At 74.0% G+C, this 57,671-nt stretch carries 38 protein-coding genes, 1 pseudogene and 1 riboswitch (1 of these 40 running past the window's edge); of the genes and pseudogenes, 24 read left to right on the top strand and 15 right to left on the bottom strand.

Features of this window, described 5'->3' with window-relative positions; all coding sequences use genetic code 11:
- The first annotated feature begins 773 nt into the window (after positions 1-773).
- The 3 genes from AB0L29_RS19525 (at position 774) to AB0L29_RS19535 (ending at position 4,281) form a co-directional block, all read left to right on the top strand.
- Complete coding sequence (locus AB0L29_RS19525; RefSeq protein WP_365828721.1) at positions 774-1,361, top strand: sigma-70 family RNA polymerase sigma factor; 588 nt, start codon at positions 774-776, stop codon at positions 1,359-1,361.
- 138 nt (positions 1,362-1,499) lie between these two features.
- Complete coding sequence (gene guaB, locus AB0L29_RS19530) at positions 1,500-3,008, top strand: IMP dehydrogenase (protein ID WP_365828723.1); 1,509 nt, start codon at positions 1,500-1,502, stop codon at positions 3,006-3,008.
- A gap of 148 nt (positions 3,009-3,156) precedes the next feature.
- A complete protein-coding gene (locus tag AB0L29_RS19535) occupies positions 3,157-4,281 on the top strand; it encodes a GuaB3 family IMP dehydrogenase-related protein (RefSeq protein WP_365828724.1) in 1,125 nt (374 codons plus the stop codon).
- Positions 4,282-4,464: 183 nt separating this feature from the next.
- On the opposite strand, the gene AB0L29_RS19540 is transcribed toward AB0L29_RS19535, so the two are convergent.
- A complete protein-coding gene (locus AB0L29_RS19540; protein WP_365828726.1) occupies positions 4,465-5,673 on the bottom strand; it encodes a nucleotide sugar dehydrogenase in 1,209 nt (402 codons plus the stop codon).
- A gap of 278 nt (positions 5,674-5,951) precedes the next feature.
- On the opposite strand from AB0L29_RS19540, the gene AB0L29_RS19545 reads away from it, so the two are divergent.
- The gene (locus tag AB0L29_RS19545) at positions 5,952-7,658 is read left to right on the top strand and encodes a glycerol-3-phosphate dehydrogenase/oxidase (protein ID WP_365828728.1); all 1,707 of its coding nucleotides are present in this window, start codon (positions 5,952-5,954) and stop codon (positions 7,656-7,658) included.
- A 357-nt stretch (positions 7,659-8,015) separates the two neighbouring features.
- Here AB0L29_RS19545 and AB0L29_RS19550 read toward each other — a convergent pair whose 3' ends face one another.
- Positions 8,016-9,062 (bottom strand): serine hydrolase domain-containing protein, encoded by a 1,047-nt coding sequence (locus AB0L29_RS19550; RefSeq protein ID WP_365828730.1) that lies wholly within the window; start codon positions 9,060-9,062, stop codon positions 8,016-8,018.
- Positions 9,063-9,233: 171 nt separating this feature from the next.
- On the opposite strand from AB0L29_RS19550, the gene AB0L29_RS19555 reads away from it, so the two are divergent.
- The 8 genes from AB0L29_RS19555 to AB0L29_RS19590 all read left to right on the top strand — a co-directional run bounded on the left by AB0L29_RS19555 (position 9,234) and on the right by AB0L29_RS19590 (position 25,305).
- On the top strand, positions 9,234-11,225 hold the full coding sequence (locus AB0L29_RS19555) for a serine/threonine-protein kinase (protein WP_365828732.1): 1,992 nt from the start codon (positions 9,234-9,236) through the stop codon (positions 11,223-11,225).
- 153 nt (positions 11,226-11,378) lie between these two features.
- Positions 11,379-14,156 (top strand): protein kinase, encoded by a 2,778-nt coding sequence (locus AB0L29_RS19560; RefSeq protein ID WP_365828734.1) that lies wholly within the window; start codon positions 11,379-11,381, stop codon positions 14,154-14,156.
- A gap of 282 nt (positions 14,157-14,438) precedes the next feature.
- Positions 14,439-16,238, top strand: a complete 1,800-nt coding sequence (locus AB0L29_RS19565; protein WP_365828736.1) for a protein kinase — start codon at positions 14,439-14,441, stop codon at positions 16,236-16,238.
- Between the two features lie 104 nt (positions 16,239-16,342).
- The gene (locus AB0L29_RS19570; RefSeq protein ID WP_365828738.1) at positions 16,343-17,791 is read left to right on the top strand and encodes a protein kinase; all 1,449 of its coding nucleotides are present in this window, start codon (positions 16,343-16,345) and stop codon (positions 17,789-17,791) included.
- A 420-nt stretch (positions 17,792-18,211) separates the two neighbouring features.
- The gene (locus tag AB0L29_RS19575) at positions 18,212-19,867 is read left to right on the top strand and encodes a serine/threonine-protein kinase (protein ID WP_365828740.1); all 1,656 of its coding nucleotides are present in this window, start codon (positions 18,212-18,214) and stop codon (positions 19,865-19,867) included.
- 99 nt (positions 19,868-19,966) lie between these two features.
- The gene (locus AB0L29_RS19580) at positions 19,967-21,688 is read left to right on the top strand and encodes a serine/threonine-protein kinase (protein ID WP_365828742.1); all 1,722 of its coding nucleotides are present in this window, start codon (positions 19,967-19,969) and stop codon (positions 21,686-21,688) included.
- Between the two features lie 137 nt (positions 21,689-21,825).
- A complete protein-coding gene (locus AB0L29_RS19585; RefSeq protein WP_365828744.1) occupies positions 21,826-23,439 on the top strand; it encodes a succinic semialdehyde dehydrogenase in 1,614 nt (537 codons plus the stop codon).
- Between the two features lie 78 nt (positions 23,440-23,517).
- Positions 23,518-25,305, top strand: coding sequence for a GMC family oxidoreductase (locus tag AB0L29_RS19590; RefSeq protein ID WP_365828746.1), 1,788 nt, complete (start codon positions 23,518-23,520; stop codon positions 25,303-25,305).
- Positions 25,306-25,398: 93 nt separating this feature from the next.
- Here AB0L29_RS19590 and AB0L29_RS19595 read toward each other — a convergent pair whose 3' ends face one another.
- Both AB0L29_RS19595 and AB0L29_RS19600 read right to left on the bottom strand, forming a co-directional pair.
- Positions 25,399-26,436: an LAETG motif-containing sortase-dependent surface protein gene (locus AB0L29_RS19595; RefSeq protein ID WP_365828748.1), complete on the bottom strand. Its 1,038-nt coding sequence runs from the start codon at positions 26,434-26,436 to the stop codon at positions 25,399-25,401.
- Between the two features lie 764 nt (positions 26,437-27,200).
- The gene (locus AB0L29_RS19600) at positions 27,201-27,482 is read right to left on the bottom strand and encodes a chorismate mutase (RefSeq protein ID WP_365828750.1); all 282 of its coding nucleotides are present in this window, start codon (positions 27,480-27,482) and stop codon (positions 27,201-27,203) included.
- A gap of 437 nt (positions 27,483-27,919) precedes the next feature.
- Here AB0L29_RS19600 and guaA point away from each other — a divergent pair, with 437 nt between their 5' ends.
- A complete protein-coding gene (gene guaA, locus AB0L29_RS19605; RefSeq protein WP_365828752.1) occupies positions 27,920-29,500 on the top strand; it encodes a glutamine-hydrolyzing GMP synthase in 1,581 nt (526 codons plus the stop codon).
- 9 nt (positions 29,501-29,509) lie between these two features.
- On the opposite strand, the gene AB0L29_RS19610 is transcribed toward guaA, so the two are convergent.
- Positions 29,510-30,025, bottom strand: a complete 516-nt coding sequence (locus tag AB0L29_RS19610) for a pyridoxamine 5'-phosphate oxidase family protein (protein WP_365828754.1) — start codon at positions 30,023-30,025, stop codon at positions 29,510-29,512.
- A 245-nt stretch (positions 30,026-30,270) separates the two neighbouring features.
- Between AB0L29_RS19610 and AB0L29_RS19615 the strand changes: the two genes are divergently transcribed.
- Entirely contained in the window at positions 30,271-31,065 is a 795-nt protein-coding gene (locus AB0L29_RS19615; protein WP_365828756.1) for a class II aldolase/adducin family protein, read from the top strand.
- A 177-nt stretch (positions 31,066-31,242) separates the two neighbouring features.
- Here the strand turns inward: AB0L29_RS19615 and AB0L29_RS19620 are convergent.
- Positions 31,243-31,447 (bottom strand): annotated as a pseudogene (locus tag AB0L29_RS19620) (Tat pathway signal sequence domain protein); the annotation flags it as partial.
- A gap of 350 nt (positions 31,448-31,797) precedes the next feature.
- On the opposite strand from AB0L29_RS19620, the gene AB0L29_RS19625 reads away from it, so the two are divergent.
- Positions 31,798-33,141: a hypothetical protein gene (locus tag AB0L29_RS19625; RefSeq protein WP_365828757.1), complete on the top strand. Its 1,344-nt coding sequence runs from the start codon at positions 31,798-31,800 to the stop codon at positions 33,139-33,141.
- 232 nt (positions 33,142-33,373) lie between these two features.
- Here AB0L29_RS19625 and AB0L29_RS19630 read toward each other — a convergent pair whose 3' ends face one another.
- Positions 33,374-33,847, bottom strand: coding sequence for a carboxymuconolactone decarboxylase family protein (locus AB0L29_RS19630; protein ID WP_365828759.1), 474 nt, complete (start codon positions 33,845-33,847; stop codon positions 33,374-33,376).
- Positions 33,848-34,084: 237 nt separating this feature from the next.
- Here AB0L29_RS19630 and AB0L29_RS19635 point away from each other — a divergent pair, with 237 nt between their 5' ends.
- A complete protein-coding gene (locus tag AB0L29_RS19635) occupies positions 34,085-34,600 on the top strand; it encodes a DoxX family protein (protein WP_365828761.1) in 516 nt (171 codons plus the stop codon).
- A 43-nt stretch (positions 34,601-34,643) separates the two neighbouring features.
- Here AB0L29_RS19635 and AB0L29_RS19640 read toward each other — a convergent pair whose 3' ends face one another.
- Both AB0L29_RS19640 and AB0L29_RS19645 read right to left on the bottom strand, forming a co-directional pair.
- Positions 34,644-34,886: a hypothetical protein gene (locus AB0L29_RS19640; RefSeq protein WP_365828763.1), complete on the bottom strand. Its 243-nt coding sequence runs from the start codon at positions 34,884-34,886 to the stop codon at positions 34,644-34,646.
- Entirely contained in the window at positions 34,873-36,438 is a 1,566-nt protein-coding gene (locus tag AB0L29_RS19645; protein ID WP_365828765.1) for a PspC domain-containing protein, read from the bottom strand. Before AB0L29_RS19645 ends, AB0L29_RS19640 begins: the two co-directional genes overlap by 14 nt.
- A 179-nt stretch (positions 36,439-36,617) precedes the next feature.
- Here AB0L29_RS19645 and AB0L29_RS19650 point away from each other — a divergent pair, with 179 nt between their 5' ends.
- Both AB0L29_RS19650 and AB0L29_RS19655 read left to right on the top strand, forming a co-directional pair.
- Complete coding sequence (locus AB0L29_RS19650) at positions 36,618-37,910, top strand: PspC domain-containing protein (protein ID WP_365828767.1); 1,293 nt, start codon at positions 36,618-36,620, stop codon at positions 37,908-37,910.
- A complete protein-coding gene (locus AB0L29_RS19655; RefSeq protein ID WP_365828769.1) occupies positions 37,907-38,650 on the top strand; it encodes a response regulator transcription factor in 744 nt (247 codons plus the stop codon). The genes AB0L29_RS19650 and AB0L29_RS19655 overlap by 4 nt, the downstream gene beginning before the upstream one ends.
- Before the next feature lie 39 nt (positions 38,651-38,689).
- Here the strand turns inward: AB0L29_RS19655 and AB0L29_RS19660 are convergent, their stop codons facing one another.
- On the bottom strand, positions 38,690-39,751 hold the full coding sequence (locus AB0L29_RS19660) for an NlpC/P60 family protein (protein WP_365828771.1): 1,062 nt from the start codon (positions 39,749-39,751) through the stop codon (positions 38,690-38,692).
- A gap of 437 nt (positions 39,752-40,188) precedes the next feature.
- Here AB0L29_RS19660 and AB0L29_RS19665 point away from each other — a divergent pair, with 437 nt between their 5' ends.
- Positions 40,189-40,542 carry a hypothetical protein gene (locus tag AB0L29_RS19665; RefSeq protein ID WP_365828773.1) on the top strand — a complete coding sequence of 118 codons (354 nt, stop codon included), beginning with the start codon at positions 40,189-40,191 and terminating at the stop codon, positions 40,540-40,542.
- A gap of 80 nt (positions 40,543-40,622) precedes the next feature.
- Here AB0L29_RS19665 and AB0L29_RS19670 read toward each other — a convergent pair whose 3' ends face one another.
- Positions 40,623-41,753: an NlpC/P60 family protein gene (locus AB0L29_RS19670; RefSeq protein WP_365828981.1), complete on the bottom strand. Its 1,131-nt coding sequence runs from the start codon at positions 41,751-41,753 to the stop codon at positions 40,623-40,625.
- 58 nt (positions 41,754-41,811) lie between these two features.
- Positions 41,812-41,987: riboswitch (cyclic di-AMP (ydaO/yuaA leader) on the bottom strand.
- Between the two features lie 277 nt (positions 41,988-42,264).
- Between AB0L29_RS19670 and pcrA the strand changes: the two genes are divergently transcribed.
- Positions 42,265-44,712 carry a DNA helicase PcrA gene (gene pcrA / locus AB0L29_RS19675; protein ID WP_365828775.1) on the top strand — a complete coding sequence of 816 codons (2,448 nt, stop codon included), beginning with the start codon at positions 42,265-42,267 and terminating at the stop codon, positions 44,710-44,712.
- Positions 44,713-44,779: 67 nt separating this feature from the next.
- Here pcrA and AB0L29_RS19680 read toward each other — a convergent pair whose 3' ends face one another.
- Together AB0L29_RS19680 and AB0L29_RS19685 are read right to left on the bottom strand one after the other, a co-directional pair.
- Positions 44,780-46,285: a peptidoglycan DD-metalloendopeptidase family protein gene (locus AB0L29_RS19680; protein WP_365828777.1), complete on the bottom strand. Its 1,506-nt coding sequence runs from the start codon at positions 46,283-46,285 to the stop codon at positions 44,780-44,782.
- Positions 46,286-46,718: 433 nt separating this feature from the next.
- On the bottom strand, positions 46,719-47,585 hold the full coding sequence (locus AB0L29_RS19685; protein WP_365828779.1) for an alpha/beta fold hydrolase: 867 nt from the start codon (positions 47,583-47,585) through the stop codon (positions 46,719-46,721).
- 623 nt (positions 47,586-48,208) lie between these two features.
- Between AB0L29_RS19685 and AB0L29_RS19690 the strand changes: the two genes are divergently transcribed.
- Complete coding sequence (locus AB0L29_RS19690) at positions 48,209-48,631, top strand: cobalamin B12-binding domain-containing protein (protein WP_365828781.1); 423 nt, start codon at positions 48,209-48,211, stop codon at positions 48,629-48,631.
- A 344-nt stretch (positions 48,632-48,975) separates the two neighbouring features.
- On the opposite strand, the gene AB0L29_RS19695 is transcribed toward AB0L29_RS19690, so the two are convergent.
- Together AB0L29_RS19695 and AB0L29_RS19700 are read right to left on the bottom strand one after the other, a co-directional pair.
- Positions 48,976-50,613, bottom strand: a complete 1,638-nt coding sequence (locus tag AB0L29_RS19695; RefSeq protein WP_365828783.1) for a DUF5691 domain-containing protein — start codon at positions 50,611-50,613, stop codon at positions 48,976-48,978.
- A 264-nt stretch (positions 50,614-50,877) separates the two neighbouring features.
- Positions 50,878-52,233 carry an SWIM zinc finger family protein gene (locus AB0L29_RS19700; protein WP_365828785.1) on the bottom strand — a complete coding sequence of 452 codons (1,356 nt, stop codon included), beginning with the start codon at positions 52,231-52,233 and terminating at the stop codon, positions 50,878-50,880.
- Between the two features lie 133 nt (positions 52,234-52,366).
- Here AB0L29_RS19700 and AB0L29_RS19705 point away from each other — a divergent pair, with 133 nt between their 5' ends.
- The 3 genes from AB0L29_RS19705 to AB0L29_RS19715 all read left to right on the top strand — a co-directional run.
- Positions 52,367-53,584, top strand: a complete 1,218-nt coding sequence (locus AB0L29_RS19705) for an AAA family ATPase (RefSeq protein ID WP_365828787.1) — start codon at positions 52,367-52,369, stop codon at positions 53,582-53,584.
- A gap of 139 nt (positions 53,585-53,723) precedes the next feature.
- Positions 53,724-56,414 carry a DUF5682 family protein gene (locus AB0L29_RS19710; protein ID WP_365828789.1) on the top strand — a complete coding sequence of 897 codons (2,691 nt, stop codon included), beginning with the start codon at positions 53,724-53,726 and terminating at the stop codon, positions 56,412-56,414.
- Positions 56,415-56,559: 145 nt separating this feature from the next.
- Positions 56,560-57,671 carry the 5' portion of a VWA domain-containing protein gene (locus tag AB0L29_RS19715; protein WP_365828791.1) on the top strand. It continues 52 nt past the right edge of the window, so only the first 1,112 of its 1,164 coding nucleotides appear in the window; its start codon is at positions 56,560-56,562; its stop codon lies off the right edge, out of view.

Consider the following 57,671-nt stretch of genomic DNA (forward strand, 5'->3'; position numbering starts at 1 on the left):
TCGTAGATCTCGCAATCCACACCGAACCCAGAAGGCCCTCACCTCTTCAAGCACCCAGCACGCGTGTCACCAACGTCCCGGGACAGCACACCTAGGGCCTGTCGTCGAACTCCCGCCTGCCCCGCGACGCCCTGCACGCCCTCTCGCCGCACCGGGCGCGGACCTGAGTACATCCAGTACGAGGGTCCGCGCCCGGCACGCAGAGAGCACGCACCCGACGCCGCGGGGCCCGCCCTCCGGGCGGACGACGGGAGTTTGACGACAGGCCCCTAGGCCCCGCCTTCGGGCGGGCCGGCTTCCACGCGCGGACATCCGGCGGACGCCGGCGAGCGGGGGCACCGTGATGCCCCCGCACGGGCCGCGCACGCGCGCGGGAGGGCCGGCGGCCGACGACGACCGCGCCGGTGAGGGCTCCTTCCCCGCCCGAGCCGGACCGAGAGCCCGGGAGGGCGCCCGCCGGACGCCACGCTCCCGGGACGATCCGGGAGAGGGGTCCCGCAGGCGACCGCGTACGGCGTGACGGGACCCGGGCGCCGGCGGGGACCCTGGCCCGGCGGCGGCCGGCGGGGACGCGGACGGGGTCCGCCGGACACCCGCTGCTCGTTTCGCCGCGGATGCCGCATCCTTGAGATGTGGAGTCTCTCGGGGACGAGTCGGTCGAGCGGAAGAGGAGGGCGCAGGGGATGAGTTCCGGCGCACCTGCTCATAACGCTTCGGTGCACAACGACGGACGCGGTGCCGCGGACCGGAGGGCCAGAAGGCACCATGGACCGATGCGTGACGACGAGGCGGCCACTGCCCAGGGGGCGATCGGTGAGCTCGTCCACCGCGCCGTCGAGGGGGACGCGCAGGCCACGCACGACCTGCTCGCTCATGTGCACCCCCTGGCGCTGCGCTACTGCCGCACCCGTCTGTCCCGGCTGCCGGGCGACGCCCGGCACTTCGTCGAGGACCTCGCCCAGGAGGTCTGCGTGGCGGTGCTGCTCGCGCTGCCCCGCTACAGGGACACCGGGCGCCCCTTCGAGGCCTTCGTCTTCGCCATCGCCGCCCACAAGGTCGCCGACCTGCAGCGCGCGGCGATGCGCCACCCCGGCTCGACGGCCGTCCCCTCCGACGAGATGCCCGAGCGCCCCGACGACTCCCTCGGCCCGGAGGAACGCGCCCTGCTGAGCAGCGACGCCGAATGGGCCAAGAAGCTCCTGGCCAACCTCCCCGAGAACCAGCGTGAGCTGCTGCTGCTGCGCATCGCGGTGGGCCTCACGGCCGAGGAGACCGGCCAGATGTTGGGAATGTCACCCGGAGCGGTCCGGGTGGCGCAGCACAGGGCGCTGAGCCGGCTGCGGGCGTTGGCCGAGCAATAGCCCCTCGCTGAACAGGCGGTGCGCCGCTTTCGTACGAACATATGAAGCCCGGGGCGGTCCGGAACCGTGGAATGAGACAGCCGCGCTTCCCGTTAGCATGGACATCCGCACCGATCAAGGCCATTTGGGGAAGGTGTCATGACTGCCAACGTCGACGGAGTGCCCGAGAAATTCGCGACACTCGGGCTGACCTACGACGACGTGCTGCTGCTGCCGGGCCCGTCGGACATGGCACCCGACGAGATCGACACCGCCTCGTACGTCTCCAAGAACGTGCGGGTCAACATCCCGCTGCTGTCCGCTGCCATGGACAAGGTCACCGAGTCGCGGATGGCGATCGCGATGGCCCGCCAGGGCGGCGTCGGCGTCCTGCACCGCAACCTGTCCATCGAGGACCAGGCCAACCAGGTCGACCTGGTCAAGCGCTCCGAGTCCGGCATGGTGGCCAACCCCATCACCATCCACCCGGACGCCACGCTCGCCGAGGCCGACGCACTGTGCGCCAAGTTCCGCATCAGCGGCGTCCCCGTCACCGACGGCGCCGGCAAGCTGCTCGGCATCGTCACCAACCGCGACATGGCCTTCGAGACCGACCGCACCCGGCAGGTGCGCGAGGTCATGACGCCGATGCCGCTGGTCACGGGCAAGGTCGGCATCTCCGGCCACGAGGCCGTGGAGCTGCTGCGCCGCCACAAGATCGAGAAGCTGCCGCTGGTCGACGACGCGGGCGTCCTCAAGGGCCTGATCACGGTCAAGGACTTCGTCAAGGCCGAGAAGTACCCCCATGCCGCCAAGGACGCCGAGGGCCGGCTGCTGGTCGGTGCCGCGGTCGGTGTCGCCGGTGACGCCTTCGAGCGCGCCCAGGCCCTGATCGAGGCCGGTGTCGACTTCATCGTCGTCGACACCGCGCACGGCCACTCCCGCCTGGTCGGCGACATGGTCGCCAAGATCAAGTCGAACTCCACCGGCGTCGACGTCATCGGCGGCAACGTCGCCACGCGCGACGGCGCGCAGGCGCTGGTCGACGCGGGCGCCGACGGCATCAAGGTCGGTGTCGGCCCCGGCTCCATCTGCACCACCCGGGTGGTCGCCGGCGTCGGCGTCCCGCAGGTCACCGCCATCTACGAGGCCGCGCAGGCCGCCCGCGCGGCCGGTGTCCCGGTGATCGGCGACGGCGGTCTGCAGTACTCCGGCGACATCGCCAAGGCCCTGGTGGCGGGCGCCGACACGGTGATGCTGGGCTCGCTGCTCGCGGGCTGCGAGGAGTCGCCGGGCGAGCTGCTGTTCATCAACGGCAAGCAGTTCAAGTCGTACCGCGGCATGGGCTCCCTGGGCGCCATGCAGTCCCGCGGCGACCGCAGGTCGTTCTCCAAGGACCGCTACTTCCAGGAGGGCGTCGCCTCCGACGAGCAGCTGGTGCCCGAGGGCATCGAGGGCCAGGTGCCCTACCGCGGCCCGCTCTCCTCGGTCGTCCACCAGCTCGTCGGCGGCCTGCGCCAGTCGATGTTCTACGTCGGCGGCAGGACCGTCCCCGAGCTGCAGGACAGGGGCCGGTTCGTCCGGATCACGTCCGCGGGCCTGAAGGAGAGCCACCCGCACGACATCCAGATGACCGTCGAGGCGCCGAACTACAGCGCCAAGAGGTGACGCACGCGCGCGTGGCGCGCGTGCCCGGCGTTCGAGGGCGGTCCCGGAGTTCTCCGGGGCCGCCCTCGCCGTCACCGCGGAGGCCCGCCGTCGCAGCCGTCGGGGATACTGGAAGGCGCTGAAACGCATCAGGGAAAGGCCACACATCGTGACTGAGATCGAGATCGGGCGCGGCAAGCGCGGCCGCCGGGCGTACGCCTTCGACGACATCGCCGTCGTCCCCAGCCGCCGTACGCGGGACCCGAAGGAGGTCTCGATCGCCTGGCAGATCGACGCCTACCGCTTCGAGCTGCCGTTCCTGGCCGCCCCCATGGACTCGGTGGTCTCCCCGGCCACCGCGATCCGCATCGGCGAGCTCGGCGGTCTGGGCGTGCTGAACCTCGAGGGCCTGTGGACGCGGTACGAGGACCCGCAGCCGCTGCTCGACGAGATCGTCGGACTGCCGGCCGAGACGGCCACCCGGCGCCTGCAGGAGATCTACGCCGCTCCCATCAAGGAGGAGCTGATCGGCGCGCGCATCAAGGAGGTGCGCGACTCGGGTGTGGTGACCGCCGCCGCGCTCTCCCCGCAGCGCACGGCCCAGTTCTCCAAGGCCGTCGTCGACGCGGGCGTGGACATCTTCGTCATCCGCGGCACGACGGTCTCGGCCGAGCACGTCTCCCACTCGCACGAGCCGCTGAACCTGAAGCAGTTCATCTACGAGCTCGACGTCCCGGTGATCGTCGGCGGCTGCGCCACGTACACCGCCGCCCTGCACCTGATGCGCACCGGCGCGGCGGGCGTCCTGGTCGGCTTCGGCGGCGGCGCGGCCCACACCACGCGCAACGTGCTCGGTATCCAGGTGCCCATGGCGACGGCGGTCGCCGACGTGGCCGCCGCCCGCCGCGACTACATGGACGAGTCCGGCGGGCGGTACGTGCACGTGATCGCGGACGGCGGCGTCGGCTGGTCCGGCGACCTGCCCAAGGCGATCGCCTGCGGCGCCGACGCGGTCATGATGGGCTCCCCGCTCGCCCGTGCGACCGACGGCCCGGGCAAGGGCAACCACTGGGGCATGGAGGCCGTCAACGAGGAGCTGCCGCGCGGCCAGAAGGTCGACCTCGGCACGGTCGGCACCATCGAGGAGATCCTCACCGGCCCGTCCCACACCCCGGACGGCTCGATGAACTTCTTCGGCGCCCTGCGCCGCGCCATGGCCACCACCGGCTACAGCGAGCTGAAGGAGTTCCAGCGGGTCGAGGTCACGGTCGCGGACTCGCAGCACCGCCGGTAGCCCGGACCCGGCAGGCCGGTCCGGCCGTCCGCACGACGCCGAAGGGCCCGTCCACCACGGGGTGGACGGGCCCTTCGCGCGTGGGCGCGGCGCGCCGGCCAGGACACCTTCCCGGCGCCGGAGAACGCGGAGAACACGCCGATCGCGCGGAACGGCCAGGTCATCCCGCCGGGAACTTCGAGGTCAGAGCCGGTGTGCCGCTCCCGTCGGCGTCGCCCCCCGGGTGTCCAGCAGGAGCTGCGCCTTCACCGACAGGCCCTGGAGGTCGTACGTGCGGTGCTGCTGGAGCAGGACGGTCAGGTCCGCGTCGGCCACCGCCTCGTAGAGGGAGTCCGCGCGCGGGACGGGACGGCCGAGCACGCTCCAGGCGGGCACGTGCGGGTCGTGGTAGCAGACCGACGCGCCCAGCTCCGTCAGGCGCAGCGCGATCTCCTGCGCGGGTGTGCCCTGCTGGTCGGCGAGGTCGGGCTTGTAGGTGACGCCCAGGAGCAGCACGCGCGCGCCGCGCGCCGACTTGCCGTGCTCGTTGAGGAGCGCGGCGGCGCGCTGGACGACGTACCGGGGCATGCGGCTGTTGACCTCCTGGGCCAGCTCCACCATGCGCAGGGTGCGGCCGGCCCGGGTGGTCAGGTTCTGGGGGACGGCGTGGCCGCCGACGCCCGGGCCGGGGCGGAAGGCCTGGAAACCGAACGGTTTGGTCTCCGCGCAGCGGATGACGTCCCACAGGTCGACGCCCAGGTCGTGGCAGAGCACGGCCATCTCGTTGACGAGGGCGATGTTGACGTGCCGGTAGTTGGTCTCCAGCAGCTGCACGGTCTCGGCCTCGCGCGGCCCCCGCGCGCGTACCACCTTGTCGGTGAGCCGTCCGTAGAAGGCGGCGGCCGACTCGGTGCAGGCGGGGGTCAGGCCGCCGATGACCTTCGGGGTGCCGGCGGGGGTGAAGCCGCGGTTGCCGGGGTCGATGCGGCTGGGGGAGTAGGCGAGGTGGAAGTCGCGGCCGGCGCGCAGCCCCGAGCCCTGTTCGAGGAGCGGGCGGAGGAACTCCTCCGTCGTCCCCGGGGGCACGGGCGACTCCAGGATCACCGTGGTGTGCGGGCGCAGGTGGGCGGCCAGGGTGCGGGCGGCCGTCTCCACCTGGCCGAGGTCGGGCCCGCCGTCGGCGCCCCGCGGGGTCGGCGCGCAGATCACGGCCGTGCGCACCCGGCCCAGCCCCGCCGGGTCGGTGGCCTGCCGGAAGCCCTCCGAGAGCATCCGGCGCAGTTCGGCGGGGCTGAGCGAGCCGGTCTCCGGCCCGGTCCGGTAGCCGAGCGTGGGAACGCCGGCGGCGACGGCGGCCTGGGCCAGGGGCAGGCCGTAGGGGCCGAGTCCGATGACGGCGAGATCTGCGGGCATGGGCCGTCCTTCCCTGTAGCCGAAGTGGGACAGGCACGCAAGCCCTGTGGACAGGACGAGCGAGCGCAATGTCAGACTAGGAGTAAATATGACCGTTATGCGTGATTGGCTGCCTGAGTCGTGAGCCTTTTGGCGAGCGTTTCCGTGCGCGTCGTCCACAGGGCGAGGGCGCGTGGTGGCTGAAGTCGGGCAACCCGGTCAGAATTTGGGCATGGGGGATACGGATCGGGCTTCGCCCGGCGGGTGCGGCCGACGCGAGCGATGAGCGGGAGGCAGCGATGAGGACAGGAATACTGGGACCGGCGCAGCGCGCCGAGTCACTCGCGGCGATGGCCGAGCACGAGCTGGACGTGCTGGTCGTGGGAGCAGGGGTGGTCGGCGCGGGCACCGCCCTCGACGCCGTCACCCGGGGCCTGTCCACAGGGCTGGTCGAGGCGCGTGACTGGGCCTCGGGCACCTCCAGCCGATCGAGCAAGCTGATCCACGGCGGCCTGCGCTATCTGGAGATGCTGGACTTCGCGCTCGTACGGGAGGCGCTGAAGGAGCGCGGCCTGCTGCTGGAGCGGCTGGCGCCCCACCTGGTGAAGCCGGTGCCGTTCCTGTACCCGCTGCAGCACAAGGGCTGGGAGCGCCTGTACGCCGGCTCGGGCGTGGCGCTGTACGACGCCATGTCGATGGCCCGCGGGCACGGCCGCGGTCTGCCCGTCCACCGCCACCTGACCCGGCGTCACGCCCTGCGGGTGGCTCCCTGCCTGAAGAAGGACGCGCTGGTCGGAGCGCTGCAGTACTACGACGCGCAGATGGACGACGCCCGGTTCGTGGCGACGCTGGTGCGCACGGCGGTGGCGTACGGCGCGAAGGCCGCCAACCGCGCGCGGGTGACCGGCTTCCTGCGCGAGGGGGAGCGGGTGGTCGGCGCCCGGGTGCAGGACGTGGAGGGCGGCGGGGAGTACGAGGTCCACGCCCGGCAGGTCGTCAACGCCACCGGTGTGTGGACGGACGACACCCAGGCGATGGTGGGGGAGCGGGGGCGGTTCCACGTCCGCGCCTCCAAGGGCATCCACCTGGTCGTGCCCAAGGACCGCATCCACTCCACGACCGGGCTGATCCTGCGCACCGAGAAGTCCGTGCTGTTCGTCATCCCCTGGGGCAGGCACTGGATCATCGGCACCACGGACACCGACTGGGACCTCGACAAGGCGCACCCGGCCGCCTCCAGCGCGGACATCGACTACCTGCTCGACCATGTGAACTCGGTGCTCGCGGTGCCGCTGACCAGGGACGACGTCGAGGGCGTGTACGCGGGGCTGCGGCCCCTGCTGGCCGGCGAGTCGGACGCCACCAGCAAGCTGTCGCGCGAGCACACCGTGGCGCATCCCGTGCCCGGGCTCGTCGTCGTGGCGGGCGGCAAGTACACGACGTACCGGGTCATGGCCAAGGACGCGGTGGACGAGGCGGTGCACGCGCTCGACATGCGCGTCGCCGACTGCGTCACCGAGGACGTTCCGCTGCTGGGCGCCGAGGGGTACCGGGCGCTGTGGAACGCGCGAGCGCGGATCGCCGCGCGGACCGGCCTGCACGTCGTACGGGTGGAGCACCTGCTGAACCGGTACGGGACGCTGGCGGAGGAAGTCCTGGACCTCGTCGCCGCGGACTCCTCGCTGGGAGAGCCCCTGCAGGCCGCCGACGACTACCTGCGCGCCGAGATCGTGTACGCCGCCTCGCACGAGGGGGCCCGGCACCTGGACGACGTGCTGACCCGGCGCACCCGCATCTCGATCGAGACCTTCGACCGGGGCACGCGCAGCGCGCGCGAGGCCGCCGAGCTGATGGCGCCGGTGCTCGGCTGGGACGAGGACCAGATCGAGCGCGAGGTCCAGCACTACGAGAAGCGGGTCGAGGCCGAGCGGGAGTCGCAGCGGCAGCCGGACGACCTGACCGCGGACGCGGCGCGGCTGGGGGCGCCGGACATCGTGCCGTTGTAGTCGGGTGCCGGGTGCCGGGTGCCGGGTGCCGGGTGCCGGGTGCTGAGTGCCGGGTGCTGAGCGCCGGATGTCGGATGTCGGGTGGCGCGTGCCGGGTGTTCGTGTGAGAGGGCTCGGCCGCCCCGGGCAGCGGTGCGCGGAGCACGGTGTGTTGCGGCGAAGGGCGAAGTGAACGGCGGGCGGCGGGCGGCGGGCGGCGGGCAGTGGGTCCGGGCGGGGCCTGGTGGTGCGCCTGGCCTGGTGCGGACGACGAGCGGGTGGGGGACCGCGGCGCCGCCCGGGGACAGACCGAAGGGCATCCGAACGTCACTCGAACGAGTGTCGCGAACCGGGATCTCTGTTCGGGGCCCGGGCGTTCTACGAGGTGCGAGGGCAGAACTCGGCGGCGAGCAGAGCGGGTTCGAGACCGGGATCTGCGATCGCGTCCGTGTTCACCCGGAAGGTGAGGGCACGCCGGCCGTCGACCGTGGCCGCGGTGCGCACGTAGCTGCCGGATATCCGTCCGTTGTGTCCCCACACCGTGATCCCGCACGGCAGCTTCCGGGGGAACAGGCCCATGCCGTACGCGCCGTGTGCGGCACGGGTGTCGAGCATCTCGCGCAGCCGGCGCGGGGGCAGCAACTCACCGCCGAACAAGGCCATGTGAAAGCGGTCCAGGTCGGCGAGGGTGGTCACCATCTCGCCCGCGGCGCCGGCCACCCGCGGGTCGAGATCGGTGACGTCGGACCCGTCGGCTGCGTGGGCGCGGCCGTGCGGGAAGGGCAGGGAGGTGCGGGACCCGGGAAATGAGGTACCCGTCAGGCGCAGAGGGGCGATGATGCGCCGCTCGGCCTCGGCGGCGTACGAGCGGCCGGTGACCCGTTCGACGATCAGACCGAGCAGCACGTAATTGGTGTTCGAGTAGGAGAAGCGGCCGCGGTCGGCCGGGGGGTGGGTGAGTGCGATGCGTACGGCCTGAAGAGGTGTCACGGGGACGGTGCCCCCGGTGTCCGCGGTGAAGTCGTACAGGCCGCTGGTGTGGGTGAGCAGGGAACGCAGGGTCAGCGCGCGGCCGTCGTTGCCCGCTCCCCGCACCAGGCCCGGCAGATGCTCCGCCACGGTGTCGGACAGCGACAGCCTGTGCTCGGCGGCCAGTTGCAGCACGAGCGTCGCGATGAACGTCTTCGTGACGCTGCCGGCGCGGAAGTGGTCGGACCGGGCGATTCCCGTTCCGGCGTGGGCATAGCGGATGGTGTCCCCCTCCCGGGCCAGCAGGGCCGCGGCGGGTGCGCCGCCCCGGGTGACCAGCAGCCCGAGGACCGTGTCCGCGGGCGGCGACGGCGCGGAGGAGGCGGCCGGGACCAGACCGAGGAGGGCCAGGGCCAGGGCCAGCGGCAGGGCCAGTAGTGTCCGAAGTGGCGGCATCCGGGCTCCTCCCCTTGTCGCGGCCCATCATGCAGGCCGGTGGAACGCGCGCCTCACCCGGTCCCCGGCCGCGCGGGGCCGTGCAAGCCGCCAGGGGCACCCTGGGCGTCGGGCACTTGTCGGGTGAGGGACAATGGAGGCTCTGTCAGGGCGGGTTGTATGAGGGGACGCATGTCGGAGGCGGAGCGGGCGGGCACATCTCGTCAGGACACTCGTCAGGACAACCGCGAGCGTCTCCTCGCGGGTCGGTACCGGCTGGGGGACGTACTCGGCCGGGGCGGCATGGGCACGGTGTGGCGTGCCGAGGACGAGACCCTGGGCCGGACGGTCGCCGTCAAGGAGTTGCGGTTCCCGTCGAACATCGACGAGGAGGAGAAGCGGCGGCTGATCACGCGGACGCTGCGCGAGGCCAAGGCGATCGCGCGGATCCGCAACAACAGCGCCGTGACGGTCTTCGACGTGGTCCAGGAGGACGACCGGCCCTGGATCGTGATGGAGCTCGTCGAGGGCAAGTCGCTCGCCGAGGTCATCCGGGAGGACGGCCTGCTGGAGCCCAGGCGTGCGGCGGAGGTCGGCCTCGCCGTCCTCGACGTGCTGCGGTCGGCGCACCGCGAGGGCATCCTGCACCGCGACGTGAAGCCGTCGAACGTGCTCATCGCCGAGGACGGCCGGGTCGTGCTCACCGACTTCGGCATCGCCCAGGTCGAGGGCGACCCGTCCATCACCTCGACCGGCATGCTCGTCGGCGCGCCCTCCTACATCTCCCCGGAGCGGGCGCGCGGGCACAAGCCGGGGCCGGCGGCCGACCTGTGGTCGCTGGGCGGACTGCTGTACGCGGCGGTGGAAGGCGTGCCGCCGTACGACAAGGGATCCGCGATCGCCACGCTCACGGCGGTGATGACCGAGCCGCTGGAGGAGCCGAAGAACGCGGGCCCGCTGAAGGACGTCATCTACGGGCTGCTGACCAAGGATCCCGCCGAGCGGCTCGACGACGCGGGCGCGCGGGCGATGCTCAACGCGGTCATCCACGCGCCCGAACCGGAGCCGCTGGACGCGACGAAGGTCGTGCCGCTGCCGGCGCAGCCGGGCGAGCGGGCGGGCAAGGCCCGTCCGGCGGACGCCGGGGGCAAGCGGGCCGAGGAGGCGTCCGACCGGCTGCGCGGGGCGCTGCGCTCCGTGCGGAAGGCCGCCGTCGGGGCCGGGCCGGCCGGATCCGCGGCCTCGGCCCGGGCCGAGGCCGGGAGCGGTGCGGCCGCTTCCGCGTCGTCCGCCTCGTCATCGGCGCCGGCCGCGGGCGGGGCCGGCGAGCGAGGCGCGCAGGGGGCCGCCACGGGCTCCGCGGGGCGCAGCTCGGGGTGGCCCGTGATGTCGCCGCCGGATCTGCCGCCGAGGCCGGTGCCCAGGGCGCCGCTGACCGACGTGGTGCCGCGGCGGACGCTGGTCGTCATCGCGGTGGTCGTGGTGCTCGCGGTGATCGGTACCGTGCTCGCCCTCGTGCTCGACAGCGACGGCGAGGGCTCGAAGGGCGCCAGGAGCGGGGACGGCAAGGCCGTGGCCAGCGCGACGACCGGTCCCGACACCAAGGAGGACCAGAACGGGGGCACCCGTCCGGACGGTTCGGCGTCGAAGTCCGCGGAGTCGTCGGCCACCGCGGAGAACACGCCGGACACCGGGGCGGGCGGCACCGCGGGCCCCGACGCCGGCTCGGAGGGGTCCGCGAAGGACGGCGCGGCGGCGAAGTCGACGTACCGGAGCGGGCAGGGGTACACCATCGGGCTGCCCGAGGGCTGGAAGTACCAGTCCTCGGACGCCGCGGGCGACCGGTTCACCGGGCCCGACGGGCAGAAGCTGCTCGTCGCCTGGACGTCCACGCCGAAGGGCGATCCGGTGGCGGACTGGAAGAACCAGGAACGCGCCATGCGGCGCCCGCAGTACCAGAGGATCCGCATAGAGGAGGTGGACTACCGGGGCTGGAAGACGGCCGACTGGGAGTTCACCTACGTACAGAACGGGACCCGGTACCGGACGATCGACCGCGGGTTCGTCGTCAACGACCGTCTCGGCCACGCGCTGATGTACACGGCGAAAGCGGCTGACTGGGGCAGTGAGCTGCGCAAGGACACATGGCGGACGCTGACGAGGACGTTCGAACCGAAGTCCTGAGCATGGGCGTTCCCGGGTTTGGGGAGTGAGATCTGGCGTCCCCGCTCTGTGAGTTGCCTCCGGCACGTATCGTGAAAGCTCGCGGACCGTACGCAGCCGGAACGGGACGCAGGGCGAACGGAATTGACCGACCGGGCTGCCGGGGGAGGCATCGTGGACGACTATGCGGGCCGGGTACTCGCCGACCGCTACCGCCTTCCGCTGCCGCCGTCCGACGAGTACGAACTCACCGAGACCCGGGCCTTCGACACCTACAGCGGGCAGGAAGTCCTGGTCAGGCAGGTGCCGTTGCCGGAAGTCGTCGAGGCCGAGGTGCTCGACGCGGAAGGGCTGCCCGAGGGTTTCACGGCACGTGACGGCGGTGCGCGGCGCGCCGGTGGCCGTGCGGGAGCCCGTGCGGCCACCCGGCGGCCCGCCGATCCCGTCGTACGGCGCGCCGTCGAGGCCGCGCAGGCCGCGGCCCGCATCCCCGACCACCCGCGACTCGACCAGGTCTTCGACGTGTTCGCCGACGGCGGTTCCCTGTGGATCGTCAGTGAGCTGGTGGCCGCACGGCCGCTGGCGGCGCTGCTCGCCGAGAAGCCGCTGACGCCCTACCGGGCGGCCGAGGTCGCCTCCGACGTCCTGATGGCACTGCGGGTGCTGCACGCCCACGGCTGGGTGCACCGCAACATCACCGCGCGCACGGTGCTCGTCTGCGACGACGGCCGCGTGATGCTGACCGGATTGGCGGTCGGGGCGGCGGAGGAGGCGCTGTGCGGCTACGACCCGGTGCCGGCGCAGGAGGAGCAGGAGCAGGCGGCGCCGGACGGCCGTGCCGAAGGACCCCGTGAAGCGCCCGGGGCGATCGGCGCGGGGCCCTTCGAGGGCTCCGGAGGCCCCGGCCGTGCCGGTGGCTCCGGCGGACCGGGCCGTTTCGGCGGTACCGGCTTCGGCGGCGGAGCCGGTTTCGGCGGAGCTGGTTTCGGCGGAGCCGGTGGCTCGCGCGGCGGTGAGGCGTTCGCGGGGCCCGGCACGGCCGGTGGCGTCGCCGGGCCCGCGGGTCCGGCAGGGGTCCCCGATCCCGAGGCGGCACGGCGGGCCGCCATCGAGGCGCGGGCGGCCGGAGGGCTGCCGGGAGCCGGGCCGGACACGGCCGACGGGGTCTCGCCGGCCCCGGGCGGCGGGGCCACGGACACCGGCGGGGACGTCCGGGCGGCGCGGGCCGGGGCGATCGCCGCCTACCGCGCGGGGGCACGGGCCGCCGCCCGGGTGCAGGAGGCACAGCAGAACGGCCGGGCGGCCCTGCCCGGCGCCGGGCCCGCCCCCGACCACCCCGTGCCGCCGCACGGCGCCACCCCGCCGGGGCAGATCGCCGACCCCTACGGTGTGGGCGGCGCAGCCCGGCACGGTGCCGCGCCCCGCACCGGGACCGGCGGCAGCGGCCCCGGCGGGCAGGGCCGTACGGCGCTGCCGTCCGGTGGCCACGCCGCGGCGACACCGCCCGGCGTGACCGGTCCGGCCGGGGAGGCGTCCGGCGCGGACCCCGGTACCCCGCCTTTCACCGGCACGTCCGGCACCGGTGGCTCCTCAGGCCCGGACCCGAGGCCCGCCGCCGCGGGCACCTCCCCCGCTGCGGGCGCACCTCCCGCCCGCTGGGACGACCTCGTGGCCCACACCCCCGTCCGGCGGGGCCCGGCCACCGCCCTGGCCGCCGAGCGGGCGCGGCAGGCGCGGATGGCCGTGGTGGGGCCCGTGACCGAGCGGTGGGCGCCGGAGCAGGCCGGACCCGTGCACGAGAACTGGCAGTTGGCCGCGCCCATCGGGCCGGCGACCGACCTGTGGGCGCTCGGCGCGCTGCTCTTCCGCGCCGTGCAGGGGCACGCGCCCTACCCGGAGGAGTCGACCGCCGAGCTGGTGCAGATGGTGTGCGCGGAGCCGCCCGCCTTCGCCGAGGAGTGCGGGCCTCTCAGGCCGGTCGTGGAGTCGCTGCTGCGTCAGGACCCCACCGAGCGGATCGATTTCGAGGAACTGGGCGGCTGGCTGCGTTCGCTGGTGCGGTCGGCGCCCGAGCCCGAGGCCGGGATGCACGTCGTCGCGGCGCCGCCCGTCGACGCGAGCCGGCTGCCGGTGATACGCCGCCGGGGCGAGCTGGTGCGCAGGCGGCGCGCCGGGCTGCCCGCCCCGCACGGACGGCACAAACGGGCTCGGCAGGAGACCCGGTCACCGCGCCACCTCGGCCGCACCCTGCTCCTGCTGGTCCTGCTCGCCATGGCCGCGGCGATCGCGTACGCCATGCTCTTCATGCCGAAGGCCGGTGAGACCGGCGGGTCGGACACGGCGGACCGGACCGGTGCCACCGGCGAGGTGAGCCGGGCGCCCGAGCCGGACGCCAGCAGCGAGCCCCGGACCGACCAGACCTCGCCGAAGCCGGACGGCGGCGAGGCACCCGACGAGTCGGCCGGTTCCACCGAGACGCAGACGACCGGCCCCGAGGTCGCCGACGGCTTCACCCTGCGCAAGGACCCGGCGGGATTCCAGGTCGCCGTCGCCGAGGGCTGGGACCGCGCCCCGGAGAACGGGCGGGGCCAGGTCGTCTACTCCCGCGGGGACTTCGAGCTGATCGTCGTGCCGGGCCGGGACAGCGCGCAGGAGTACGGCAGCGACCCGATGGCGTACCAGCGGGAGAGGGAGCGCGAGTTGCAGCCGTACCGCGACTCCAGCTGGGCCACCTCCGCCGGGTTGAAGACGATCCGGGTGGGCGGGCGGACCATGGCCGAGGGGCAGTTCACCTGGACCGGTGACGACGGGGGCGAGCTGTACGTGCGCAACCTTGCGATGCTGGTCGACGGCGCGTACCACGTGGTGCAGGTGCGCGGCCCGGAGGCCGAACGCGACGAGGTGACGCGGCTGTACGAGCAGGCGGCGGCGACCTACCGGGCGACGGGGTGATCCGCGGCCGGTGACCGCCACCGGCCGGTGACCGGCCCCGGGGCGACCCGGCGGCCCTGCTGCCGGACCCCGGACCCCGGCCCCCGCTGCCGGATGCCAGGCCCCGCTGCCGGACGCCCCGCTCGTACGCCGCCGTTCGCCTGTTGCGCCTCTTGGTTCCCTCCGGGCCCCAACAGCGACAACCGTCACAGTGCGGTCTCCAAGGCACCCCGCTTGTTCCCTGGACGGAGGCCGGTCCTTACGCTGACCCTGTCAAAACCATTGCGGGGCAACGTGAATCAGATGCAGGGCCTGCTCGTCGCGGGCCGCTACCGGCTCGGCGACGCCATCGGCAGCGGTGGCATGGGCCGTGTGTGGCGCGCGCACGACGAGGTGCTGCACCGGTCCGTCGCCATCAAGGAGTTGACCGCCGCGCTCTACGTCTCCGACAACGAGCAGGCCGTCCTGCTGGCGCGCACCCGGGCTGAGGCGCGCGCGGCCGCCCGGATCAACCACTCCGCCGTCGTCACCGTGCACGACGTGCTCGACCACGACGGCCGGCCGTGGATCGTGATGGAGCTGGTCGAGGGCCGCTCGCTGGCCGATGTCGTCAAGGAGCAGGGGCGCGTGGAGCCGCGGGAGGCGGCGCGCATCGGCCTGTGGGTGCTGCGCGCGCTGCGCGCCGCGCACACCGCCGGTGTCCTGCACCGCGACGTCAAGCCCGGCAACGTCCTGCTCGGCCGCGACGGGCGGGTGCTGCTCACCGACTTCGGCATCGCGCAGATCGAGGGCGACACGACCATCACCCGCACGGGAGAGGTCGTCGGCTCGGTCGACTACCTGGCCCCCGAGCGGGTCCGCGGCCAGGATCCCGGACCCGCCTCCGACCTGTGGGCGCTCGGCGCGACGCTGTACACGGCGGTGGAGGGCAGGTCGCCGTTCCGTCGCACCACACCGCTGACCACCATGCAGGCGGTGGTGGAGGAGGAGGCCGACGAGCCGGGCCGTGCCGGTCCGCTCGCACCGGTCATCACCGCGCTGCTGCGCAAGGATCCGGCCACCCGGCCGGGCGTGGCCGAGGCCGAGCGGATGCTGGCCGAGGCGGCGGAGGGGCGACGGCCTGGCGCGGCGCAGACGTACGTGCCGACGCAGCACGGAGGCACTCACCCGGCAGGTCCCGCCGGTCCCGCCGGCTCCGGCCGGCCGGAGCCGGGTACGGCCGCCACGGCCCGGACGCCGTACGGGCCGCCGGCCGGCACGCCGGCGAGCGGCACCTCGACGGCCGGTTCGGCGGCCGGCTCGACGATCACCGGTCCCACGGCGCCCGGTCCCGCAGCGTACGGTCCCGCAGCGACCGCTCCCACGACGGTCGGCCCGACCGGGACCGGCCCCGCGGGAAGGGGTCCCACGGCAACGAGCGCCACCGCGGCCGGCCGGGCTCCCGCAGTCGGTGCGCCGCCGAGGCGGCGGCTGCGCACGCTCGCCCTGGTCGTCGTCCTTGCCGCGCTCGTCGGCGGGGGCACCGCCGTGGCGCTGCTGAAGTGGGACGAGGGCCGGCAGCAGGACGATCACGTCTCCGCCCCGGTCCCGGGCCCGACGCCGACGAGTACGCGGCGCCCGGAGGGAACCGCGCCGGCCGGCTGGGTCCGCCACGACGACCCCGTGGGCTTCCGGCTCCACCTGCCCGAGGGCTGGGAACGGCGGGTCTACGACGACCAGGGCGACCTCAAGCAGATCGACTACACGCCCGACGGCGGCCGCCACCTGCTGCGCATCGCCGTGGACACCGCACCCGACTTCGCCGACCCGTACGCCCACCAGCTCGACCTGGAACAGCAACTCCACCGGCTCGTCGACTACCGGCGCGTGACGCTGGGGCGGACCGTCTACCGCGACCGCGACAGCGCCCGGTGGGAGTACACGTGGACCGCGCAGGCCAAGGACACGCCCTTCCCCGGTCCGCGCCGCGCCGTCGACGAGACGTACATCGCCCGTGACGGCACCGAGTACGCGATCTACATGTCGTCGCCGGCGAAGGACTGGGAGACGACGCGCGAGCAGTTCATGTCGGTGCTGCAGGGCTGGCAGGAGAGGGCTTCCTGACGGCCGGCACCCGGCGCGGAACCCGCTGACGGCGGGCCGTCGGTTTCGGCCACCTGCCCGCCGGCCGCCCGGAGCCGGTCCGTCCGGTGGGGCATGATGACCGCATGGCGACCGAGGGGGACAACGTCCGCGTCATCGCGGGCCGTTACCGGCTGGAGGCGAGACTCGGACGCGGTGGCATGGGTGTGGTGTGGCGGGCGACCGACCGGCTGCTCGGCCGCCAGGTGGCGGTCAAGGAACTCCCCGTCGACGAGACGCTCTCCGCGGACGAGGCCCGGCGGCAGCGGGACCGTACGCTGCGCGAGGCCCGCGCGATCGCCCAGCTGCACCACCCGCACATCATCGTCGTCCACGACGTCGTCGTGGACGACGAGGGCGACCGGCGCCCCTACATCGTCATGGAGCTGGTCGACGGCGGCTCGCTCGCCGACCGCATCGCCGCGTACGGCCCGGTCGACGCCGCCGAGGCCGCCCGCATCGGCATCGCCCTGCTCGGCGCGCTGCGCACCGCGCACGCGGCAGGCGTCCTGCACCGCGACCTCACACCCGCGAACGTGCTGCTGGAGGCCGGCACCGACCGGGTCGTCCTCACCGACTTCGGCATCGCCCAGGTAGCGGGTGCCACCACGCTCACCGAGAACGGCTCCTTCGTCGGCTCGCCCGAGTACACCGCGCCCGAGCGGATGTCCGGCGCCCGGACCGGGCCCGCATCCGACCTGTGGTCGCTGGGCGCGCTGCTGTGCGCGGCCCTCAGCGGTGCGTCGCCCTTCCACCGGGACTCGTTGGGCGGGGTGCTGCACGCCGTCGTGTTCGACGAGATCCGGCCCCCCGCGCAGGCCGGGCCGCTGCTGCCCGTCGTACGGGGTCTGCTGGAGCGCGATCCGGACCGGCGGCTGGACGCGGACACGGCGGAGCGGATGCTGCTGGCCTTCCGCGCCACGGGCCGCACCCCGCAGGCGCCGCCGCCCGGCCACCTGCCGGCGGAGTGGGCTCCGCCCCGCCGGCGGCTGTCGCCCCAGTGGGGTGCCGGCGGCCGGCGGTCGCCGAGGGGACCGGATGCCGCAGCCCGGCCCCACACCGCGGGATGGTCCGATGCCGCGGAGTGGTCCGATGCCGCGGGCAGGCCGGCTCCGCGGCGCCGGGACGCCCTCGGCCCGCAGCCGCGGATGTGGCCGGACCCGCCTGTCCGGCAGCCGCCGCGGTCGGCCCTGTCCGTCTGGCGGTCGCCGCTGCGGCCGGACCCGTCCGCCGGGCAGCCGCCCGGGCCGGCGCGGGTCGCCGAGCGGTCCGCCCGGCAGCCCACGCGTGGTGTCCTCGTGGCCGGGCTGTTGGTCGCCGCGATGGCGGGGGTGGGCGTGTCGGCCGCGGCGCTGCTCGTGGACCGGGGCGACGGCGACGGGGGCGGTACGCCGACGAGTTCGGCACCGGAGACACCGCCGACCGCCTCCGTGCCCACGTCCACCCCGAGCCACCCTGCCCCCGCCCCCACCGTCACCGTGACCCGGACCTCCTCCCCGGCCGCCGGCACCCGCTCCGCCGCGCCCACGGGTTAGGGCCTGTCGTCGAACTCCCGCCTGCCCCGCGACGCCCTGCACGCCCTCTCGCCGCACCGGGCGCGGACCCGAGTACATCCCGTACGAGGGCCGGCGCCCGGCACGCCGGGAGCACGCACCTGACGCCGCGGGACCCGCCCTCCGGGCGGACGACGGGAATGTGACGACAGGCCCTGGGGCCGTCCGGCCCGGCTCAGCGGCACGGCGGAGGTCCGGAACACGCCTGCGCCCCCGCGGGAGCAGGGAGCACGCAGGAGTCCGCAGGAGTGCGCAGCAGTGCGCGGACGTCACCGTGGCCCCGCGCCTCCGCCCGCACATGCGTGGACGAACGGGAGATAAGCCGCGGGCCGCGTCACGGGTTCGTGACCGGAACGCCCGCGCAGTGGATGCACCGGTGCCTGGCGCGATATGGATGAACCCATGCGCAACAACGGGGGAGCCCGCTACGGGGCCGACGAGCCGACGAGTTTCGCTCTGCAACCGCCGAACCCGCCCGCGGCCGTGCCGCACCCCGGCAATCCGTACGCCACGCCGGCCCCGGCGGTCCCGCCCCGGTCCGAGCCCGCCCACGACCCGGGCGCCGGGCGGCTCATCGCCGGTCGCTACCGGCTGACCGCCAAGCTCGGGCACGGCGGCATGGGCACGGTCTGGCGCGCCAAGGACGAGACGGTGGACCGCGAGGTCGCCGTGAAGGAGCCCCGCGTCCCGGACCACCTTCCCGAGCGGGAACGCGCCAACGCCTTCGAGCGGATGCGCCGCGAGGCGCGCGCCGCGGCCCGGCTCGACCACCCGGCGGTCGTCAACGTCCACGACGTCGCGGTCGTGGACGGCCGGCCGTGGATCGTGATGGAGCTGGTGCAGGGACGCTCGCTCGGCGCCGTGCTCCAGGAGGGCACGCTCAGCGCGCGCGAGGCGGCCCGGATCGGCCTGGAGGTGCTCGGCGCGCTGGAGGCCGCGCACGCGGCGGGCATCCTGCACCGGGACGTGAAACCGGACAACGTGCTGCTCGGCCGTCACGACCGGGTCGTGCTCACGGACTTCGGGATCGCCCAGATCGAGGGCGAGACGAACCTGACCGACACCGGCGGCTTCGTCGGCTCGCCCGAGTACATCGCGCCGGAGCGGGTGCTGGGCCAGCGCCCGGGCCCGGCCAGCGACCTGTGGTCCCTCGGGGTGGTGCTGTACGCGGCGACGGAGGGCGTCTCCCCGTTCCGCCGCAGCAACACCCCCGCCACGCTGCAGTCCGTCCTGAACGCCACGCCCGCACCGCCCGCCTCCGCGCACGGCCCGCTCGCCGAGGTCATCAACGGCCTGCTGCACAAGGACCCGGCCCACCGCCCCGACGCCGCCCGGGTGCGCGCCCTGCTGGAGGCGGCCGCCAACCCGCCCGCCCCGCAGCCGGCGCAGGCGGTGACCGTGGCCGTTCCCGGTGACCGGGACGGCCGGGGCGGCCGGGGCGCCCGGCTCGGCCGCAAGGCGTGGCTCGGCCTCGGCGCGGCGGTCGTCGCGGCGGCGGTGGCGGCGTACCTGGTGATCGCCGACCCGTTCGCCGGGCCGCTGCCGGAGGGCTGGAAGACCCACCACGAGAAGGACGTGGCCGCGACGCTGGCGGTGCCGGACGGCTACCAGCGCACGGTGCCCGACCGGAAGACGGACAAGGGGCACTGGGTCACGTACACCGACTGGAGCGGCAGCATCTGGATCGGCCTGACGCTCGAAAGGAAGTCCGAGGACACCGGCAACGCCATCGCCGCGTCCGCCGCCGCGGAGATGTACGACGACGACAACGGCTTCAAGCAGAGCGGCAGCTACCAGCTCGGCATGCCCGAGAATCCCGAGTCCGAACCGCGGGAGACCACGTACAAGGGCGGGAAGGCCGCCGAGAACACGGTCGTCTACACCACCACCGACAGCCAGAACCCCCGCCCGCGCGAGCTGCGGCTCTTCTACTACAAGACCTCCGGCGGCGACATGTACGAACTCACCGTCAGCTATCCCGGCCAGGGCGACTTCACCGCACGCGGACGTGAGGTGGCGAAGACGGCGATCGCCAACCTGGAGGTCGACAAGCCCTGAACCGGCACCGGCCGGGGTCCGCGCCGGTCCACGCCGACCCGCGCCGGTCCACGCCGACCCGCGTCGACAAGGAGCCGTCCCGCACGGTACTGATGAGACATGAGGGACGGCGGCGAACATCAGCGCGACGGCCGGCTGGTCGGCGGGCGGTACCGGCTGGTCGAGCGCATCGGCTCCGGCGGGACGGGCACGGTCTGGCGGGCGCTCGACGAACTGACGGGGTGTGAAGTGGCCGTCAGGGAGCCGAAGCTGCCGGGCGACCCGGCGGACGAGCGGCACCGGCGGACCGCCCACCGGCTCCACCGGGAGGCCCGGGCCGCCGCCCGGGTCGATCACCCCTGCGCCCTCGTCATCCACGACGTCGTCGCCGGCGAGGACGGGGCCGGCGGACCGGACGTCCCGGACGGACTCCCGTGGATCGTCATGGAGTTGGTGCGCGGGGAGTCCTTGCGGGAGGTGCTCCGGCGCGGTCCGGTGGAGGTGCGCGAGGCGGCCCGTATCGGCCGTGCCGTCCTCGGCGCCCTGCGCGCCGCGCACGCCGTCGGCATCGTGCACCGCGACGTGAAACCCGCCAACGTCCTGCTCGGCCCGCACGGCCGTGTCGTCCTCACCGACTTCGGCATCGTCCATGCCCAGGACGGGCAGTCCCCCGACGGCGCGGAGTTCGCGGACTCGCCGGAGTTCGTCGCCCCCGAGCGGATGTCCGGCCGCATCGCCGGCCCCGCCGGCGACCTGTGGTCGCTGGGCGCGCTCCTGTACACCGCCGTCGAGGGCCGCTCTCCGTTCCGCCGTGCGACACCCCGGGCCACGCTCGCCGCGGTCCTCGCCGCCGACCCGCCCGATCCGCAGCGGGCCGGACCGCTCGGACCGCTGATCGTACGGCTGCTGGCGAAGGACCCCGAGCGGCGGCCGGAGGCGGAGGAGGCCGCCGCGGTCCTGGAGGCGGTCGCCGAGGGCCGGCCCGCACCGGACCTCCCCGCGAAGGCCACCCCCAAGACCCGGGGCCCGGACGGGCCGGGCGAGTCCACGAAGGACACAGGGACGATACGGCTGCCCGAACCCGCACCCGAGCCCGAACCGGCACCCGAGCCCGAACCGGCACCCGAGCGGGACTCCGGCCCCGGCTCCGAATCCGAACCCGGACCCGCTCCCGGCCGCGCCCCCGCTCCAGCCCTCACCCCGCCTCCCCGCCACCGCCTCCTGCGCCACCCCGCCCCCGTCGCCCTGCTCGGCCTCCTCCTCGCCGGCGGCACCTGGCTGACCACCAGCTCCTTCCTCGTGGAGACCGGCAGCGGCTCGGCCACGGAACGGACCGCCCCCTCCACGGCGGCGCCCGACGCCGTCGCGGCCCCAGGCACCGGCACCGGCACCTGGACCGTCCACCGCGAGAAGGACATGGACGCCGTCCTCGCCGTCCCGGACGGGTACACGCAGTCCGCCCGGCGGGGCGGCGCGACCCGCCAGCCCCGTCTCGTGACGTACGCGAAGGACACCATCCACCTCCGGCTCACCCAGTGGGACAGGGCGCCCCGCTCCCCGATGAGCCAGGCCCGGGAGGCGCACCGGACCGGGGACGGCCACCCGCGGGACGCGCGCACGCGGTACACCCGCACCAGCCTCCAGGGGTACGAGGCCGTCCTCGCCGACGCGACGTACGGCCCGGACGGCAACCCCACCCGGGTCATGCGGCTGGTGGTCCGCACCGACGACGGCCGCCTGTACGAACTGCGCGTCGACATGCCCAAGGGCACCCCGGACGAGGAGGAGGGAAGGGCCGTGTTCGAGGGCGCCCGTGACCGGCTGGAGATCGGGAAGGACTGATGCCACGCCGGGCCCCGTCGTACGACTCCCTGATCAGCGCATTCGTTGCCAGCGTCCACTGGCGTCGTGTGTGCGGTCGGTGAAGCCGTATTACCGACGGGTACCCAAAGCGTGCGGCTGCGCATACCCTGCGCGTCATGACGGACGCGCAGGCCCCGGAGAAGACCGGCACGAACCCCATCGCCCCCGCCCCGGCGGGCGTTCGCACCGCCGCCGACGTGGTGACCCCCGAGCTGGTCGCCCAGCTCACCAAGGGCGTGGTCGGCTCCGGCCGGACGGCCAACCACACGCCGTTCACCGGTGAGAGGCTCGCCGACCTCCCCGAGTCGACACCCGAGGACGTGGCGAAGGCCTTCGAGGCGGCCCGCGCCGCCCAGTCCGTGTGGGCCCGGATCCCGGTGCGGCAGCGCGCCGCCGTCCTGCTCCGCTTCCACGACCTGGTGCTGGAGCGCCAGGCCGAGGTGCTCGACCTGATCCAGCTGGAGACCGGCAAGGCCCGCCTGCACGCCCACGAGGAGGTCCAGGCCGTCGCGGTCGCCGCCCGCCACTACGGCCGCAGGGCGGTCTCCTACCTCAGGCCCAGGCGGCACACCGGTGCCGTGCCGGTCCTCACCCAGGTGACCGAACTGCGGCACCCGCGCGGTGTCGTCGGCCAGATCGCCCCCTGGAACTACCCCCTGGAACTGTCGGTCGGCGACGCGCTCCCCGCCTTCGTCGCGGGCAACGCGGTCGTGATGAAGCCGGACACCGAGACCTGCCTGACCGCGCTGTGGGCGCGCGACCTCCTCGTCGAGGCCGGGCTGCCCGCCGACGTCTTCCAGGTGGTCATCGGCGACGGGCCGGTCGTCGGCCCCGAGGTCGTCCGGCACGCCGACTACGTCTCCTTCACCGGCTCCACCCGCACCGGCCGCGAGGTCGCCCGGGGCGCCGCCGCCCGCCTGGTCGGGGTCTCCCTGGAACTCGGCGGCAAGAACGCCATGCTGGTGCTGGAGGACGCCGACGTCGAGAAGGCCGCCGCGGGCGCGGTCCGCGCGTGCTTCTCCTCCGCGGGCCAGCTGTGCATATCGATCGAGCGGCTGTTCGTCCACGAGTCGGTCGCGGACGCCTTCCTGGAGCGCTTCGCCGCCCGCACCAGGGCCCTGCGGCTGGGCAGGTCCCTCGCCTACGGCGCCGACATGGGCTCCCTGGTCGGCGAACGCCAGCTGGAGACCGTCACGCGGCACGTGGCGGAGGCGGTCGCCAAGGGTGCGAGGATCGTCGCCGGCGGGGTGGCGCGCCCGGACGTCGGCCCGTACTTCTTCGAGCCCACGATCCTCGACGGCGTCGGGGCGGACATGGCCGTCTGCACGGAGGAGACCTTCGGCCCGGTCGTCTCGGTCCACCGCTTCCGCAGCGACGACGAGGCGATCGAGCGCGCCAACGCCACGCCGTACGGCCTGAACTCGTCCGTCTGGACGGGGAACGCCCGCCGCGGCCGCGAGGTCGCCGCCCGCCTGCGCACGGGGACCGTGAACATCAACGAGGGCTACGCATCCGCCTACGGCAGCGTCCAGTCGCCGATGGGCGGCATGAAGGACTCCGGCCTCGGCCGCCGGCACGGCTCCGAGGGCATCCTCAAGTACACCGAGGCCCAGACCGTCGCCCACCAGCGGCTGCTGCCGATGGCCCCGTCACTGGGCATGGACGACGCGGCGTACGCGGCCCTGATGAGCCGCAGCCTGCGCCTGATGAAGGCGCTCCGGTTCCGGTAGCCCCCCGGGAGCGCGGAGGACCGCGCGAGCGACCACGGACGGGCCGCGGCGAACGCGAAGACTCAACGAGGAGAACACGTGTCCCAGGTCGACTACGACTACGACGTCATCGTCGTGGGTTCCGGCTTCGGCGGATCCGTCTCGGCCCTCCGCCTGACCGAGAAGGGCTACCGCGTCGGCGTGCTGGAGGCGGGCCGGCGCTTCACCCGCGAGACGCTCCCGAAGAACTCCTGGGACCTGAGGAACTACCTGTGGGCCCCCAGGCTCGGCATGTACGGCATCCAGCGCATCCACCTGCTGGGCAACGTCATGGTCCTGGCGGGCGCGGGGGTCGGCGGCGGCTCCCTCAACTACGCCAACACCCTCTACGTACCGCCGAAGCCCTTCTTCGAGGACCCGCAGTGGCGGGACATCACCGACTGGCAGGAGGAGCTGAAGCCGTACTACGACCAGGCGCGGCGCATGCTGGGCGTACGGCTGAACCCGACCCTGACCCCCTCCGACGTGCACCTGAAGGCGGCGGCGGAGCGGATGGGCTGTGGGGACACCTTCCACCCGGCGCCGGTCGGCGTGTTCTTCGGCGACGGCGAGGACGCCGACGGGTCGGTCAGGGCGAAGCCCGGCCAGGAGGTGCCCGACCCGTACTTCGGCGGGGCGGGCCCGGCCCGGCGGGCCTGCGCCGAGTGCGGCGAGTGCATGACCGGCTGCCGGCACGGCGCGAAGAACACCCTCAACGAGAACTACCTCTACCTCGCCGAGAAGGCGGGCGCGGTCGTCCACCCCTTGACGACCGTCGTGTCGGTCACGGAGGACCCGCGGGGCGGGTACGCCGTCGCCACCCTGCCGACGGACGGCCGCCGCAGGGCGAGGGGCCGGACCTACACGGCCCGCCAGGTCGTCCTGGCCGCCGGCACCTACGGCACCCAGACGCTGTTGCACCGGATGAAGGCGGCCGGCCGGCTGCCGCGGCTCTCCGACCGCCTGGGCGAGCTGACCCGCACCAACTCCGAGGCGCTGGTGGGCGCGCAGACGGACGACCGCCGCTACCGCAAGGCCACCGGCGCGCCGAAGGCGGACTTCACGCGGGGAGTGGCGATCACCTCCTCCATCCACCCAGATGCTTACACCCACATCGAGCCGGTCCGCTACGGCCGGGGCTCCAACTCGATGGGCAGCCTGTCGATCCTCCAGGTGCCGTACGCGAGGAGCGGTACGGGCACGGCCCGGGTGCTCGGCTTCCTGGCGCACGCGGCCAGGCATCCCGTGCTGGTGCTCCGCTCCCTGTCCAACCGCCGCTGGTCGGAGCGGACCATCATCGGCCTGGTGATGCAGTCGCTGGACAATTCCCTGACGACGTACCTGAAGCCGAAGGGGGTGGGCCGCGGCCTGCTCACGGCCCGCCAGGGCCACGGCGCCCCCAACCCCAAGCAGATCAGGGCGGCGACCGAGGGCGCGTCGGCGCTGGCCGCCGAGATCAACGGCTTCGCGGGCTCCAACGTCGGCGAGCTGATGGGCACTCCGCTCACCGCCCACTTCCTCGGCGGCTGCCCCATCGGCGACTCCCGCGAGACGGGCGTGATCGACCCCTACCACCGTCTGTACGGCCACCCCGGCATCTCGGTCGTCGACGGCGCCGCCGTCTCGGCGAACCTGGGCGTGAACCCGTCCCTGACGATCACCGCCCAGGCCGAGCGGGCGATGTCGTACTGGCCCAACAAGGGCGAGACCGACCCGCGTCCGCGGCAGGGCGCGGCGTACGAACGCCTCCGGCCGGTCGCGCCGAAGTCCCCGGCGGTCCCGGCGGACGCGTTCGGCGCGCTGCGGCTGCCGTTCCTGGGGATGCCGGCGGTGCCGCCGAGGAAGTAGCCGGCCGCGAAAGCCCATGAGAGCCCATGAGAGAGGGACCTGTGCCCCCCTCCGAGCCCAGGTCCCTCTCCTCGCTTGGCGTCGCGCCGCGCGCTACGCGTCCGTCCCGGCCCTGCGACGCCGGACGACGAACACCGCACCGGCACCGGCGACGACGGCGGCACCGCCGACGAGGCCGATCACCGGCAGGGCGGAGCTGGAGCCGGTCTCGGCGAGGCTGCCGTCGATCGCCTTCGCGCCGCCCTGTGGGTGCTTGACGGCGCCCTTGTCGTCCCTGGGACCGGCCGTGCCGGGGGCGGGGTTCGGGGAGCCGGCCCTCAGCACCTGGAAGTCGTAGGCGGCCCAGCCCTCGGCGAGGCAGTCCTGGCCGTCGACGTTGTCGAGGTAGGTGCCGGAGGCGAAGGAGTAGGCGTCGCCCGCGGGCGCCTTCGCGTCGATGCTGAGACGCAGGTCGATGGTCCTGCGGGCGTTCGCCTTCAGTTCGTCGACGGAGAGGAAGTAGTCGCCGGTGTAGCCGTACGCGTCGCGGATGCCGCTCCAGGAACCCGTCGCGGGGTTCTTGAACTGCAGGGTGACGTACGGGCTCAGGTACTTGGACTCGTCGAGCTCGTAGTTCTCCACCTCGGCGTAGAAGCTGACGCCCTCGATGTCGATGTCCGACTCGTTGGTGACGACCATCTGGAAGGCGTGGAAGCCGTCACCCGCGACGATCCTGCCCGGCAGGCCCTTGACGTCCGCGGTGACCTTGGCGTCGGCGAAGTCCTCGTCGAGCTCCTCGCAGTACGGCGCGTCCGGGGGCGTCGGACCGTCGCTCGGGTCGGCCGGCCCGGGCTCGTCCGTCTCGCTCGGTGCGGGGTCCGCGGTCGGCGAGGAACTCGTCGGTGTGCCGGTCGGCGTGCCGGTGCCGGTCGGTGCGGGTGCGGTGGTGGCCGTGCCGGTCGGGGCCGCCGTGACCGTGGCGGTGGCGGTCGGCGTCGTGGTGGCGGCGTCGGTCGGGGTGGCGGACGACGTCTCCGTCGCCGACGCCGTCTCCGCCGTCTCCGTCGCGAACGCGGTGGGCGCGGACAGGAGTGTCAGCGGGGCTATGACCGCCGTCGCGGCCGCGGCTGCCATGGCACGGCGAAGCTTCATGAAGACCTCGGAGAGTCCGGAGTACTGCGGCGGTCGCAGCACGCGTCGTGGAGAGGTCTCCGCTGCCGGTGCGGGTGCGACCCCTGGTTCCGTGTGTTTGATCCGCGACGGCCGTGAAGGGTTGTACGCGTGTTCACAAAATTCTTATGTGGCCTGTCTCACAGCCGAGTGGCGGGCGCCGGGGAACGGGTGTCGGGTGACGGGCGCCGGGTGTCGAGCGGCGGGCATCGAGCGGCAGGGGTGGGGGCCGGTCCCGGGCGGACATGCGAAGGGCCCCGCGGGGCGCAGCCGCGGGGCCCTTCGTCTCGTCGGCACCGGCGTCGGGGCGGCGTCGGGACGACGTCGGTGCCGGGGAAGCGGCGCCGGGGGGTCGCGCCGCTGGTCCCGGCCTCCGGCGGGCGGGCGAAGCGGTTGCCCGCGGAGGGCTTGAGTCCGTGCGCGGGGCGCCGGGTGCACGCGGCGGCCGCGGCCGTTCGGCCCGGCACGTCCGCACGGGTTCCGCCGGTCGGCCCCGGGCGTCCCCGGAGCCGACCTTCCCTGGGGTGACCGGGCCGCTGTCCCCTGCCGTCCGGTCACTTTCCCGGAGCGAGGTCCCACGACGCACGGCGCGATCCGTACGTCTCATCGCTCCGGTGAGCCACGCGTGGTTCTCTCGGGCCCGCCCCTGGCTGGCACGGGCACCGGGACCAACGACGCGACGGCCGGCACGGTCACGCGCCGTACGGGTGAGGGGGGACGCGTACGTCTGTGCCGCGAACGCGGATTCAGATCTTTCCGCGGCACAGCTCCAGCAAGGTCATCGCGAGGGCCGTGCCCGGCCTGCCCAGCGCCTCCCGGTAGTGGCCGAGGACCTCCATCTCCCGGGAGAGGTTCACGCGCCGGCCACCGGAGGAGATCCGGGCCTCCTGGACGACGGCGGAGACGGCCATGCGTTCCTGGATCAGGCCGATGATCCGGTCGTCGAGCGCGTCGATGCGTTCCCGGGCGCCGGTGATCACGTCGGCGGCCTCGGAGGTGCGGGCGCCGGTCACGTCGAGGGTGGTCATGCGGGGCTCTCCTCATCGGATGGGGGGGCGCCCCGGGACGGCAGGGACCGGAAACGCCAGGCGCCCCGGACCTTGTCGGCCCGGGGCGCCTGGGAAGTCGCTTGTCAGTTGCTCAAGCAGCACGACCATGGCAGCCGGCGGGCCGGATGCCATAGGTAAAGAGGAAGGTCGGGTGCTGGAGCATGGTCGCCAGTATGCCCTGCCCGCCGGGGATGTCCCACACGGTTCGCATCCTGAGACGGCCGGGTTCCGCGGTGCGCGGGGGATGCCGCGCGGCTCACGGCGGGTGTCGTGCGGCTCGTGGGGGGTGTCGTGCGGCTCGCGGCGGGTGTTGCGCGGCTCGTGGGGGTCCGCCGCGGCTCGCGGGAGGCCTCCCGTGGCATCCCGGTAGAATCGGGTGGCACAAGACCCCCGCCCGACCCGCCGGAAGGCACCCCGTGTCATCAGCGACTCCCGCTGCCGCCGCCCCCGACACCGTCCTGGTCGTCGACTTCGGCGCGCAGTACGCCCAGCTCATCGCCCGTCGCGTCCGCGAGGCGCGGGTCTACAGCGAGATCGTGCCGAGCACCATGCCGGTTCAGGAGATCCTCGCCAGGAACCCCGCGGCGATCATCCTCTCCGGTGGCCCCTCGTCGGTATACGAAGAGGGCGCCCCGACCGTCGACCGCGCCCTCTTCGAGGCCGGCGTCCCCGTCTTCGGCATGTGCTACGGCTTCCAGCTGATGGCGCAGACCCTCGGCGGCACGGTGGACAACACCGGGGCCCGCGAGTACGGCCGCACCGACCTGCACGTCTCCAAGACGTCCTCCACCCTCTTCGAGGGCACCCCGGCCGAGCAGGACGTGTGGATGTCGCACGGCGACGCCTGCTCCGCCGCCCCCGAGGGCTTCGCCGTCACGGCCTCCACGGACGTCGTCCCGGTCGCCGCGTTCGAGAACGACGACAAGAAGCTGTACGGCGTCCAGTACCACCCCGAGGTGATGCACTCCACGTACGGGCAGCAGGTGCTGGAGCACTTCCTGTACCGGGGCGCCGGGCTCTCCCCCTCCTGGACCACCGGCAACGTGATCGAGGAGCAGGTCGCCGCGATCCGCGAGCAGGTCGGCGACAAGCGCGCCATCTGCGGCCTGTCCGGAGGCGTGGACTCCGCCGTCGCCGCCGCGCTCGTGCAGAAGGCCATCGGCTCCCAGCTGACCTGCGTCTACGTCGACCACGGCCTGATGCGCAAGGGCGAGACCGAGCAGGTCGAGAAGGACTTCGTGGCCGCGACCGGCGTGCAGCTGAAGGTCGTCGACGCACAGGAGCGCTTCCTCGAGGCGCTCGCCGGGGTCACCGACCCCGAGGAGAAGCGCAAGATCATCGGCCGCGAGTTCATCCGGGTCTTCGAGCAGGCCCAGGCCGAGATCGTCGCGGACGAGGGACCGGCGGTGGAGTTCCTGGTCCAGGGCACCCTGTACCCGGACGTCGTCGAGTCCGGCGGCGGTACCGGCACCGCCAACATCAAGTCCCACCACAACGTCGGCGGCCTGCCCGAGGACCTCGAGTTCAAGCTGATCGAGCCGCTGCGCAAGCTCTTCAAGGACGAGGTCCGGATGGTCGGCCAGGAGCTCGGCCTGCCGGAGGAGATCGTCCAGCGCCAGCCGTTCCCCGGCCCCGGCCTCGGCATCCGGATCGTCGGCGAGGTCACCAGGGAGCGCCTGGACCTGCTCCGCGAGGCCGACGCCATCGCCCGCGAGGAGCTGACGGCGGCCGGCCTGGACCGCGACATCTGGCAGTGCCCGGTGGTCCTGCTCGCGGACGTCCGCTCCGTCGGCGTCCAGGGCGACGGCCGCACCTACGGCCACCCGATCGTCCTGCGGCCCGTCTCCTCCGAGGACGCCATGACCGCCGACTGGTCGCGGCTGCCGTACGACGTCCTCGCCCGGATCTCCACCCGGATCACCAACGAGGTCAGGGACGTCAACCGGGTCGTCCTCGACGTGACGTCCAAGCCGCCGGGGACGATCGAGTGGGAGTAGTCCCGACGGTCATGTCCGCTTGAGCGTGCGCACCCGCTCTCCGGGCTTCCAGACCTGGACGACCAGGTAGGTGTCGTCCTCGACGCTGGTCCGTACGACCTCCGTCAGCTCGGTGCGGAAGAGGTGGAACGGCTGCGGCGGTTCCACCTCTTTCACATAGGCGGCCTTGGTCGCGGAGTCCTCGACCTCGATCGCCCGGCCGCTGATCCGGACGTCGCCGCCGCCCATGCCGGTGCCCTCCCCGGGGTTCGCCTGGAGCGCGAAGCGCGGGTCGCGGCGCAGGTCGAGCGCCTTGAGGGAGTCCGGCATCATGCCGAGCCACAGCTCCCCGCCGAGGAAGCGGACCTCCAGACCGGTGGTGCGGGGCGAGCCGTCCTTGCGGAGGGTGGCGATGACGTGGTGGGTGAACGCCCCGAAGCGCTCCTCGACGGTCTTCGCCAGGTCCGGCTCGGCGGCGGCGAAGGCCCCCCAGTTCGCCGGGCTCGCCGGGTTCGTGCGGTTCGTGTCGCTCGTGCTGCTGCTCATGGGGTGAGTGTCGCGCCGAAATCCGACATCTTCTGTCGGGTATCCGGGAAATCCGCAGGTGCGGGGGAGATCACACCCGGTGCTGCTCCGGGCGCACGCGCCGCTCGTCGCCCTCCTCGTCCCGCATCGGCGCGCGGCGTCGGCGCACGGGGCGGCCCGCGCCTCATCTTTACCGAACAGAACTGTCCTCAGCGGCCCCCCGGCGGTAACTTCCGCCCCGTACCGCAACCAGTGCTGGAGGACCTATGCACGGGCCCACCCCGCCCCTGCCGCTGCCCACCGAACGGCTGCGGTTCGCGATGCCGCCGATGCACGAGTCGGTCGAGGACGAGCGCCGGCACCGCAAGGAACGGCTCGCGGGCGCGTTGCGGATCTTCGGAAGGCTCGGCTTCGAGGACGGGGTCTCGGGGCACATCACCGCGCGCGATCCCGAGTACACCGACTGCTTCTGGGTCAACCCGTTCGGGATGTCGTTCAGGCACGTCACCGTGAGCGATCTGGTGCTCGCCAACTCGGACGGGCAGGTGGTCGACGGCCGCTACCACGTCAACCAGGCGGCGTTCACCGTGCACGCCCAGGTCCACCGCGCCCGCCCGGACGTCGTCGCGGTCGCCCACTGCCACTCGGTGCACGGGCGTGCCCTGTCCGCGCTCGGTGAGCTGCTCGACCCGATCACGCAGGAGAGCTGCGCCTTCTACGAGGACCACGCGCTGTACGAGGCCTACACCGGCGTCGCCGTCGACACCGAGGAGGGGCGGCGCATCGCGGCCGCGCTCGGTTCCTGCAAGGCGCTGGTGCTGCGCAACCACGGACTGCTGACGGTCGGCGACTCGGTGGAGGCGGCGGCCTGGTGGTTCGTGTCGATGGAGCGGTCCTGCCAGGTGCAGCTCACGGCAAAGGCGGCGGGACGGCCGGTCCTGATCGACCACAGGCTGGCGGTGGCGACGCGCGAGCAGCTGGGCGGGGACCTGGTGGCGTGGATCAACTACCAGCCGCTGTGGCAGGACATCAGCCGGAGCGAGCCGGACCTGCTGAACTAGGCGTGGGCTCGGGAGTGGGCTCGGCGTGGGCTCGGCATGAGCCCGGGCGTGGGGCCGCGGGACCGTGCGGTCGGAAGCCCCGCAGCACCGCCGCCCTCGTCGCCGCGTACTCCTCGTCCGTGAGCACCCCGTCGCGGTACAGCTCGCCCGACTCGGGCAGCCGCAGCCGTGCCGGTTCCTGTGCCGGCGCCGGTGTCGTCCGCGCTTGCGGTCGGGTTCGGGGACGACGCCCGAGACGGCCTCCAGGGGCACGGCCTCCAGGCACGGCGATCCTTCCGTAGGTCTGCCGGGACAGGGCCGCGGAGCGGTGCGGGCCTGGCGTGATCCGGACCGTGCCGCCGTCGGAGGCCCGGGTCCCGTCGCGCTCGCTGGTCCCGGCCATGAGGGGGTTCTCGCTGCCGGGTCAACACGGCACGCCGTACTTCACTCGCACTGACCAGACCTGGCGGACGCGGACCGGGCGATGTGGGGCACAATTCGCTGGCGTCACAGGGGAGTTGTTCCGGGTTTCGGTGCGCGAGGTTTCGGCGCACGAGGTTTCGGCGCACGGCGGCGGGCCCGGGGGCCGGAGAGGCTCCCAAGGGCTTGGAAGGCTTTCCGGGTCCCCTTCGGAAGGGCTTGTGAGGAGCTCCCGAGGGCTGCCGGTGGTCGCGCGGTCGGGCGGTCGGGCGGTCGTGGGGGAGGCGGGCGTCGGGCGTGGCGGTGCAGGAGGCGAGACAGGAGGGTGGGGACGTGGGTACGGGTGGCGGCGCGCGGGACGCGCTGGGGAGTGAGCAGGGCGGTGCACGCAGCGGTGCGTACGGCGGGCTCGGCGGGCACGATCCCGGGTACGGCCGTGGGCATCGGGGCGGCTGCACCTGCGGGGACTGCCCGCACGGGGCGCGCGAGGGGCACCGGCAGGCGGTCGCCGCGTTCCTGCGGATGCGGGACGGGTTCGCGGCCGGGCAGGGGGTGCCCGCCGCGGTCGCCCACTCGGCCTCGGCCTCCCGCCAGTGGATCTCGGAGGAGCTGACGCAGTCCGCCGCGCTCGTCGCCGAGCGCGGGCGGGCCGAGGGCGAGGCATGGCTGGCGGGCCTGTGGCGCCGCACCGCGTGCGCGGTGTGGGCCCTGGTCGTGCTGCTGTTGCTGGTGCAGTCGCTCACCGCGATCGGCACGGGCTGGACCGCGGCGCGCACCGCCGGGCTGCTGGCCGCGGTGCTGGTCGCCGTCGCGCTGACGGCGGCGGCGTGGTTCCACCGGGCGCGCGGCGGGGCGCTGGCGCCGGTGATCGGCGAGGACAACCGCCTGTCCACGTCCCGCACGGTGGCGGCGGCGTGGGTGCTGTTCGTGGCGTACGCGGTCCTGGTGCTGGTGGGGCGGCTGGCCGCGGCCTCCCGGCACGGGGAACGCGACGCGCTGATCTCGGGGCTGGAACTCGCCCGGGGCGCCGGTGCCGTGACCGTGCTGGCCGTGGTGTGCGGGATCGCGGTGCTGGTGCGGCGGGTCGTCGGTCTGCGGGTGCTCGGACAGCGGCTGCAGAAGACCCGGGCCGACCGGCCGCGGGCGGCGGACCTGCTGACCGACGACGCGGGCCGGGGCTCCTTCACCGACCTCCAGTACGTCGTGATCAGCGCGGTCGCTCTGGCGTTCGGGGCGGTGCGACTGGCCCGGCGGCCCGACCAACTGCCCGATCTGCCCTGGGGACTGGCGGTGGTGGTGCTGGTGTCGGCGGCGACGTACCTCGCGGGGAAGTACGCCGAGGGCGGCCGTCCGGTCATCCTGTCGGTCGTCCGGGTGCGGGAGGCCGGTGGCCTGGACGCGCCGATCCGCACCGGCGACGACATCGAGATCCGCGGCGCCGGGTTCGTACCGCCGGGCGCGCAGGGGGCCGACCGGCTGTCCCGGATGGTCGTCCGCATCGGCGCGGTCAACGCCCACGTCCCGCTGGTCCCGGTGACCGGAGGCTTCAGCAATCCGACGGACACGCTGCTGACCGTGCCGGTACCGGTGGAGGTGGAGCCGGGGCGGGTGGAGGTGCAGGTGGTGACGGCGGCGGGGGCCGAGACGAACCGGTATGTGATCGATGTGACGGAGTGAGGCCGGGCCTTTGGCGGCGGGGCCAACTGCCTGCGGCGGCCTGTGCGGGTCGGGCGGGGTGCGTGTGGCGCCCTGCCGACGGCGGGTGCGTCCGCCCTGCGGGGCGGCTGCCGGTTCGGGGTGCCGCACCAGTGCCCGGACCGTGGCCGGATCCGGGCACTGGCCGACGGGTGACGCGTCGTGAAGGGTGACGCCTCGTGAGGAGTGACGCGCCGTGACGGGTGACGCGTCGTTACGCGAACTGGCCAGGCCGGTAGTCGCCGGCGGGCTGCCGGATGATGACGTTCAGCCGGTTGAAGGCGTTGATGAGGGCGATCAGGGACACCAGGGCCGCGAGCTGGTCCTCGTCGTAGTGCTGTGCGGCGTTCGCCCACACCTCGTCCGGGACCCCGCCGGCCGCATCCGCTATACGGGTGCCCTGCTCCGCCAGCTCCAGCGCGGCACGCTCGGCCTCGGTGAAGACCGTGGCCTCCCGCCACGCCGCGACGAGGCTGAGGCGCACCTGCGACTCGCCGGCGGCGAGGGCCTCCTTGGTGTGCATGTCGGTGCAGAAACCGCAGCCGTTGATCTGGCTCGCGCGGATCTTCACCAGCTCCTGCGTCGCGGCGGGCAGTGTCGAGTCCGAGACCACCTGGCCTGCCGAGACGAGGTGCTTGAGGAACGTGCCTGCGATCGGGTTGCCGAAGGCGTTCAGACGGGCGTCCACAGTGAACTCCTCTGTCGTTGTCGGTGACTGCACCCCTACGACGGAACGGCGCGGCACGATGTGACAGGACAGGGTGTGACGTGGGTCTCAGGGGGAGGGTGGCGTCGGTCGGGGGAGCGAGCGATGGGGAAAACCGGCCCGAGGGGGATTGAGCCGGGCCGTTTTGTCGTACGTATGGTCTGGTGAGGGGTCTCGGCACCGGCGGGCGAGAGGCGGCTGGCAACAATGACGTACGGCATGCGGACGGACACGCACACTCCTCACCTCGACGGTGACCGCGACTGGCGGGACACCGCCACCCGCTACGCCCTCCTCCCGCTGCGGGTCTTCCTGGGCATCACCTTCGTCTACGCCGGCCTGGACAAACTCACCGACAGTGCCTTCATGAAGGAAGCCGGTGCCGGCTCGATCGGCGACACGATGCGAGCCGTCCGCGACTCCTCCGCCCTCCCCGCCCTCGTCGACTTCGCCCTGGACAACCCCGTCGGCTTCGGCTACGCCATCGCCGCCGCAGAAGTGGCCGTCGGCATCGGCACCCTGCTCGGTCTGTTCACCCGCCTGGCCGCCCTCGGCGGTGCTCTCGTCTCGCTGAGCCTCTGGCTGACCGTGAGCTGGGCCTCCGACCCGTACTACTACGGCAACGACCTCGCCTACCTCATGGCCTGGACCCCCCTCGTCCTCGCCGGCGCCCCGCTGCTCTCCGTGGACGCCGTCCTGCGTGCCCGGCGGCGGCGGTCAGGAGGCTACCGCTAGGGTCGGCCGGCGTGGTGCCGCCGGCCGCGGGCGGACCGTGCGGTCAGGTCGTCCTGTCGGCCGCGGTCGTGTCGGGGCGTGTACGGCCCGCCCCTGTGCGCCTGCGTACGCGGCCCGTCAGGAACGCCACCGTTCCGGCCAGGAAGAGCCCGCCCACGACGACGGGGATCACCACGAACCACGGGGTTTCCCAGGCACCGCCCGCGTCGCCGGCGTAGACGACGGCGGCGACGGTGAGGGCGAGACCGGCGACCAGCCTCCCGGGCTGGAACTCATGACGCAGCACGGCGCACCTCCGCCTGCCCCACGCCCACCTGGAGGTCCAGATCGAGCGTGCCGGACTTCCCGGCGCCCTCGGCCGGTGCCAGGGTCACTTCCCGGTGCCTGCCCGGCTCCACGTCCACGTCCTTGCTCTCGTCACCCGGCAGCTTGATGTCGCCCACCCCCACGTCGACGGTCAGCCGCACGGTCACGTCCTCGGGAACGATCACTCGTATCCGGCCCACGCCGACATCGGCCCGGGTGGTGACGGTCCGGTCGGCGGCCACGTCGAGCCGGGACAGGTCCAGGGTGCCGACGCCGGTGCCGATGTCGTAGTCCTGCCGCACGTCCGCCACCGCGGTCGGCCGCCACGACGTGCGCATCCACTCGGTGCCGATGTCCTTGGGCAGCGCCGCCGAGCCGGCGAGCAGCGCCGCGGTGAGAACCGCCAGGACCAGGGAGCCCGCTCCCGTGCGCCCCAGGAACGCACTGATCGCGATGCCGACACCGAAGACGGCCAGTGCGCAGGACAGGCCGGCCTGGAGGCTGGTGCCCAGCGCGTGGCCCTCCCACGTCAGCCCGGTGCCGAGACCGCCCGCGAGCAGGGCTAGGAGGAAAACCCAGCCGCCTATCCAGCGAGGGCCGCGCGGCTTCGGCCGCTGGGGGCGCACGGCGTACGGGTCCGCGTGGCTGCCGTCCCTGGTGCCGAGGCTGATGGCGACGGCCGCCGCGACGTCCGGGTCGCGGGAGTCGCGCGGGCCCCAGAGGTATCCGGTGCCGCCGATGTGGGTGCCGTCCTTGACGATGGGATCGCGCCACCAGGAGGGGAAGGCGGTGGGGGCGGGCGGGGCCTGTGCCTCCGGAGGGGCATCGGCCACGGCCTGGGCGGCCAGTGGGTCGGGGCCGGGGTCGCCGCGATGCCGCGACCAGTACCCGGCGCCGGCGAGCAGCAGGGAGAGCACGACGGCGAAGGTCAGCACCCCGCCGTTCCGCAGCAGGGTCAGGAACACCCCGCAGCCGACCAGCGCGAACAGCACGGCCGTCAGCGCCTGGCCGTCGACACGGCCGGTCAGCAGCTTGCGCACCTCGTTCTCGTCCTCGTCGTCGTACGGGACGAACAGCCAGGCGAAGCCGTAGAAGATGAGGCCGATGCCGCCGGTCGCGGAGAGCACCGCGAGGGTGATCCGGAAGATCACCGGGTCCATGTCGCACTGGCGCCCGAGTCCGGCGCAGACCCCGGCCAGCATCTTGTACCGCCGGTCACGCCGGAACCCGGGGGGAGGCCCGGCCGTGCCGGCCTCGCCGGCAGAGCCTTCGGCCGGCTGTGCCTGCCTGGCCTTCGCTGCCTGTTCCTGTTCCTGTTGCTGTTGCTGTTCCTGCCGTTCCTCTTCCTCCCGCGCGCCCGCACGCCCGTGGGCGCGGGCGGCCCCGCCCGCGCCGGCGGCCCCGCCCGCGCCGGGCGCCGTGCCCGCGGCGGGCGCGGCCTCCCGCGGCCCCGCGTCCGGCCCCGCGTCCGGCCCCGGGCGCGGGCCGGAGCCGGGGCCCGGGCCCCTCGCGGCGTGCTGGTGATCCGTCATGGGTCCATGGTGACGGGCGGGCCGCCGCGACGGCAGTCGGAACGACCCTGGCCGGACCCTGATATCGGCCCTGAGACGGTGGCGGGGAAGCGTTCGACGGACACGCCGCGTGAAGATCAGGGGCGTCTCCGGGGCCGACCCTGATGTCCGGGCCCGGCGGCCGTGTGACCATCGATGGCATGTCGGAAGCCGCAGCAGCGCCACTCGCCGGACCGCGGCCGCCGCGCAAGCTCTACCGCAGCAGTGACGGACGCTGGCTGGGCGGAGTGGCACGGGGGCTCGCCGGGCACCTCGGGCTGCCCGTCGTCTGGGTACGGCTCGTCTTCGTCGGTCTGTTCATGGCCGACGGCCTCGGTGCGCTGCTGTACGCCGCGTTCTGGTTCTTCGTCCCGCTCGGCGTCGGCGGCGTCGACGCGCAGAAGCCGCCCTCGCCGATCACCACGGAGACCGCACCGGACGGCCGCCGCAGACTCATCGCCCGCAAACCGGACAAGGGCCAGATCGTCGCCCTGCTCCTCATGGTCGTCGTCGCCATGGTCTTCGTGGGCAGCGTGGACCTCAGCACCGGAGCCCGGGCCTACCTCTGGCCGATCGTGCTCGTCGGCGCGGGTGTCGCCCTCGTCTGGCGCCAGGCGGACAACGCCCGCCGGGCCCGCTGGATGGAGGTCGGCCGCCGACGGCGCACGGTCACACTACTGCGCTCCGTGGCCGGCGTGCTGCTGGTGACGGCCGGCGTCTCCGGCGTCTTCGTCCTGCAGGGCTCCGCCGCCCACCTCGGCTCCGTCCTGCAGGCGGCCCTCGCGGTCCTCGTCGGCATAACGCTCCTCGCCGGCCCCTACCTGGTGCGCATGACCCAGGACCTCTCCGAGGAGCGCCTGATGCGCATCCGCGCCCAGGAGCGCGCGGAGGTCGCCGCCCACGTCCACGACTCGGTCCTGCACACCCTCACCCTGATCCAGCGCAACGCGGAGAACGCGGGCGAGGTGCGCCGCCTGGCCCGCGCCCAGGAGCGGGACCTGCGCACCTGGCTCTACAAGCCCGAGGGCAACGGGAAGGACGAGGCCGAGGAGCCCGCCACGCTCGCCGAGGCCGTGCGGCGCAACGCCGCCGAGGTCGAGGACAAGCACGGCGTCCCCATAGAGGTCGTCGTCGTCGGCGACTGCCCGCTCGACGAGCGGATCGGCGCACAGATGCAGGCCGCGCGCGAAGCGATGGTGAACGCCGCCAAGTACGGTGGCGAGGGCGGCGCCGTTCAGGTCTACGCCGAAGTCGAGGGCAGGACGGTCTTCGTGTCCGTCCGGGACCGCGGCCCCGGCTTCGACCTCGGCTCGATACCCGCCGACCGCATGGGCGTGAGAGAGTCGATCATCGGCCGTATGGAGCGCAACGGCGGTACGGCGCGACTGCGCGCGGTGCCGGACGGCGGCACGGAGGTCGAGCTGGAGATGGAGAGGGCGGAGAAGACGTCATGAGCGATCCGACCGAGACGAACGGCACGGCGGGATCGGCGGAGGCGGCCGGGCCCGCGGAGCCGGCCGGCGGCGGGGGCCGGCGGCACGTGCGCGTGGTCCTCGTCGACGACCACCGCATGTTCCGCACGGGCGTCCAGGCCGAGATCGGCCAGACCGAGCAGACCGGCGTCGAGGTCGTCGGCGAGGCGGCGGACGTCGACCAGGCGGTCACGGTCATCACCGCGACCCGGCCCGAGGTGGTCCTCCTCGACGTGCACCTTCCCGGTGGCGGCGGTGTCGAAGTGCTGCGCCGCTGCGCCGCGCTGACGGCCGACGCCGAGCGGCCCGTGCGTTTCCTCGCCCTGTCCGTCTCGGACGCGGCGGAGGACGTGATCGGTGTGATCCGCGGCGGCGCGCGGGGCTACGTGACCAAGACCATCACCGGCTCCGACCTCGTCGACTCCATCTTCCGCGTCCAGGAGGGCGACGCGGTCTTCTCCCCGCGCCTGGCCGGGTTCGTCCTCGACGCCTTCGCCTCGACCGACGCCCCGCCCGTCGACGAGGACCTCGACCGCCTCACCCAGCGCGAGCGCGAGGTGCTGCGGCTGATCGCCCGGGGATACGCGTACAAGGAGATCGCCAAGCAGCTGTTCATCTCCGTGAAGACGGTCGAGTCCCACGTCTCGGCGGTGCTCCGCAAGCTCCAGCTGTCGAACCGGCACGAGCTGACGCGGTGGGCGACGGCCCGGCGCCTGGTGTGACCGCCGGACCGCCGCGGGAGGCCCGGTGAACGGGCCCGCTCACCCCACCCGCACGGCCCCCGCGAACGGCATCTCGTCGATCGGGGCGAGCCGTACCGGGGCCGAGGGGTTCGGGGCGTGGATCATCTGGCCGTCACCCACGTAGAGACCGACGTGGCTGATGCCGGAGTAGAAGAAGACCAGGTCGCCGGGGAGCAGTTCGGAACGCGGGACGCGGCGGCCCGCGTTGATCTGGGCGTACGAGGTGCGGGGCAGGGACACCCCGGCGGAGCGGTACGCGGCCTGCACGAGCCCCGAGCAGTCGAAGGCGTCAGGACCGGTCGCGCCCCACACATAGGGGCTGCCGAGCTTCCGGTGGGCGTACGAGACGGCGGCCGCGGCGCGGGGCGTGGGCGCCTGGGACGTGGCGGACCCGGGGGCCGCCCGGCCGCCCCGCGCGGACGCCGACGACCGGAAGGCCCGGCCGGGGGCCGCCTCCCCGGTGAGCCGTGCGCGCTCCCCGGCCGTCAGCCGGGAGAGCAGCCGGCGGGCGGCGCCCAGCTTGCCGGTGATCGTCGTCCTGTGCCGCTTCAGCTCGGCCTGGCGCGACCTGAGCGAGGCGACCTCGATGCGCGCGGCGCCGCGCAGCCGCTCGATCTCGCGGAGCTGCTCGCGTACGCGGGCGACGGCCGCCGCCTGCCGGTGGCCCGCCCGCTCGGCGAACTCGACGCCGTCCAGGTACCGGTCCGGGTCGTCGGACAGGGCGAGCTGCAGCGCGGGGTCGAGGCCGCCGCCGCGGTACTGCGCCGTGGCCAGCGAACCGAGTTCCTCCCGGGCGGAGCCGAGCCGTTCCTGCCCGCGGGCCGCCTCGTCCTGCAGCCTCTTCAGCCGCTGCCGGGCCGCTTGTGCCCTCTCCTGCGCGCCGTTGTACTTCTCGGTGGCGACCTCCGCCTCCCGGTACAGCGCGCCCACCCGGGACTCGACCTGCCCCGGCGTCGGCGCGGCCTGCCCGGCCCCGTCGAAGCCCGTCGCGGTCGCCGCGCCCGCCAGGGCGATCGTGGCGACCGTGCGGGCCGACCTGCCGGCCGCCGACGACCGCCCGGATCTGCGGTGCGCTGCCACCTGGCTCCACGTCCTTTCCGGTGACCGCCCGGTGCGGCGCACGGCAGCCGGGACGGACGGCCGTCGCCGGGCTGCCTCGCGCGCCCGGCGGCCCGCACAGGGGGAGCGGGCCGCCGCCGCACCTTCTCGGCGGTGGTGTCCGGCTGCCGCCCCTGGCCCGGGCGGCGGTGGGGAGCCGGGCACCCGCCGAAGGACGCTAGGCCTCCCCCCGCCGGCCGGTGACGGGTTGCGCGGAACTGCCCCGAGGAGACCGGAAGGTGACCGTGTGCGACCGTGATCCCGTCCCGCCGCCGTCGCCTTCACCCAGTGCGATGACCGATGTGCGGGAATCCGGGGCATACCGGGACGGTGGAGTGCTATGGCCCCATATGTGCGGGTGCCGGGAGGCATCGGGCCGGTGTCGGACGGCCCTGGGCCCGTGATTAGGCTCCGGCCCCATGGACGTACTCATCCACCTCTTCGTCGGCCTGCACATCATCGGCATCGCCGCCCTCCTCGGCGGCTTCCTCACCCAGATGAAGGCCATGGGCCGGGGCACCGCCCGTTTCAGCCCCGCGATGCTGCACGGCGCGCTGACGATGCTGGTCACCGGAGCGATCCTGGTCGGCCTCAACCAGGCCGACGACCAGCCCGTCGACAACATCAAGATCGGTGTGAAACTGGCGCTGCTGGTCGTGATCCTCGGGCTCGTGTACGTGAAGCGGGACGACGAGCAGGCCGACAAGGGCCTGTTCGGCCTGGTCGGCCTGCTGACCACGGCGAACGTCTTCATCGCCGTGCTGTGGACCTGAGCTTCCCGGCGCCGCGGGCGTGACGCCCGACCGCGCCCGGACCCTCGTCGCCCCGCCGTCGCCGCTGCCGCCCCGCGGGCTCAGGCGGGGCGCACCACGCTGTGGATCGACGACTCGCCGTCGTAGTAGACCGACTCCTCACGGACGTACGTGCCGGGCTTCGGGGCGTGGATCATCATCCCGTTGCCGACGTAGAGCCCGACGTGGGTGACGCCGTCGTAGAAGAAGACCAGGTCGCCCGGCCGGGCCTGCGCGAGGGGCACCGTGGTGCCGGCGTCGACCTGGTCGTAGGTGGTGCGCGGGAGGTCGACGCCCGCGGCCTTCCAGGCGGCCTGGGTGAGGCCCGAGCAGTCGTAGGAGCCGGGGCCGGTGGCGCCCCACACGTACGGCTTGCCGATCTGGGCGCGGGCGAACGCGACGGCCTTCCCGGCCTTGGTGGCGTACGAGGAGCCGGCCGAGGGGGAAACCGGGGCCGGCGCCGGGGCCGGGGACGTGTCGGAGGTGCCGGAGGTGCCGTCCTCCTGCTGCCGGGCGTCCTCCCGGGCCCGCTGCTCCGCCTGCCGGCGGGCGAGTTCGGCGGCCTTGCGGGCGGCCTCCTCCTGCTCGCGCTCCTCGATCGCCGCCAGCCGCGCCCGCTCCTCGGCGGTCAGCCGCGACAGCAGCTCGCGCGCGTCGGCGAGCTTCCGCTGGACGGTGGCCTTGGCCGTCCTCAGGTCGCCCTGCGACTCGGTGAGCGTCTCGAGGCTCCGGGTTGCCTCCTGGCGCTTCCTCATCGTCTCGGACTGCTGCGTGACGTAGTCGTCGACCGCCTCCTTCTGACGGCCGGTGAGCCGGTCCATCAGCTGGGTCCGGTCGAAGTAGTCCTGCGGCGAGTCCGCCAGCAGGAACGTCGCGGTGTCCGGGGCGGCGGCGCCGGTCCGGTACTGGGCGGCGGCGAAGGAACTCAGCTCCCCCCGCGCCTCGTTGAGCTTCTGGGTGCGCTCGGCCACGTCGTCCAGGAGGGTGTCGACGCGCTTGCGCTGCTTCGCGGTCCTCTCCTTGACCGCGTTGTACTTCTCGGTCGCCGACTCGGCCTGCCGGTAGAGGTCGTCGACCTTCTTCTCGATTTCCTCCAGGCTCGGCCTGTCGTCGGCCGAGGGAGCGGCGTCGGCCGTCTGGGAGAGCAGGGCCACGGAGGTGAGGGCGGCGGTGGCGAGGGCGGGGGTGCGCATACCGGTCACGCGTGAACCCGCCGGGCGCGGCTTGCGGTGCTGCGACGCCAAGGGAGGCGACTCCTTCCACGTTCCGCCTACCGGGTTAGCTGTCGGGTTCGGGCGGACGTGCTTCGGAAGGGTTGCCCTACGGCCGTTTCCCGCGGGGAAGGCGGGCCGATTCACCCCAAGGTCTCGGTTGGGTCCCCGGCTCCGGCTGCCGCGACGGCACACCGGACTCGGCGGAGGCCGCGCGGCCCGGCGTCGTTCGCCGGTGGGGGTCGTACGGCCCGCCCGCACGGTAGCCAACTCGTGTCGTCCTTGTGAAGGTTGATGGGTGATATGCCCGATACATTTTCGTGACCTTCCTCGGGAGGTCGCTCACCGTGACAGGGCGGTGATGCAGGGTGAGGAACCGTCGGGAGTGCGGGCCCGGGGGAGTGCGGGCTTCCGGGGCCGTCGGCGGCCCGGAGCCGGCGATGTTCCCGGGGCGGCAGCGGCTGTCGGTGGAGCGCCCTAGACTCGGAGAGCGATGAGCAGCCTCTTTGACGACAGCTTCCTGGCGGACCTCCAGGCCCCGCACGGCCACGCGGAGGAACCCCCGCCGCCCGACGACGATCACGTACCGGAGCCGATTCCGGACGATCTGTTCGGCGGGAAGTTCGACGTGCCGCCGGACCGGGACCCCTACTACCGCGACGGCGCCGCGCGCCCGGTGGTGGACCCCGCCGCGCTCCTGCAGGGGCTGAACGACAACCAGCGCGCCGCCGTGGTGCACTCCGGCTCCCCGCTGCTCATCGTGGCCGGCGCCGGCTCCGGCAAGACCCGTGTGCTCACCCACCGCATCGCCCACCTGCTGGCGGAGCGGGGCGTCCACCCGGGCCAGATCCTCGCGATCACCTTCACCAACAAGGCCGCCGGCGAGATGAAGGAGCGCGTCGAGCAGCTCGTCGGCCCGCGCGCGAACGCGATGTGGGTGATGACCTTCCACAGCGCGTGCGTGCGCATCCTGCGCCGCGAGTCCAGGAGGCTCGGCTTCACCTCGTCGTTCTCGATCTACGACGCCGCCGACTCCAAGCGCCTGATGGCCCTGGTCTGCCGCGACCTGGACCTCGATCCCAAGCGGTTCCCGCCGAAGTCGTTCAGCGCCAAGATCAGCAACCTGAAGAACGAGCTGATCGACGAGGAGGACTTCGCCGCCCAGGCCTCCGACGGCTTCGAGAAGACCCTCGCCCAGGCCTACGCCCTCTACCAGTCGCGGCTGCGCGAGGCGAACGCCCTCGACTTCGACGACCTGATCATGACGACGGTCAACCTGCTGCGCGCGTTCCCGGACGTCGCCGAGCACTACCGCCGCCGCTTCCGCCACGTCCTGGTCGACGAGTACCAGGACACCAACCACGCCCAGTACGCCCTGGTGCGCGAACTGGTGGGCCCCTCCGGCGAGGGCCAGGACCCCGCCGAGCTGTGCGTGGTGGGTGACGCCGACCAGTCGATCTACGCCTTCCGCGGCGCGACCATCCGCAACATCCTCCAGTTCGAGGAGGACTACCCGGACGCGACGACGATCCTGCTGGAGCAGAACTACCGCTCCACCCAGACGATCCTGAGCGCCGCCAACGCGGTCATCGAGCGCAACGAGTCCCGGCGCCCCAAGAACCTGTGGACCAACGCGGGCGCGGGCGCGCTGATCACCGGGTACGTCGCCGACACCGAGCACGACGAGGCCCAGTTCGTCGCCGACGAGATAGACCGCCTGGTGGACGCGGGCAAGGCCAAGGCCGGCGACGTCGCCGTCTTCTACCGCACCAACGCCCAGTCCCGTGTCTTCGAAGAGGTCTTCATCCGCGTCGGCCTGCCCTACAAGGTCGTCGGCGGTGTCCGCTTCTACGAGCGCAAGGAGGTCCGGGACGTCCTGGCCTACCTGCGGGTCCTCGCCAACCCGGAGGACTCCGTCCCGCTGCGCCGCATCCTCAACGTGCCCAAGCGGGGCATCGGCGACCGCGCCGAGGCCATGATCGACGCCCTCGCCCAGCGCGAGAGGATCAGCTTCCCGCAGGCGCTCAAGCGCGTCGACGAGGCGTACGGCATGGCCGCGCGCTCCGCGAACGCCGTCAAGCGGTTCAACACGCTGATGGAGGACCTGCGGACGATCGTCGAGTCCGGCGCGGGCCCGGCCACCGTGCTGGAGGCGGTGCTCGAACGCACCGGCTACCTCGCCGAGCTGCAGGCCTCCACCGACCCGCAGGACGAGACCCGGATCGAGAACCTCCAGGAACTCGCCGCCGTGGCCCTGGAGTTCGAGCAGGCCCGCGGTGAGGACAACCCGGGCACGCTCGCCGAGTTCCTGGAACAGGTGGCCCTGGTCGCGGACTCCGACGAGATCCCCGACGAGGAGGGCGACGGCGTCATCACCCTCATGACGCTGCACACCGCCAAGGGCCTGGAGTTCCCGGTCGTCTTCCTGACCGGCATGGAGGACGGTGTCTTCCCGCACATGCGCGCCCTCGGCCAGACCAAGGAGCTGGAAGAGGAGCGGCGCCTGGCGTACGTCGGCATCACGCGCGCGCGGGAGCGGCTGTATCTGACGCGGTCGACCATGCGCAGCGCGTGGGGACAGCCGTCGTACAACCCGCCCTCCCGCTTCCTGGAGGAGATCCCGCCGGTCCATGTGGAGTGGAGGCGCACGGGAGCGAGCGCGCCCGCGTCCTCGGGGCCGGTCTCCGGGGTGGCGGCCTCGCTGTCGTCGTCCCGCTCCCGCTCGTCGGCGTCGGGCGCGTCCGGCTTCGCCACGCGCCGTGCCTCGGAGAAGCCGGTGGTGGCGCTGGCGGTCGGGGACCGGGTGACGCACGACCAGTTCGGGCTCGGCACCGTGGTCGCGGTCAGGGGCGCCGACGCGAACGCCGAGGCGACGATCGACTTCGGGGACGGCAAGCCGAAGCGGCTGCTGCTGCGGTACGCGCCGGTCGAGAAGCTCTAGTCCGGGAGGACGCCGCAGTCCGGGCCCGCGGAAAGGCCCCGCTCCTCGGGCGGGGCCTGCCGGGACGTTACGTCGGTTCCAGGCCGTGGCTGCGCAGCCACGCCAGCGGGTCGATCGCCGCGCCGCCGGCCGGGCGCACCTCGAAGTGCAGGTGCGGGCCGGTGGAGTTGCCGGAGTTGCCGGAGCTGGCGATCGGCTGGCCGGCCTTCACCACCGTGCCGGAGGGGACCGCGTAGGTGGAGAGGTGGCAGTACCACGTCTCCGTGCCGTCCTTCGCGGTCACGATCATCATGTTGCCGTACGCGCTGTTGTACTGCGTCCGGACGACACCGTCGGTCGCGGCCACCACGGTCGTGCCGTAGGGAACCGGGAAGTCGATGCCGGTGTGCAGGGACATCCAGTTGATGCCGGACTGGCCGTAGTAGGCGCTGAGACCGTGCTGCGCGACCGGAACGGCGAACTTCGGACGCAGCCGCTCCTTGCGGGCCGCCTCTTCCGCCGCCCGCTTCTTCTCGGCCTCCTGCTGGGCCAGGAGGTCGATGCGCTCCTGGGTGCGGCTGGCCCGGTCGGCGAAGTCGTCGGCGCCGGCGGCGAGGCTCTGGAGCTGGGTGTCCAGCTGGTTGTTGGCGGCGGCCGGTTTCACCGGCTGCGCGTCCGGCGCGGCAGCCGACGACTCCGTGCCGTCGCCGGTCAGATCGCCGACCGAGGCGGCGGCGATCCCGGCGACGCCCATCACGCACGCCGAGGGCACCGCGACGGTCAGCAGCGCGGAGCGCTTGGGGGGCGTCCGGCGGCGGGAGCGGGCCGCACCGCGGGACGCGGCGCGCGAGGACGGCGCCGGAGCGGTCTCCTCCTGGCCCTCCAGGAGGGGGACGACGGCGGGCAGCTCGCCGGTGGCGTCGGACTCGTCGCCGTCCGCGGCGGGTTCGCCGTAGGGGACCTGCTCGTAGGCCGGGGGCGCCTGCTGGTCCGGGATCCGCGCGAAGGTGGCGGTCTCCAGCTGGTCGAAGGGCGTCTCGTGCGCCTGGTGCGGGTCGTGGACCGGTGTGTCGCCGCCGGCGGCGCCGTCGGAGTTCCACTGCGTGGCGTCGTAGGCGCCGGTGTCGAAGACCTGGGTGCCCCACTCCCACTGCTGGGTCTGGTCCGCCGGGTTGCCGGACTGGTCGGGCTGGAGCCAGGCGCCCGCGTTCCACTGGCCGGTGGCCTCGGCCGGCGCGGCCTGCGGCGGGACGGCCGGCGGATGCTGGTGGCCGGTCTCCCAGGAGACGGTGCCGTAGGCGGTGTGGTGAGGGGCCGCGTACGCGTCGTGGGCCGGGGCCTGAGGGCTGCCGGTGGACCAGTGACCGGTGTCGTAGGAACCGGTGCCGTCGCCCGGGAGGCTGCCGAAGAGGGGGTCCGCCTCGAAGGTCGTGGCGTGGGCGCCGGTGACGAAACCGGTGGCGCCGTAGTCGCCGTGCGTGGTGAAGTCGCCGTACTGGGCCTCCTGCGTGTCGTACGACGCGTAGTGCGCCGAGTCGGCGTCGGAAGCCGGGGCCGGGGTGGTCATGGTCCCCGACGGGTGACGGTCGTTCACCAACTTCTCTTTCGCCTCGACAACAGGGGCTGCCAGAGCAGTGCGGCGACTGTACCCGGCGGTACGCGGGCACGACAATCTTCTGCAGGTTTCGCGCGCGCAGGAAACGGGCATTCGGCCGTGTTTCGGGGGACTGTAGACGCAGGCTTGGCCCTGTGTTCGAAGAATGTTCGATGTTGATGGAGCTCCTGAGGCGCTAAGTCGGCTGTGTCGGACCGTTGTTGTTCCCGTGGTCGTCCCGTGGTCGTCCCGTGGTCGTCCCGTGTCGCCGGGTGCGTGTTCCAGGACGTGTTCCCCGCTGGTCAGGCCGCGGCAGTGCGGCCGCGGCGGCTCGGGTGCGGCCGGGCGCGCGGCCGCTTGCGTGCGCGGGGACGGCCGTTCGGGTGCGGTGCGCGGGGCAGGCCGTGGCCAGGGGACGTGCCGGCCCGGAAGGTCATGCCACGGTCAGGCCGTCGGCGCGGCCGGTGGACGGTTCGCCCGGGCGCGCCGTGTCCAGGGCCTGGCGTACGCCCGTCGCGACGGCGGGGTGCACGGGCAGGCCGAGATGGCCGATTCCGGTCACCCGCACGTTCTGCGCCTTCAGGTCCGGATGGTCGATGCAGGCCGCCTCCAGCGGGTCCATGACGGGGTCGAGATCGCTCCAGAAGCCGACGAAGTACGTACGGCAGCCGGGCGCGGGCCGGGCCAGCTCCTCGACGACCGGCGAACCGGGGCGCATCTGGCGCACGATCGGATGCGCGTTCGCCAGCGGGGCCGCGCGCGTGCCGGAGTGCGGGGTGCCGAGCGTGACGAGCGTGCGGACGCGGGCGTCACCGCCGAGCCGCTGCACGTAGTACCGCGCGATCAGTCCGCCGAGGCTGTGTCCCACGACGTCGACCTGCTCGCTGCCCGTGCGCTCGCAGATCTCCTCTATGTGCCGGCCGAGCAGTTCGGCCGCGACCCGGATGTCGCAGGTCAGCGGGGAGTAGTTGAGGGATTCGATCCGCTGCCTGCCGTGCTGGGCGAGGCTGCGGCGCAGCAGGACGAAGACCGAGCGGTTGTCGATGAAGCCGTGCAGCAGGACGACCGGGGGCTTGGCCTCCGCCGGCAGCTGGGCGGTGCCGTGCGGGGCCGGGAGCGGGGACGTGGCGGCCCGGCGCTCCTGGGTCATGCCGGAGGGATACAGGAGGAGGTGCCCGGCGAGGATGGCGATCTCCAGGGCGGTGGCCTTCAGGAGGGCCAGGGAGAGTCCCGCCAGTCTGCTCGGGAGGAGACGCTGGCAGAGCGGAAGAAACGGCAGAACGACCCCGGTGACCTTCATGGCCGACCTCCTGTCGGCACGCGCGGGGACGGCTCCGTCCCCCGTGTGCCCTCGTGGAAAGCCGCGTCGACGGCGGTCGACGGTGCGGGCGTGAGACGCGCGAGGCGTGCGGCGTGAGCGGCGCCGGTGGTGCGACGAGGCGCCCTGCCGATACGGCGACGAGGCTCCCCGCCGTCGTGCTGCCGGTCCTGCGTGCTCTGCGTGCTCTCGCCGAAGTGCTGCACCGCCTGAGTGGGTGGGGAGTGATGCGGCGGTACGGCGCCCTCGTCGCGGCTCTGGTCGCGCGTCGTTCCGCTGCGGTCCGTGTGCCGCGGGAGGATGCGGCCCGTGAGCCGCGAAAGCCCGGAACGGTGCGCGGCGAACGTGTCCCACCGTGTGATTTCCCCCTCGGTCGGCACCGCGAAACTGCCGGTTGCGGGATGCTGGCGATAACGTTCGTTCACTTCCCGGGCCGGCAGGGCGCGGGGCGTCCGTGCCGTGGTGGCGTACCCGGGCGGTGGGCGGCGGAACGTGCGGCACCCGCGGCCTGCGCGAGCCGTGCGCGGTGCGCGGCGTGTACGGCACGAGCGATGTGTGCGGTACTTGTCGGTACGGATGGATGTAGTCGCTTCATGGAGGCAGTGATGGGTGTGGCAGCCGGTCCGATCCGCGTGGTGGTGGCCAAGCCGGGGCTCGACGGCCACGATCGCGGGGCCAAGGTGATCGCGCGGGCGCTGCGCGACGCCGGTATGGAGGTCATCTACACCGGACTCCACCAGACTCCCGAGCAGATCGTCGACACCGCGATCCAGGAGGACGCCGACGCGATCGGGCTGTCCATCCTCTCCGGCGCGCACAACACGCTCTTCGCGGCGGTGATCGACCTGCTCAAGGAGCGGGACGCGGAGGACATCCTGGTCTTCGGCGGCGGGATCATCCCCGAGGCGGACATCCCCCCGCTCAAGGAGAAGGGTGTCGCGGAGATCTTCACGCCGGGCGCGACGACCGCGTCGATCGTGGACTGGGTGCGGGCCAACGTGCGTCAGCCGGCCGCCTCGGGCGGCTGAGCCGCAGCGCCCCTGGCCGGCGGGGCCCGGCGCCGGGAGCGGCAGGGCCGCCGGTGCCGGTGCCGGTTCCGGGTTCGGCGTCGTGGCGGGACCCGGGGCTGGCGGGCGGCCGGCGGGCACACGCCGGCGGGCGTCGCCCGGCGCGGAACCGGGGGCGCGACGGGGGTGCCCGCCGCCCGTCCGGCGCGGAACCGGCCGCTCGCCGGCCCGCGCCCGCTGACGCGTCGGCCACTGTGTGCCGGGCCCGTCCTGGCGGACCGGCCACCGCAGGCGCACGGCCTGCTCACCCCGGTCCCGTCCCGCCGCGGGCGGCCGCGGGTGCGTGGAGGGGCGCCCGGCGGGCCTTACGACGCCCCCGGCTGCTCGGCCGCCTCCAGCTCCTCGGCCATCGCCGCGCGCAGGCGCAGCGTGGTGACCAGGCGCTGGAAGGCCTCCGCCCAGTAGCCCCCGGCTCCCGGGGACGCGTCCTCCGGTTCGTCCGGTACGGCCAGGAGGGCGTCGAGGCGGTTCGCCTCGGCAGGGTCGAGGCAGCGTTCGGCCAGCCCCATCACTCCGCTGAAACTCCATGGATAGCTCCCCGCGTCCCGCGCGATGTTGAGCGCGTCGACCACCGCCCGGCCGAGCGGCGCGGACCACGGGACCGCGCACACGCCGAGCAGTTGGAAGGCCTCGGACAGGCCGTGCGTGGCGATGAATCCGGCCACCCACTCGGCCCGCTCGGCGGCGTCCAGCGTGCCGAGCAGCTTGGCGCGTTCGGCCAGGGACACCGCCCCGGGGCCGCCGGCCTCCGGTGCCGAGGGCTCTCCGAGCAGGGCCCGCGACCAGGCGGCGTCCCGCTGCCGCACCGCCGCCCGGCACCAGGCCGCGTGCAGCTCGCCCTGCCAGTCGTCCGCCACCGGCAGTGCCACGATCTCCTCGGGGGTACGGCCGCCGAGCCGGCGCGGCCAGGTCTCCAGCGGTGCCGCCTCCACGAGCTGGCCGAACCACCACGACCGTTCGCCCCGCCCCGCCGGGGCCTTGGCCACGACACCGTCGCGCTCCATGCCCGCGTCGCACTCGTGCGGGGCCTCGACGACCAGGACCGGGGCCTCGCGCGTGTGGTCGACGGCCACGCACGCCCCGGCCCGCACGGCCATCCGCCCGGCGAGCGCCGAGCCGGGCAGTGCCGACAGCAGCTCCGCGGCCGTCGTCCGTACGGTGCGGCTGCGGTCGGCCAGGGCCTGCTCCAGGAACGGCTCGTCGTCCGGTCCGAGGCCGGTGCGCAGCGAGTCGAGGAACATCAGGCGGTCCTCGGACCGCTCCGTCGTCCAGGTCGTGGCGAGCAGCTCGCGCGCGGCGGCCGGGTCGCGGGAACGCAGGGCGGCGAGGAGCGCGACCCGTTCAGCGAACAGGTCCTCCCGCCACAGCGTGTGGATCCGGTCCCGGTCCTCGGGGTGGGGCAGGGCGGTGTCCGCGCCGGGTGCCGCGCGCAGGGCGAACCGCCAGTCGGGGTTCAGCCGTGCCAGCCACAGCGCCCGCGGCCCGGCGAACTCCAGGGCCGCCGGACGCAGGTCCGTGCGCCCCCGGGCCGCGTCGAGCAGTGCGGGCAGCGCCTGCGGGGGCGGGGCGTAGCCGCGGGCGTTCGCCGCCGCGAGCCACTGGGGCAGGAGCTCCGTCAGGTCCGGCGCGGTGCCGCGGCCGCCGCCGGCCGCGCCGGGCCGGCCGGCCAGCAGCATCGTGAGTCTGCGGGCGGCGGCGGGCGGCAGGGGCGGGCGCGGGTCCTGCGGGGCGGGGCGCAAACGCTCCGTCGACCGCCCCGGGCGCAGCCCGGCCCGCCGCCGTACGGTCGCCACGGCCGCCGCGTCCAGCAGGGCCGCCGGCGCCTGCGGACCGGGCGGGAGGCCCGGCGGCGTGCGCCGGTCCGTGCCGAGGAGCGCCGCGGTCACGAGCTCCTCCCAGGCGCCCGCGACGGACGGGTCCACAGGAGCGGAGGTCCTGTTCATGAGCTTCCTTTCCGCCGGGCACCCCGGGCTGGTCGAAGGCTCACCGGACCGGATGTCCAGTGATGTCCGAAAAATGCATGATTCGGGTGAGGAAGGGCGGGCCATGGGGGTGTGGGGGCTTGAGGGAGAGGCGTGGGGGCCACGGAACGCCGTGTGCGTGGGAGTCGCCCCGTGAGGGCTCGGGCCGCCGGCGGGAGGGCGGGCGGCCACCGGGGCGCCCCTGGGTGGTGCCCGGTGCCGGGGCGCGGTCCGCGGACGGCCGGCTCAGCACAGCGGCACCGGGTCGCCCGGGCCCTCGGGCCAGGCCGTCAGCGGGGTGAAGCCCTGGTGGCCGCACTCGCCGAAGACCGTGACGGGCGCCCCTCCCGACAGGGCGACCAGACGCCACAGGCCCGGGCGGGAGCGGGCGGCCCGGGTGAGTGGCAGCGCCGTGTCCCCGTCGGCGTCGGCCAGCTGCCAGGAGTCGCCGTCCGGGGTCGGTACGACCCGGTCCAGCGTCACCGGGACGGCGTCCAGCCAGGGGTCGTCCCGGAGCGCCTCGCCGTAGCGGGCGGCGGCCCGGGATGTCGTCACGCCCGGTGGGCGCACCGCCGTCGGCGCGGGGGGCGCGAACCGTTCGCCGAGTGCCGACCGCAGCTGCCCGGCGCCCGGATACGCGGACACCTCCGCGTCCAGCGCCAGGCCCACCGGCAGGGCCAGCTCCGGAGCGCGGCCGGCGGCGCCGTAGGACAGGAGCAGCACGGTGCGGTGCGAGCCGGCGCCGTACAGCCAGACCCGGCGGGTGGTCAGACGGGTGTCCGCCGTGTCGTACTGGGCGAGGACCAGCCAGTGGTCCCGGACCGGCGGGCCGTCCGCCGAGGCCGGCAGGCCGATACGGGAGCGGACCGTCGCGGCCAGACCGTCCGGGAGCCGCTCGCGGCGCAGCCAGCCCTGGTCGAGCAGGTGCAGCAGCGCGCACTCCTCCAGCAGCCGCACCGGCCAGCCCGGCCCGGTGGACGGGATCGCCCCCAGCTCCCGCACCCGCGCGGCCAGGCCGGGGGCCTGCGCGTCGACCATGCGGGCCGCCGTCTCCTCCCAGAGGCCGTACCCCGCCTGCTCCGCCGTGGCCAGGCCGCCGCGCAGCAGGTCCGCCAGGCGCTGCTCCAGCTCCGTCGCTCCCGCGGTGACCCGCTCCGCGCGGCGCTCCGCCCTGCGCCGCGCGGCCTGCGGATCAGCGGAGGCGGACGGAGGGCCGGAGCCGTCCGCGGCCTTCTTCCGGTCCGCGCGCCCGCGTCTGCCCGCGATCCACTGCTCGGCCCACTCCGGCGCCTGCCCCCGCGGCACCGCCTCCTCGCCGCCCGTCCACAGCAGCAGCAGTCCGAGAGCGTGCTTGCAGGGGAACTTGCGGCTCGGGCAACTGCACCTGTACGCGGGCCCGGAGGCGTCCGCGACGTCGACGACCGTCTGATACGGCCTGCTGCCACTTCCCTTGCACAGCCCCCACACCGTCCCCTCGTCGGAACTGCCCGCCTCGGACCACGGCCCCGCCGCGCCGAGTTTGCTTCCCGCTTTGCGTGACGCGGCGTCAGGCGCCAGTGCCAACACCTGGTCCGCGGTCCAGCGCACCCCCTGCTGAGTCATGCCACCGAAGGTAGGTCCCGCCACTGACAATCGGCCTCGCGAACACGTTTGCGCAGGTCGGAATGCATTGTCAGTGGTGTGGTGCACGGTGGGTGCCAGATCCGAACCGGCCGAGCTGGAGGGGGACTCAGCCATGCCTGTGTCCGTTGAACCGACGTCCGTCGACCCGAGCCAGAACGCGACCGCGCCCGCGAACACGGGGGCGGGCAGCCCCGCGTCCGCGGACGCGGGCACCTCCACGTCCGCGGGCGTGGGCGCGGGGGCGCCCGGCACGGAGGCGCTGCGACCGCACGCCGAGGACGCCTTCGCCGGCGAACTGGCCGCGCTCGCCGCGCAGGACGACCGCCCGCGTCCGGCCCGCTGGAAGCTCTCGCCCTGGGCCGTCGCGACGTACCTGCTCGGCGGCACGCTGCCGGACGGCACCGTGATCACGCCGAAGTACGTGGGTCCGCGCCGCATCGTCGAGGTCGCCGTCACCACGCTCGCCACCGACCGCGCCCTGCTCCTGCTCGGCGTGCCCGGCACGGCGAAGACATGGGTCTCCGAGCACCTGGCGGCGGCGGTCAGCGGCGACTCGACGCTGCTGGTGCAGGGCACCGCCGGCACACCGGAGGAGGCCATCCGCTACGGCTGGAACTACGCGCAGCTGCTCGCCCACGGCCCCAGCCGCGCCGCCCTGGTGCCCAGCCCCGTCATGCGGGCCATGGCGGAGGGCATGACGGCCCGTGTCGAGGAGCTGACCCGCATCCCGGCCGACGTGCAGGACACGCTCATCACGATCCTGTCGGAGAAGACGCTGCCCATACCGGAACTCGGCGAGGAGGTGCAGGCGGTCCGCGGCTTCAACCTGATCGCCACGGCCAACGACCGCGACCGCGGCGTCAACGACCTGTCCAGCGCCCTGCGCCGCCGCTTCAACACGGTGGTGCTGCCGCTGCCGGAGAGCCCCGAGGCGGAGGTCGACATCGTCTCGCGCCGCGTCGACCAGATCGGCCGCTCCCTCGACCTGCCGGCCGTGCCCGACGGCGTCGACGAGATCCGCCGCGTCGTCACCGTCTTCCGCGAGCTGCGCGACGGGGTCACGACCGACGGCCGGACGAAGCTGAAGTCGCCCAGTGGCACGCTGTCCACGGCCGAGGCGATCTCCGTCGTCACCAACGGGCTCGCACTGGCCGCCCACTTCGGCGACGGCGTGCTGCGGCCCGGCGACGTGGCCGCGGGCATCCTCGGCGCGGTGGTCCGGGACCCGGCGGCGGACCGGGTCATCTGGCAGGAGTACCTGGAGACGGTCGTCCGCGAGCGCGACGGCTGGACGGACTTCTACCGGGCGTGCCGGGAGGTGAGCGCGTGAACACCTCGATGTGGGGCGGCAAGCGCCGGGGCACGAAGGCCTCCGGCACGGCGGACCGGGCGGCCGGCGGGGTCCGGACCGACCGGCGGGCGGGCCGGGACGCGGACGCGTGCCGGGTCCGGCGGCGGGGAGGGAGCGTGTGACGGACGTGGACAGCACGGGGGAGAGCGCGTTCGAAGCGGGGCCGCTGCTGCTCGGCGTGCGGCACCACGGGCCGGGGTCGGCGCGGGCGGTGCGGGCCGCGCTGGAGGCGGCCCGGCCGCGCGTCGTCCTGATCGAGGGCCCGCCCGAGGCGGACGCCCTCGTCCCGCTCGCCGCCGACGAGGACATGCGGCCTCCGGTCGCCCTGCTCGCCCACGCGGTGGACGAGCCCGGCCGCTCGGCGTTCTGGCCGCTGGCCGAGTTCTCCCCGGAGTGGGTCGCCATCCGCTGGGCCCTCGAACACGGCGTCCCGGCCCGCTTCATCGACCTGCCGGCCGCCCACACGCTGGCGTGGGCGGGGCGCGAGGAGGACGTCCCGCGGACGGAGGACGGCACGGGGGCACAAGCACCCGGGGCCGGGGAGTCCGTACCGGGCGGCGCCGACGCGGGGCCGGCGGACGGGGGGAGCGGCGGTGCCGGACCGGGAACCGGCGCGGGGGGCGGAAGCGGGCCGGGTGACGGGACCGGTGCCGGGGCGGCTGACCGGAGCGGGACCGGTGCCGGGGCGGCTGACCGGAGCGGGACCGGTGACGGGGACGGGACCGGTCCCCGGTCCACCCCCGGAAGCCGGACCGATGCCGGGGCGGGGGGCGCACGCGCGCTCGGCCCCGACGCGGCCGGCCGGTCCCCCCACCGCGCCGGACCGGCCGTCGGCAGGGACGCGCGGGAACCCGCTCCCGAGGTCCGCGTCGATCCGCTCGGCGTACTCGCCGAGACCGCCGGGTACGACGACCCCGAGCGCTGGTGGGAGGACGTCGTCGAACACCGGGGCGCGGGCAGGGGGGACGCGCTCGCGCCGTTCACCGTGCTGGAGGAGGCCATGGGCGCGCTGCGCGAGGCCTACGGCAGCGGGGGACACGACCGGGACCTGGCGCGCGAGGCCCACATGCGGCTCCAGGTGCGGACGGCGCAACGGGAGTTCGAGGGCCGGGTGGCGGTGGTGTGCGGGGCCTGGCACGTGCCCGCGCTGCGGACGCGGACGACCGTCGCCGCGGACAGGGCGCTGCTCAAGGGCCTGCCCAAGGTCAAGACGGACATGACCTGGGTGCCGTGGACGTACCGCAGGCTCTCCCGGGTCAGCGGATACGGCGCGGGCATCGACTCGCCGGGCTGGTACGGGCACCTCTTCAGCGCCCCGGACCGGCCGGTCGAGCGGTGGATGACCAAGGTGGCGGGCCTGCTGCGCGCCGAGGACCGCGTCGTCTCCCCGGCGCACGTCATCGAGGCGGTGCGCCTGGCGGAGACCCTCGCCGCGCTGCGCGGCCGTCCGCTGCCCGGCCTGGGCGAGGCGACCGACGCCGTGCGCGCGGTGATGTGCGAGGGCTCGGACGTGCCGCTGGCGCTGGTGCACGACCGGCTGGTCGTGGGGGACGTGCTCGGGGAGGTGCCGCCGACGGCACCCGCGGTGCCGTTGCAGCGGGACCTCGTCCGGACGCAGCGGCGGCTGCGGCTCAAGCCCGAGGCGCTGGAGCGGGAGGTGGAGCTCGACCTGCGCAAGGAGACCGACGCCGCGCGCAGCGGACTGCTGCACCGGCTGCGGCTGCTCGGCGTCGGGTGGGGCGAGCCGGTGGCCTCGCGGGGCAGCACGGGCACGTTCCGGGAGACGTGGCGGCTGCGCTGGGAGCCGGAGCTGTCCGTGCGGGTCGCCGAGGCCGGGGTGTGGGGGACGACCGTGCTCGGCGCCGCCACCGCCAGGGCCGAGGCGGACGCCGTCGCGGCACAGGGCCTGGCGGAGGTCACCGCGCTCGCCGAGCGCTGCCTGCTGGCCGGGCTGACGGACGCGCTGCCCACGGTGATGCGGGTCCTCGCCGACCGTGCCGCCCTCGACACGGACGTCGGCCACCTCGCCCAGGCGCTGCCCGCCCTGGTGCGCTCCCTGCGGTACGGCGACGTGCGCGGCACCGACACCGGGGCGCTGGCGGAGGTCGCCGCGGGCCTGGCCGAGCGGGTCTTCGTCGGCCTGCCCCCGGCCTGTGCCGCCCTGGACGCGGACGCGGCCAAGGAGATGCGGCGCCATGTGGACGCGGTGCACCAGGCGGTGGGGCTGCTGGGCGACGCCCCCGCACCCGGCCACGGCGACCTGCGGGCCCGCTGGCGGTCGGTGCTGCGGGTGCTGTCCGCGCGGGACACCGTGCCCGGCGTCGTCCGGGGCCGTGCCGTGCGGCTCCTGCTGGACGACGGGGAGCTGGCACAGGACGAGGCGGCGCGGCTCATGGGGCTCGTGCTGTCGCCGGGGACGCCGCCGGCGGACGCGGCCGCGTGGATCGAGGGCTTCGTCGGCGGCGGCTCCGGCGGCGGGATGCTGCTCGTGCACGACGAGCGGCTGCTCGGACTGGTCGACGCGTGGCTGACCGGCGTACCGGCGGACGCGTTCACCGACGTCCTGCCGCTGCTCCGCCGCACCTTCTCCGCGTACGAACCCGGAGTGCGCCGCACCCTCGGCGAACTGGTCCGGCGCGGTCCCGGCACACCGGGGAGCACGGCGGCCGAGGGCTTCGGCCCACCCGGCTTCGCGCCCGGCCCGGACACCGCGCGCGCGGACGCCGTCCTGCCGGTGGTGCGGCTGCTGCTGGGCCTGGACCAAGGGGAAGAGAACGCCGGGAACGGACTTGCGGGGGTGACGGGATGACGACCGACCGGCGGCACGAGCCGGAGGAAGGGACCAAAGCGGTGGACGTCCTCGGGGACGGGCAAGGACGGCAGGCGGGCCACGGCCCGACGACGACCGTGCCGGTGATTCCGCTCTGGGAACGGCTCCGTGCGGGGGTGCGCGCATGACGGCAGAACCGGTCGACCCGGCGCAGGAGCGGCTGCGCCGCTGGCGGCTCGTGCTCGGAGGCGACGCCGCCGACGGCACCGGATGCGCGCTGTCCGGGACGGACGCCGCGATGGACGGGGCGCTCACCGCGCTCTACGGGAAGGGGGACAGGCCGCAGGCGGGACGGGAGCGTACGGCGGGGCTGGGGGCGTCGGCACCGTCCGTGGCGCGCTGGCTGGGAGACATACGGACGTACTTCCCGTCGTCCGTGGTGCAGGTCATGCAGCGCGACGCCATCGACCGGCTCGGGCTCGCCACGCTCCTGCTGGAGCCGGAGATGCTGGAGGCGGTGGAGGCCGACGTCCATCTCGTCGGCACGCTGCTGTCGCTCAACAAGGCGATGCCGGAGACGACGAAGGAGACGGCACGGGCCGTGGTGCGCAAGGTCGTCGAGGACCTGGAGAAGCGGCTCGCCACCCGCACCCGGGCCACCCTCACCGGCGCCCTCGACCGCAGCGCCCGCGTCAGCCGGCCGCGTCACCACGACATCGACTGGAACCGCACGATCGCGGCCAACCTCAAGCACTACCTCCCCGAGTACCGGACGGTCGTGCCGGAGCGGCTGATCGGCTACGGGCGCGCGTCCCGGTCCGTGAAGAAGGAGGTCGTGCTCTGCATCGACCAGTCCGGTTCGATGGCGGCATCCGTCGTCTACGCCTCGGTGTTCGGGGCGGTGCTGGCGTCCATGCGGTCGATCAGTACGCGGCTCGTCGTCTTCGACACGGCGGTCGTCGACCTCACCGACCAGCTCGACGACCCGGTCGACGTGCTCTTCGGCACGCAGCTGGGCGGTGGCACGGACATCAACCGGGCGCTGGCGTACTGCCAGTCGCAGATCACCCGGCCCGCCGAGACGGTGGTCGTGCTGATCAGCGACCTCTACGAAGGGGGGATACGGAACGAGATGCTCAAGCGGGTCGCGGCGATGAAGGCGTCGGGAGTGCAGTTCGTGACGCTGCTCGCGCTGTCGGACGAAGGGGCGCCCGCGTACGACCGGGAGCACGCGGCGGCGCTCGCGGCGCTGGGCGCGCCGGCGTTCGCCTGTACGCCCGACCTGTTCCCCGAGGT

This window comes from Streptomyces sp. NPDC052701, from assembly GCF_040678355.1.
Lineage (GTDB): Bacteria > Actinomycetota > Actinomycetes > Streptomycetales > Streptomycetaceae > Streptomyces.

Bases quoted from the DNA above. Each gene is read 5' to 3' on its own strand.
- AB0L29_RS19635 (WP_365828761.1), top strand. From the start codon at position 34,085: ATGCGGACGGACACGCACACTCCTCACCTCGACGGTGACCGCGACTGG.
- AB0L29_RS19695 (WP_365828783.1), bottom strand. From the start codon at position 50,613: ATGAACAGGACCTCCGCTCCTGTGGACCCGTCCGTCGCGGGCGCCTGG.
- AB0L29_RS19610 (WP_365828754.1), bottom strand. From the start codon at position 30,025: ATGAGCAGCAGCACGAGCGACACGAACCGCACGAACCCGGCGAGCCCG.
- AB0L29_RS19575 (WP_365828740.1), top strand. From the start codon at position 18,212: ATGCGCAACAACGGGGGAGCCCGCTACGGGGCCGACGAGCCGACGAGT.
- AB0L29_RS19705 (WP_365828787.1), top strand. From the start codon at position 52,367: ATGCCTGTGTCCGTTGAACCGACGTCCGTCGACCCGAGCCAGAACGCG.
- AB0L29_RS19545 (WP_365828728.1), top strand. From the start codon at position 5,952: ATGAGGACAGGAATACTGGGACCGGCGCAGCGCGCCGAGTCACTCGCG.
- AB0L29_RS19655 (WP_365828769.1), top strand. From the start codon at position 37,907: ATGAGCGATCCGACCGAGACGAACGGCACGGCGGGATCGGCGGAGGCG.
- AB0L29_RS19540 (WP_365828726.1), bottom strand. From the start codon at position 5,673: ATGCCCGCAGATCTCGCCGTCATCGGACTCGGCCCCTACGGCCTGCCC.
- AB0L29_RS19615 (WP_365828756.1), top strand. From the start codon at position 30,271: ATGCACGGGCCCACCCCGCCCCTGCCGCTGCCCACCGAACGGCTGCGG.
- AB0L29_RS19570 (WP_365828738.1), top strand. From the start codon at position 16,343: ATGGCGACCGAGGGGGACAACGTCCGCGTCATCGCGGGCCGTTACCGG.
- AB0L29_RS19700 (WP_365828785.1), bottom strand. From the start codon at position 52,233: ATGACTCAGCAGGGGGTGCGCTGGACCGCGGACCAGGTGTTGGCACTG.
- AB0L29_RS19525 (WP_365828721.1), top strand. From the start codon at position 774: ATGCGTGACGACGAGGCGGCCACTGCCCAGGGGGCGATCGGTGAGCTC.
- AB0L29_RS19565 (WP_365828736.1), top strand. From the start codon at position 14,439: ATGCAGGGCCTGCTCGTCGCGGGCCGCTACCGGCTCGGCGACGCCATC.
- AB0L29_RS19690 (WP_365828781.1), top strand. From the start codon at position 48,209: ATGGGTGTGGCAGCCGGTCCGATCCGCGTGGTGGTGGCCAAGCCGGGG.
- AB0L29_RS19665 (WP_365828773.1), top strand. From the start codon at position 40,189: ATGGACGTACTCATCCACCTCTTCGTCGGCCTGCACATCATCGGCATC.
- AB0L29_RS19600 (WP_365828750.1), bottom strand. From the start codon at position 27,482: ATGACCACCCTCGACGTGACCGGCGCCCGCACCTCCGAGGCCGCCGAC.
- AB0L29_RS19550 (WP_365828730.1), bottom strand. From the start codon at position 9,062: ATGCCGCCACTTCGGACACTACTGGCCCTGCCGCTGGCCCTGGCCCTG.
- AB0L29_RS19645 (WP_365828765.1), bottom strand. From the start codon at position 36,438: ATGACGGATCACCAGCACGCCGCGAGGGGCCCGGGCCCCGGCTCCGGC.
- AB0L29_RS19585 (WP_365828744.1), top strand. From the start codon at position 21,826: ATGACGGACGCGCAGGCCCCGGAGAAGACCGGCACGAACCCCATCGCC.
- AB0L29_RS19670 (WP_365828981.1), bottom strand. From the start codon at position 41,753: ATGCGCACCCCCGCCCTCGCCACCGCCGCCCTCACCTCCGTGGCCCTG.
- AB0L29_RS19595 (WP_365828748.1), bottom strand. From the start codon at position 26,436: ATGAAGCTTCGCCGTGCCATGGCAGCCGCGGCCGCGACGGCGGTCATA.
- AB0L29_RS19555 (WP_365828732.1), top strand. From the start codon at position 9,234: ATGTCGGAGGCGGAGCGGGCGGGCACATCTCGTCAGGACACTCGTCAG.
- guaB (WP_365828723.1), top strand. From the start codon at position 1,500: ATGACTGCCAACGTCGACGGAGTGCCCGAGAAATTCGCGACACTCGGG.
- AB0L29_RS19650 (WP_365828767.1), top strand. From the start codon at position 36,618: ATGTCGGAAGCCGCAGCAGCGCCACTCGCCGGACCGCGGCCGCCGCGC.
- AB0L29_RS19580 (WP_365828742.1), top strand. From the start codon at position 19,967: ATGAGGGACGGCGGCGAACATCAGCGCGACGGCCGGCTGGTCGGCGGG.
- AB0L29_RS19685 (WP_365828779.1), bottom strand. From the start codon at position 47,585: ATGAAGGTCACCGGGGTCGTTCTGCCGTTTCTTCCGCTCTGCCAGCGT.
- pcrA (WP_365828775.1), top strand. From the start codon at position 42,265: ATGAGCAGCCTCTTTGACGACAGCTTCCTGGCGGACCTCCAGGCCCCG.